The 56,324-nt window shown below is 60.2% G+C and carries 61 protein-coding genes and 2 tRNA genes (1 of these 63 running past the window's edge); 40 read left to right on the plus strand and 23 right to left on the minus strand.

Annotation, left to right across the window (positions count from 1 at the left end; all coding sequences use genetic code 11):
* Positions 1-225 precede the first annotated feature (225 nt).
* On the minus strand, positions 226-711 hold the full coding sequence (locus FIV35_RS25030) for an FKBP-type peptidyl-prolyl cis-trans isomerase (RefSeq protein WP_034136813.1): 486 nt from the start codon (positions 709-711) through the stop codon (positions 226-228).
* On the opposite strand from FIV35_RS25030, the gene FIV35_RS25035 reads away from it, so the two are divergent.
* From FIV35_RS25035 to FIV35_RS25045, 3 genes are all read left to right on the plus strand, one after another.
* Positions 710-1,000 (plus strand): DUF3565 domain-containing protein, encoded by a 291-nt coding sequence (locus FIV35_RS25035; RefSeq protein WP_099313219.1) that lies wholly within the window; start codon positions 710-712, stop codon positions 998-1,000. The two genes, FIV35_RS25030 and FIV35_RS25035, sit on opposite strands and share 2 nt — an antisense overlap.
* 79 nt (positions 1,001-1,079) lie before the next feature.
* Positions 1,080-3,179 carry a phosphate acetyltransferase gene (gene pta, locus FIV35_RS25040; RefSeq protein ID WP_034095809.1) on the plus strand — a complete coding sequence of 700 codons (2,100 nt, stop codon included), beginning with the start codon at positions 1,080-1,082 and terminating at the stop codon, positions 3,177-3,179.
* A complete protein-coding gene (locus tag FIV35_RS25045) occupies positions 3,180-4,079 on the plus strand; it encodes a 1-acylglycerol-3-phosphate O-acyltransferase, YihG family (RefSeq protein ID WP_034136812.1) in 900 nt (299 codons plus the stop codon).
* 111 nt (positions 4,080-4,190) lie between these two features.
* Here the strand turns inward: FIV35_RS25045 and cysN are convergent, their stop codons facing one another.
* The 3 genes from cysN to FIV35_RS25065 form a co-directional block, all read right to left on the minus strand.
* The gene (gene cysN / locus FIV35_RS25050; RefSeq protein WP_034095807.1) at positions 4,191-6,089 is read right to left on the minus strand and encodes a sulfate adenylyltransferase subunit CysN; all 1,899 of its coding nucleotides are present in this window, start codon (positions 6,087-6,089) and stop codon (positions 4,191-4,193) included.
* Between the two features lie 9 nt (positions 6,090-6,098).
* Positions 6,099-7,016 (minus strand): sulfate adenylyltransferase subunit CysD, encoded by a 918-nt coding sequence (gene cysD, locus FIV35_RS25055; RefSeq protein ID WP_005784641.1) that lies wholly within the window; start codon positions 7,014-7,016, stop codon positions 6,099-6,101.
* A gap of 177 nt (positions 7,017-7,193) precedes the next feature.
* Positions 7,194-7,952 carry a Nif3-like dinuclear metal center hexameric protein gene (locus tag FIV35_RS25065; protein ID WP_034095806.1) on the minus strand — a complete coding sequence of 253 codons (759 nt, stop codon included), beginning with the start codon at positions 7,950-7,952 and terminating at the stop codon, positions 7,194-7,196.
* A 102-nt stretch (positions 7,953-8,054) separates the two neighbouring features.
* On the opposite strand from FIV35_RS25065, the gene algW reads away from it, so the two are divergent.
* Together algW and FIV35_RS25075 are read left to right on the plus strand one after the other, a co-directional pair.
* On the plus strand, positions 8,055-9,209 hold the full coding sequence (gene algW / locus FIV35_RS25070) for a Do family serine endopeptidase AlgW (protein WP_034095805.1): 1,155 nt from the start codon (positions 8,055-8,057) through the stop codon (positions 9,207-9,209).
* Positions 9,210-9,321: 112 nt separating this feature from the next.
* Entirely contained in the window at positions 9,322-11,415 is a 2,094-nt protein-coding gene (locus FIV35_RS25075; RefSeq protein WP_034136811.1) for a TonB-dependent siderophore receptor, read from the plus strand.
* Positions 11,416-11,420: 5 nt separating this feature from the next.
* Here FIV35_RS25075 and hemH read toward each other — a convergent pair whose 3' ends face one another.
* Together hemH and FIV35_RS25085 are read right to left on the minus strand one after the other, a co-directional pair.
* The gene (gene hemH / locus FIV35_RS25080) at positions 11,421-12,446 is read right to left on the minus strand and encodes a ferrochelatase (protein WP_034136810.1); all 1,026 of its coding nucleotides are present in this window, start codon (positions 12,444-12,446) and stop codon (positions 11,421-11,423) included.
* A gap of 14 nt (positions 12,447-12,460) precedes the next feature.
* Positions 12,461-13,360, minus strand: coding sequence for a TIGR01777 family oxidoreductase (locus FIV35_RS25085; RefSeq protein WP_034136809.1), 900 nt, complete (start codon positions 13,358-13,360; stop codon positions 12,461-12,463).
* Between the two features lie 198 nt (positions 13,361-13,558).
* Between FIV35_RS25085 and FIV35_RS25090 the strand changes: the two genes are divergently transcribed.
* From FIV35_RS25090 to FIV35_RS25145, 12 genes are all read left to right on the plus strand, one after another.
* Positions 13,559-14,545 carry an NAD(P)/FAD-dependent oxidoreductase gene (locus FIV35_RS25090; RefSeq protein ID WP_034095801.1) on the plus strand — a complete coding sequence of 329 codons (987 nt, stop codon included), beginning with the start codon at positions 13,559-13,561 and terminating at the stop codon, positions 14,543-14,545.
* Complete coding sequence (locus tag FIV35_RS25095; protein ID WP_034136808.1) at positions 14,542-14,757, plus strand: TIGR02450 family Trp-rich protein; 216 nt, start codon at positions 14,542-14,544, stop codon at positions 14,755-14,757. The genes FIV35_RS25090 and FIV35_RS25095 overlap by 4 nt, the downstream gene beginning before the upstream one ends.
* A gap of 112 nt (positions 14,758-14,869) precedes the next feature.
* Positions 14,870-15,829, plus strand: a complete 960-nt coding sequence (locus tag FIV35_RS25100; protein ID WP_034095799.1) for a YbgA family protein — start codon at positions 14,870-14,872, stop codon at positions 15,827-15,829.
* Between the two features lie 15 nt (positions 15,830-15,844).
* Complete coding sequence (locus FIV35_RS25105; protein WP_034111698.1) at positions 15,845-16,774, plus strand: MerR family transcriptional regulator; 930 nt, start codon at positions 15,845-15,847, stop codon at positions 16,772-16,774.
* A complete protein-coding gene (phrB, locus tag FIV35_RS25110) occupies positions 16,775-18,220 on the plus strand; it encodes a deoxyribodipyrimidine photo-lyase (protein ID WP_034136807.1) in 1,446 nt (481 codons plus the stop codon).
* Positions 18,213-18,635: a nuclear transport factor 2 family protein gene (locus tag FIV35_RS25115; protein ID WP_034136806.1), complete on the plus strand. Its 423-nt coding sequence runs from the start codon at positions 18,213-18,215 to the stop codon at positions 18,633-18,635. The genes phrB and FIV35_RS25115 overlap by 8 nt, the downstream gene beginning before the upstream one ends.
* Positions 18,632-19,414, plus strand: coding sequence for an SDR family NAD(P)-dependent oxidoreductase (locus FIV35_RS25120; RefSeq protein ID WP_034095795.1), 783 nt, complete (start codon positions 18,632-18,634; stop codon positions 19,412-19,414). Before FIV35_RS25115 ends, FIV35_RS25120 begins: the two co-directional genes overlap by 4 nt.
* Complete coding sequence (locus FIV35_RS25125; protein ID WP_034136805.1) at positions 19,411-20,658, plus strand: NAD(P)/FAD-dependent oxidoreductase; 1,248 nt, start codon at positions 19,411-19,413, stop codon at positions 20,656-20,658. The genes FIV35_RS25120 and FIV35_RS25125 overlap by 4 nt, the downstream gene beginning before the upstream one ends.
* Positions 20,655-21,464, plus strand: a complete 810-nt coding sequence (locus FIV35_RS25130) for a DUF1365 domain-containing protein (RefSeq protein ID WP_034095793.1) — start codon at positions 20,655-20,657, stop codon at positions 21,462-21,464. Before FIV35_RS25125 ends, FIV35_RS25130 begins: the two co-directional genes overlap by 4 nt.
* Entirely contained in the window at positions 21,451-22,722 is a 1,272-nt protein-coding gene (locus tag FIV35_RS25135; RefSeq protein WP_034136804.1) for an SAM-dependent methyltransferase, read from the plus strand. Before FIV35_RS25130 ends, FIV35_RS25135 begins: the two co-directional genes overlap by 14 nt.
* On the plus strand, positions 22,715-23,194 hold the full coding sequence (locus tag FIV35_RS25140; RefSeq protein ID WP_034095791.1) for a DUF2878 domain-containing protein: 480 nt from the start codon (positions 22,715-22,717) through the stop codon (positions 23,192-23,194). Before FIV35_RS25135 ends, FIV35_RS25140 begins: the two co-directional genes overlap by 8 nt.
* A 54-nt stretch (positions 23,195-23,248) precedes the next feature.
* Positions 23,249-23,554 carry a YkgJ family cysteine cluster protein gene (locus tag FIV35_RS25145; RefSeq protein ID WP_034136803.1) on the plus strand — a complete coding sequence of 102 codons (306 nt, stop codon included), beginning with the start codon at positions 23,249-23,251 and terminating at the stop codon, positions 23,552-23,554.
* A 53-nt stretch (positions 23,555-23,607) separates the two neighbouring features.
* On the opposite strand, the gene FIV35_RS25150 is transcribed toward FIV35_RS25145, so the two are convergent.
* The 6 genes from FIV35_RS25150 to hemA form a co-directional block, all read right to left on the minus strand.
* Positions 23,608-24,126 (minus strand): acyloxyacyl hydrolase, encoded by a 519-nt coding sequence (locus FIV35_RS25150; RefSeq protein WP_034136802.1) that lies wholly within the window; start codon positions 24,124-24,126, stop codon positions 23,608-23,610.
* Between the two features lie 111 nt (positions 24,127-24,237).
* The gene (gene murI / locus FIV35_RS25155; RefSeq protein WP_034136801.1) at positions 24,238-25,032 is read right to left on the minus strand and encodes a glutamate racemase; all 795 of its coding nucleotides are present in this window, start codon (positions 25,030-25,032) and stop codon (positions 24,238-24,240) included.
* A complete protein-coding gene (locus FIV35_RS25160) occupies positions 25,025-25,780 on the minus strand; it encodes a molybdopterin-synthase adenylyltransferase MoeB (protein WP_034136800.1) in 756 nt (251 codons plus the stop codon). The genes murI and FIV35_RS25160 overlap by 8 nt, the downstream gene beginning before the upstream one ends.
* On the minus strand, positions 25,774-26,604 hold the full coding sequence (gene prmC, locus FIV35_RS25165; protein WP_034095787.1) for a peptide chain release factor N(5)-glutamine methyltransferase: 831 nt from the start codon (positions 26,602-26,604) through the stop codon (positions 25,774-25,776). The genes FIV35_RS25160 and prmC overlap by 7 nt, the downstream gene beginning before the upstream one ends.
* Complete coding sequence (gene prfA, locus FIV35_RS25170) at positions 26,605-27,687, minus strand: peptide chain release factor 1 (protein ID WP_034136799.1); 1,083 nt, start codon at positions 27,685-27,687, stop codon at positions 26,605-26,607.
* Entirely contained in the window at positions 27,684-28,973 is a 1,290-nt protein-coding gene (hemA, locus tag FIV35_RS25175) for a glutamyl-tRNA reductase (RefSeq protein ID WP_034136798.1), read from the minus strand. The genes prfA and hemA overlap by 4 nt, the downstream gene beginning before the upstream one ends.
* 183 nt (positions 28,974-29,156) lie before the next feature.
* Between hemA and FIV35_RS25180 the strand changes: the two genes are divergently transcribed.
* The 19 genes from FIV35_RS25180 (at position 29,157) to FIV35_RS25270 (ending at position 43,471) form a co-directional block, all read left to right on the plus strand.
* Positions 29,157-30,881 (plus strand): tetratricopeptide repeat protein, encoded by a 1,725-nt coding sequence (locus tag FIV35_RS25180; protein ID WP_034095784.1) that lies wholly within the window; start codon positions 29,157-29,159, stop codon positions 30,879-30,881.
* A gap of 4 nt (positions 30,882-30,885) precedes the next feature.
* The gene (gene lolB, locus FIV35_RS25185) at positions 30,886-31,503 is read left to right on the plus strand and encodes a lipoprotein insertase outer membrane protein LolB (protein ID WP_034136797.1); all 618 of its coding nucleotides are present in this window, start codon (positions 30,886-30,888) and stop codon (positions 31,501-31,503) included.
* Between the two features lie 49 nt (positions 31,504-31,552).
* A complete protein-coding gene (gene ispE / locus FIV35_RS25190) occupies positions 31,553-32,356 on the plus strand; it encodes a 4-(cytidine 5'-diphospho)-2-C-methyl-D-erythritol kinase (protein ID WP_231980936.1) in 804 nt (267 codons plus the stop codon).
* A 37-nt stretch (positions 32,357-32,393) separates the two neighbouring features.
* Positions 32,394-32,468, plus strand: a tRNA-Gln gene (locus FIV35_RS25195).
* Positions 32,469-32,514: 46 nt separating this feature from the next.
* Positions 32,515-33,456, plus strand: coding sequence for a ribose-phosphate pyrophosphokinase (locus FIV35_RS25200; protein WP_003171603.1), 942 nt, complete (start codon positions 32,515-32,517; stop codon positions 33,454-33,456).
* Between the two features lie 137 nt (positions 33,457-33,593).
* Positions 33,594-34,190 (plus strand): 50S ribosomal protein L25/general stress protein Ctc, encoded by a 597-nt coding sequence (locus FIV35_RS25205; protein WP_034136795.1) that lies wholly within the window; start codon positions 33,594-33,596, stop codon positions 34,188-34,190.
* 167 nt (positions 34,191-34,357) lie between these two features.
* On the plus strand, positions 34,358-34,942 hold the full coding sequence (pth, locus tag FIV35_RS25210; protein WP_034095780.1) for an aminoacyl-tRNA hydrolase: 585 nt from the start codon (positions 34,358-34,360) through the stop codon (positions 34,940-34,942).
* A gap of 21 nt (positions 34,943-34,963) precedes the next feature.
* The gene (gene ychF, locus FIV35_RS25215; RefSeq protein WP_034095779.1) at positions 34,964-36,064 is read left to right on the plus strand and encodes a redox-regulated ATPase YchF; all 1,101 of its coding nucleotides are present in this window, start codon (positions 34,964-34,966) and stop codon (positions 36,062-36,064) included.
* Between the two features lie 316 nt (positions 36,065-36,380).
* Complete coding sequence (locus tag FIV35_RS25220) at positions 36,381-37,304, plus strand: sigma-54-dependent Fis family transcriptional regulator (RefSeq protein ID WP_034136794.1); 924 nt, start codon at positions 36,381-36,383, stop codon at positions 37,302-37,304.
* Between the two features lie 105 nt (positions 37,305-37,409).
* Positions 37,410-37,649 (plus strand): hypothetical protein, encoded by a 240-nt coding sequence (locus tag FIV35_RS25225; RefSeq protein WP_146375090.1) that lies wholly within the window; start codon positions 37,410-37,412, stop codon positions 37,647-37,649.
* 101 nt (positions 37,650-37,750) lie between these two features.
* Entirely contained in the window at positions 37,751-38,119 is a 369-nt protein-coding gene (locus FIV35_RS29995; RefSeq protein ID WP_231980874.1) for a hypothetical protein, read from the plus strand.
* Positions 38,120-38,125: 6 nt separating this feature from the next.
* Positions 38,126-38,923: a type III secretion system inner membrane ring lipoprotein SctJ gene (sctJ, locus tag FIV35_RS25235; protein WP_034136818.1), complete on the plus strand. Its 798-nt coding sequence runs from the start codon at positions 38,126-38,128 to the stop codon at positions 38,921-38,923.
* Entirely contained in the window at positions 38,920-39,477 is a 558-nt protein-coding gene (locus tag FIV35_RS25240; protein ID WP_052198904.1) for a hypothetical protein, read from the plus strand. The genes sctJ and FIV35_RS25240 overlap by 4 nt, the downstream gene beginning before the upstream one ends.
* Before the next feature lie 2 nt (positions 39,478-39,479).
* On the plus strand, positions 39,480-40,094 hold the full coding sequence (gene sctL / locus FIV35_RS25245) for a type III secretion system stator protein SctL (protein WP_034136793.1): 615 nt from the start codon (positions 39,480-39,482) through the stop codon (positions 40,092-40,094).
* A 45-nt stretch (positions 40,095-40,139) separates the two neighbouring features.
* A complete protein-coding gene (locus FIV35_RS25250) occupies positions 40,140-40,358 on the plus strand; it encodes a hypothetical protein (RefSeq protein ID WP_034136792.1) in 219 nt (72 codons plus the stop codon).
* 1 nt (position 40,359) lies between these two features.
* Positions 40,360-40,752, plus strand: a complete 393-nt coding sequence (locus FIV35_RS25255) for a type III secretion protein (RefSeq protein WP_034136791.1) — start codon at positions 40,360-40,362, stop codon at positions 40,750-40,752.
* Positions 40,753-40,794: 42 nt separating this feature from the next.
* Positions 40,795-42,909: a type III secretion system outer membrane ring subunit SctC gene (sctC, locus tag FIV35_RS25260; protein ID WP_375538219.1), complete on the plus strand. Its 2,115-nt coding sequence runs from the start codon at positions 40,795-40,797 to the stop codon at positions 42,907-42,909.
* Positions 42,906-43,109 (plus strand): HrpT family type III secretion system protein, encoded by a 204-nt coding sequence (hrpT, locus tag FIV35_RS25265; protein ID WP_034136789.1) that lies wholly within the window; start codon positions 42,906-42,908, stop codon positions 43,107-43,109. Before sctC ends, hrpT begins: the two co-directional genes overlap by 4 nt.
* An 11-nt stretch (positions 43,110-43,120) precedes the next feature.
* Positions 43,121-43,471 carry a hypothetical protein gene (locus tag FIV35_RS25270; protein WP_034136816.1) on the plus strand — a complete coding sequence of 117 codons (351 nt, stop codon included), beginning with the start codon at positions 43,121-43,123 and terminating at the stop codon, positions 43,469-43,471.
* Here FIV35_RS25270 and sctU read toward each other — a convergent pair whose 3' ends face one another.
* Genes sctU through sctW form a run of 11 tightly spaced genes read right to left on the minus strand, consistent with a single transcriptional unit; the run spans position 43,472 to position 53,609 of the window.
* On the minus strand, positions 43,472-44,569 hold the full coding sequence (gene sctU / locus FIV35_RS25275; protein WP_034136788.1) for a type III secretion system export apparatus subunit SctU: 1,098 nt from the start codon (positions 44,567-44,569) through the stop codon (positions 43,472-43,474). It lies immediately after the preceding gene.
* Positions 44,566-45,354: a type III secretion system export apparatus subunit SctT gene (sctT, locus tag FIV35_RS25280; protein WP_034136787.1), complete on the minus strand. Its 789-nt coding sequence runs from the start codon at positions 45,352-45,354 to the stop codon at positions 44,566-44,568. The genes sctU and sctT overlap by 4 nt, the downstream gene beginning before the upstream one ends.
* Positions 45,355-45,364: 10 nt before the next feature.
* Positions 45,365-45,628, minus strand: coding sequence for a type III secretion system export apparatus subunit SctS (gene sctS / locus FIV35_RS25285; RefSeq protein WP_083377911.1), 264 nt, complete (start codon positions 45,626-45,628; stop codon positions 45,365-45,367).
* Positions 45,629-45,635: 7 nt separating this feature from the next.
* Positions 45,636-46,289 carry a type III secretion system export apparatus subunit SctR gene (sctR, locus tag FIV35_RS25290; RefSeq protein ID WP_034136786.1) on the minus strand — a complete coding sequence of 218 codons (654 nt, stop codon included), beginning with the start codon at positions 46,287-46,289 and terminating at the stop codon, positions 45,636-45,638.
* Entirely contained in the window at positions 46,286-47,299 is a 1,014-nt protein-coding gene (locus FIV35_RS25295; protein ID WP_034136785.1) for a FliM/FliN family flagellar motor switch protein, read from the minus strand. The genes sctR and FIV35_RS25295 overlap by 4 nt, the downstream gene beginning before the upstream one ends.
* The gene (locus tag FIV35_RS25300) at positions 47,296-47,754 is read right to left on the minus strand and encodes a type III secretion system HrpP C-terminal domain-containing protein (RefSeq protein WP_034136784.1); all 459 of its coding nucleotides are present in this window, start codon (positions 47,752-47,754) and stop codon (positions 47,296-47,298) included. Before FIV35_RS25300 ends, FIV35_RS25295 begins: the two co-directional genes overlap by 4 nt.
* Entirely contained in the window at positions 47,751-48,179 is a 429-nt protein-coding gene (gene sctO, locus FIV35_RS25305; RefSeq protein WP_034136783.1) for a type III secretion system stalk subunit SctO, read from the minus strand. Before sctO ends, FIV35_RS25300 begins: the two co-directional genes overlap by 4 nt.
* Complete coding sequence (locus FIV35_RS25310; protein WP_034136782.1) at positions 48,166-49,524, minus strand: FliI/YscN family ATPase; 1,359 nt, start codon at positions 49,522-49,524, stop codon at positions 48,166-48,168. Before FIV35_RS25310 ends, sctO begins: the two co-directional genes overlap by 14 nt.
* The gene (locus tag FIV35_RS25315) at positions 49,521-50,420 is read right to left on the minus strand and encodes an FHA domain-containing protein (protein WP_034136815.1); all 900 of its coding nucleotides are present in this window, start codon (positions 50,418-50,420) and stop codon (positions 49,521-49,523) included. Before FIV35_RS25315 ends, FIV35_RS25310 begins: the two co-directional genes overlap by 4 nt.
* 34 nt (positions 50,421-50,454) lie before the next feature.
* Positions 50,455-52,548, minus strand: a complete 2,094-nt coding sequence (gene sctV, locus FIV35_RS25320) for a type III secretion system export apparatus subunit SctV (RefSeq protein ID WP_034136781.1) — start codon at positions 52,546-52,548, stop codon at positions 50,455-50,457.
* Positions 52,545-53,609, minus strand: a complete 1,065-nt coding sequence (gene sctW, locus FIV35_RS25325) for a type III secretion system gatekeeper subunit SctW (RefSeq protein WP_034136780.1) — start codon at positions 53,607-53,609, stop codon at positions 52,545-52,547. The genes sctV and sctW overlap by 4 nt, the downstream gene beginning before the upstream one ends.
* A gap of 260 nt (positions 53,610-53,869) precedes the next feature.
* Between sctW and FIV35_RS25330 the strand changes: the two genes are divergently transcribed.
* The 4 genes from FIV35_RS25330 to ggt form a co-directional block, all read left to right on the plus strand.
* The gene (locus tag FIV35_RS25330) at positions 53,870-54,421 is read left to right on the plus strand and encodes an RNA polymerase sigma factor (RefSeq protein WP_034136779.1); all 552 of its coding nucleotides are present in this window, start codon (positions 53,870-53,872) and stop codon (positions 54,419-54,421) included.
* A 226-nt stretch (positions 54,422-54,647) separates the two neighbouring features.
* Positions 54,648-54,724, plus strand: a tRNA-Met gene (locus FIV35_RS25335).
* A 201-nt stretch (positions 54,725-54,925) separates the two neighbouring features.
* Positions 54,926-55,705, plus strand: coding sequence for a PhzF family phenazine biosynthesis protein (locus FIV35_RS25340; protein ID WP_034136778.1), 780 nt, complete (start codon positions 54,926-54,928; stop codon positions 55,703-55,705).
* A gap of 37 nt (positions 55,706-55,742) precedes the next feature.
* Positions 55,743-56,324 carry the 5' portion of a gamma-glutamyltransferase gene (gene ggt / locus FIV35_RS25345; RefSeq protein WP_052198903.1) on the plus strand. The gene runs 1,248 nt beyond the window's last position, so 582 of the gene's 1,830 nt are visible here — the first part of the coding sequence; the start codon lies at positions 55,743-55,745; the stop codon falls past the right edge of the window.

Raw genomic sequence — 56,324 nt, forward strand, 5'->3', positions numbered from 1 at the left:
TTTGCCAAGTCAACCGAAACAGTCGTAAGCTGCATGAGGACGCTCCCTTCCGCTAAGTGTGGGTAACACTTTAACTTTGGCACATAGATGCCGTTAGGAAGGGGGCGTCCATTCCATTACCACAAAAAGCCCGCTAACCACTGGAAACCGGTCAACCAAAAAATGCAGGCAAAAAAACGCCCCGAACCAGTCGGGGCGTTTTGCTACCTATTGATCAAACCACGATCAATGGTGATGACCGCCTTCACCGTGGACGTGGCCGTGGGCCACTTCTTCCTGGGAAGCGTCGCGGATGTCAACGATCTTCACTTGGAAGTTCAGGCGCTGGCCAGCCAGGGGATGGTTGCCGTCGACGGTAACGTCGTCGCCGTCCAGGTCACGGATAGTGACGATCTGCATTTGGCCGTCCGGCGCCGAAGCGTGGAACTGCATGCCCACTTCCAACTCATCAACACCTTCGAACATGCTGCGGTTCAGGGTGCTGACCAGTTCGGCGGAATATTCGCCGTAGGCATCTTCAGGTTCCACGGCAACGGTCAGCTCATCACCAACTACTTTGCCTTCCAGGGCCTTTTCCAGGCCAGGAATGATGTTGCCTGCGCCATGCAGGTAGACCAGCGGCGCGCCGCCGGCTGAGCTGTCGATGACCTCACCAGCGTCGTTGGTGAGGGTATAGTCGATGGAGACAGCCTTGTTAGCGGCGATCGTCATGGGGCGAGACCTTTTGCATAAGAATGAAGAACGGACAAGTCTAAACAAGGATTTGCCCGAAAGCGAACAGAACCCGGACGGACGGGGCCGATCAACGGCATCCTACATCGTCGCGTTCCATCAAGACGACAGCGCGCACTGGGTGGCCGAGCTGTCCTGCGGCCACACCCAGCACCTGCGCCACCAGCCGCCGTGGCAATCCCGCGCCTGGGTGCTGGACCCGCAGCAACGCAGTGAAAAAATAGGCCAGCGCTTTGCCTGCGGCTGGTGTGCGCAAGCCCACGAATAGCGATAACCTTGGCACCTGATTCCCGGCAGGCCCTCAGTCATAGAGCGCCACCGAAGCCATGCACCTCCAGAGAATTCGCATGCAGACTTTTTTTATCGCGCCCACCGATTTTGGTGTGGGTCTGACCTCCATCAGCCTCGGGCTGGTGCGCACCCTCGAACGAGCCGGGCTGAAAGTCGGCTTCTTCAAGCCAATTGCCCAGCCCCACCCCGGCGACACCGGCCCCGAACGCTCCACCGAACTGGTGGCGCGCACCCACGGCCTCAAGCCGCCACAGCCGTTGGGCCTGGCCCACGTAGAGCGGATGCTCGGCGACGGCCAGCTCGATGAGCTGCTGGAAGAAATCATCACGCTGTATCAGCAGGCCGCCGTGGGCAAGGATGTGCTCATCGTCGAGGGCATGGTGCCGACCCGTAGCGCCAGCTATGCCGCACGGGTCAACCTGCACCTGGCCAAGAGCCTCGATGCGGAAGTGATCCTGGTGTCCGCCCCGGAAAACGAAGTGCTCACCGAGCTGTCCGGCCGCGTGGAGTTGCAGGCGCAACTGTTCGGCGGGCCGAAAGACCCGAAAGTGCTGGGGGTGATCCTCAACAAAGTACGCACCGATGAAAGCATGGAGGCCTTCTCGGCACGCCTGAAGGAGCATTCGCCGTTGTTGCGCAGCGGTGATTTCCGTCTGCTGGGCTGCATTCCCTATCAGCCAGAACTTAACGCGCCACGCACCCGCGACGTCGCCGACCTGATGGGTGCGCAGATCCTCAACGCCGGCGATTACGAAACCCGGCGCATGACTCGCATCATCATCTGCGCCCGCACCATGCGTAACACCGTGGAACTGCTCAAGCCCGGCGTGTTGGTGGTGACCCCCGGCGACCGCGACGACATTATCCTGGCCGTCAGCCTGGCCGCCATCAATGGCGTACCCCTGGCCGGGTTGCTGCTGACCAGCGACACCCTGCCCGACCCGCGCATCATGGACCTGTGCCGCGGCGCCTTCCAGGCCGGGCTGCCGGTGCTGTCGGTGAGTACCGGCTCATACGAAACCGCCAACCTGCTCAACAACCTGAACAAGGAAATCCCCATCGATGACCGCGAGCGCGCCGAGATCATTACCGATTTCGTCGCCAGCCATCTCGATGCGCGTTGGCTGCACCAACGCTGCGGCACGCCGCGGGAGATGCGCCTGTCGCCGGCGGTGTTCCGCTACCAATTGATCCAGCGCGCCCAGGCCGCCAACAAGCGCATCGTTTTGCCCGAAGGCAGCGAACCGCTGACCGTACAGGCCGCCGCTATCTGCCAGGCCCGAGGCATTGCGCGCTGCGTGCTGTTGGCCAAACCGGCGGATGTGGAAGCCGTGGCCCGCGCCCAAGGCATCGAGCTGCCCGAAGGGCTGGAGATTCTCGACCCGGACCTGATCCGCGAGCGTTACGTCGAACCCATGGTGGCGCTGCGCAAGAGCAAGAGTCTCAATGCGCCGATGGCCGAGCAGCAATTGGAAGACACCGTGGTGATCGCCACCATGATGCTGGCCCTGGATGAAGTCGACGGGCTGGTGTCCGGCGTCATCCACTCCACCGCCAATACCATCCGCCCGGCCTTGCAACTGATTAAAACCGCACCAGGTTGCACGCTGGTGTCGTCGGTGTTCTTCATGCTGTTTCCCGAGCAGGTGTTGGTGTACGGCGACTGTGTGATGAACCCGCACCCGAGCGCCGCCGAACTGGCGGAAATCGCCCTGCAGAGCGCCGACTCGGCGCAGGCGTTCGGCATCACGCCACGGGTGGCGATGATCAGTTACTCCAGCGGCGATTCGGCCAGCGGCGAAGAAGTCGAGAAAGTCCGCGAAGCCACGCTGCTCGCCCACGAGCAACAGAGTTCACTGCTGATCGACGGCCCGCTGCAATACGACGCCGCCGCCAATGAAACCGTGGCCCGCCAACTGGCACCTAACAGCCCGGTCGCTGGCAAGGCTACGGTGTTTGTATTCCCGGACCTGAACACCGGCAACACCACCCACAAAGCGGTGCAGCGCAGCGCCGACTGCGTAAGCCTGGGGCCGATGCTTCAGGGCCTGCGCAAACCGGTCAACGACCTGCCGCGCGGCGCCCAGGTCGACGACATCGTGTACACCATCGCGCTGACCGCGATCCAAGCCGCCAATCGACCTATGGATATCTAAATGCTGGATTTTCTACCTGCCGCCGTACGCGGGGTGATCGCCTCGCTGTTGCTGGCGCTGAACACCATCCTGTTGTGTTCGTTCCTGTTTGTCGTGGCGCTGTTCAAGGCCCTGCCCTTCGCCAAGGGGTTCAGCGAATGGCTGATGAACCACACCCATGAGGCCTGGGTGACCAACAACAAGGGTTGGATGAACCTGGTTCAGCGCACGCGCTGGCATGTGAAGGGCCTTGAAGGCCTGGATTATCAGCATTCCTATCTGGTGACCAGCAACCACCAGAGCTGGGTCGACATCATGGTGCTGCAATACGTGCTCAATCGTCGGATTCGCCCACTGAAGTTCTTCCTCAAACAGGAACTGATTTGGGTGCCGGTGATTGGACTGGCGTGGTGGGCCCTGGGCTTTCCATTCATGAAGCGTTACACCAAGGCCTACCTGGAAAAACACCCGGAGAAGAAAGGCAAGGATCTGGAAACCACTCGCAAGACCTGTGCGAAATTTCGCGACAACCCGGTGGGCATCTTCAACTTCGCCGAAGGCACGCGGTTTACGCCGGCCAAACACGCACAGCAGAACTCGCCGTTTCGCTACCTGCTCAAACCCAAGGCCGGCGGTATCGCGTTTGTACTGGATGCCATGGGCGAGCAATTGAAGTCACTGGTGAACGTGACCATCCACTACCCCGCCGGGCGCCCTGGGTACTGGGACTTGCTATGCGGGAAGGTGAAGGACGTGGTGGTGCAGTTTGACGAGGTGCAGATCCCTGTCGAGTTTATCGGCAGGAATTATGAGCAGGATGGAGAGTATCGGCTGGCGTTCCAGGGGTGGATCAATCAGCTGTGGGAAGAGAAGGATGGGTTACTGGACAAGCTACATAAAGACTTCCCAGACAAACGATAATCAAAAGGTGGGAGAGGGCTTGCCCTCGATAGCAGTGTGTCAGTCAGTACATCTGTCACTGTTACATCGCTATCGGGGGCAAGCCCCCTCCCACATTTGATCGCGCGAAGCTTAGATCGCGCCGCGCTGGCGCAACAGCTCCAGCACTTGCTTGACGCTCTCTTCCAGCGATAGGGCCTGGGTGTCGATTACCAGATCGGCGTTCAACGGCACGTCGTACGGGAAGGATTCGCCCGGGATGTTATCCCCACCGGCGGCGTACAGACCTTGCGGGTCACGCTCGGCGCACACCAGCGGCGATGCTTGCACGTAGACCGTCAACAGGCGATCGCTGCCAATCAGCGCCTTGGCCTGCTCGCGACCTTCGGCATCCGGTGCGACGAACGCGGCCAGGGTCAACAGCCCGGCTTCGTTGAACTGACGCGCAACGTGAGCCGCGCGCCGCCAGTTTTCAGTACGCCCGGCGCGATCCTGCGGTAGCCCTTTGTTGAGGTCGTGACGCAGGTTTTGGCCATCCAGCACGAATACCGCGCGGCCCATATCGAACAGCTTGCGCTCGACCGCATAGGCCAGGGTGCTCTTACCGGCGCCCGACAAACCGCTGAACAACACGGTAGCCGGTTGCTGGCCGAAGCGTATGGCGCGCTCTTCGGTGGCCACATGGGCCAACTTGCCGTGGTGCGACGCACTGCCATGGCTGACCGGCGGCGCGATGATCATGCCGGCCGCCACGGTGCCATTGGTCAGGCGATCGATGACGATAAAGGCGCCAGTGGTGCGGTTGCTGTCGTAACCGTCCAGCGCGATGGCGGCGTCGAGGCTCACCTTGACCCGGCCGATCTCATTCAACTGCAACGAACTCGCCGGGCCTTCGGCCAGGGTGTTCACGTCCACGCGGTGCACGATGCTGGTAATGGAACCGGGCACATAGCTGGTGGCGCGCTTGATGTCGTATTTCTTACCCGGCAGCATCGGCTCTTCGGCCATCCACACCAGCATGGCGTCGAACGCGTCGGCCACTTGCGGCACGTTATCGGCATGCACCAGCAGGTCGCCACGGGAGATATCGATTTCGTCTTCCATGGTCAGGGTCACAGCCTGGCCTGGGCCGGCGTGTTCCAGCTCACCCTCGAAGGTGACGATGGATTTGACGCGACTGCTCTTGCCCGACGGCAGCACCACGACTTCGTCGCCCTTGTGCACGATGCCGCTGGCCAGGGTGCCGGCAAACCCACGGAAGTTCAGGTTCGGACGGTTGACGTACTGCACCGGGAAACGCAGATCGGTGTAGTTGCGGTCGTTGGCGATCTCGACGGTTTCGAGGATCTCCATCAACGACTGGCCGGTGTACCAAGGCGAACGCTCGCTCTTGTTGACCACGTTGTCGCCCTTGAGCGCCGACATCGGCACGAACGCCATGGTGCTCGGCTTGAACGCGATGCCTTCGGCGAACTTCAGGTAATCGGCCTTGATCGCCTCGAACACGCTTTGGTCGAAGCCGTTGATGTCCATCTTGTTGACGGCAATCACGATGTGCTTGATGCCCAGCAACGAGGCGATATAGCTGTGGCGACGGGTCTGGGTCTGCACACCGTAGCGTGCGTCGATCAGGATGATCGCCAGGTCACAGGTGGACGCACCTGTGGCCATGTTGCGGGTGTACTGCTCATGGCCGGGTGTGTCGGCGATGATGAATTTGCGCTTGGCGGTGGAGAAGTAGCGATAGGCCACATCAATGGTGATGCCCTGCTCACGCTCGGCCTGCAAGCCGTCGACCAGCAAGGCCAGGTCGATGTCGTCACCGGTGGTGCCGGACTTCTTCGAATCGCGGGTAATAGCTTCCAGGTGATCTTCGTAGATCATCTTGGAGTCGTGCAGCAGGCGCCCGATCAGGGTGCTCTTGCCGTCGTCGACGTTGCCACAGGTCAGGAAGCGCAACATTTCCTTGCGCTCGTGCTGGCCCAGGTAGGCGAGGATGTCCTCGCTGATCAAATCAGATGCGTGCGACATGACAACCCCTTAGAAATAACCCTGACGTTTTTTATCTTCCATAGAGCCGGCGCCATCATGGTCGATGACCCGGCCCTGGCGCTCGGAAGTTCGCGTCAGGAGCATTTCCTGAATGATGTCCGTCAGCGTCTCGGCTTCAGACTCCACCGCGCCCGTCAACGGGTAGCAGCCAAGGGTACGGAAACGTACTTTCTTTTTGACGATGCGGGCTTTGTCTTCGTCGGACAAATGTTCGAGGATGCGGTCGTCGTCAATCATGATCAACGTGCCGTTCTTCTCGATCACTTCACGTTCAGCAGCGAAGTACAGCGGCACGATCGGGATACCTTCCAGGTAGATGTACTGCCAGATGTCCAGCTCGGTCCAGTTGGACAGCGGGAACACGCGGATCGACTCGCCCTTGTTGACGTTGCCGTTGTAGACGTTCCACAGCTCCGGACGCTGGTTCTTCGGGTCCCAGCGGTGTTTGCTGTCGCGGAACGAGTACACACGCTCTTTGGCGCGGGATTTCTCTTCATCGCGACGGGCGCCGCCGAATGCTGCGTCGAAACCATGCTTGTCCAGAGCCTGCTTGAGGCCCTCGGTCTTCATGATGTCGGTGTGCTTGGCGCTGCCGTGGGTGAATGGGTTGATGCCCTGCGCCACACCGTCCGGGTTGACGTGGGTGATCAGGTCCAGGCCCAGTTCTTCGACCATCTTGTCGCGGAACTTGTACATCTCCTGGAATTTCCAGCGGGTGTCGACGTGCATCACCGGGAAGGGCAGCTTGCCCGGAAAAAACGCCTTGCGTGCCAGGTGCAGCATCACGGCAGAGTCTTTACCGATCGAGTAGAGCATCACCGGGTTGTCGAACTCGGCGGCGACCTCGCGGATGATGTGGATGCTTTCCGCCTCCAGCTGTTTCAGATGCGTCAGTTTGTCGACCATGGTTACTCACGGAAAAACGATCTTATGGACGGCCAGCGGGCCGTGTTCGAGCGAGGCATGCTAGCACAGCAACTTCTTCTATTTAGGGCGCCAGCTAGACCGAAACGATATATGAATATGCCGTCAGGTTTGTGTGAAAGCAGGCATCCCCTCCCCCATCCGGGTCAGCGTTGTGGTTCAGATCGGGTTGGGGCAATCGATGAATAGATGTTCCAGGGCAAAGCGCCGCGCCAGGTAATCGCCCAGCGCCTGCACACCGTAGCGCTCGGTGGCGTGATGGCCGGCGGCGATGAAACTGATGTCGTTTTCGCGGGCGCTGTGGAAGGTCTGCTCGGAGGCTTCGCCACTGAGAAACAGGTCGACACCGGCGGCAATCGCCTGGTCGATATAGCCCTGGCCGCCACCAGTGCACCAGCCGACGCGCCGGATCATCTCGCTGCCTTCGATCAGCAAAGGCTCGCGGCCCATGACGTCCTGCACGCGGCGAGCGAAATCGCGGGGGGATAGCGGCTCGGCGAGGGAGCCCACCAGGCCGACGACCTTGAGGTTGTCCGGGTCCAGCGGGCCTTCGACGGTGATATCCAACTGGCGCGCCAGCTGCACGTTATTGCCGACGTCGGGGTGCAGGTCCAGCGGCAGGTGGTAGGCCAGCAGGCTGATGTCGTGCTTGAGCAGGGTTTTCAGGCGACGCTGCTTCATGCCGGTGATGCACGGGTTTTCGCCTTTCCAGAAATAACCGTGGTGCACCAGTACCAGGTCGGCCTGGGCTTCGACGGCGGCGTCCAGCAGCGCCTGGCTGGCGGTCACGCCGCTGACGATGCGCATCACCTGCGGACGACCCTCGACCTGTAGGCCATTGGGGCAGTAATCGGCAATTTTTGCACTGCCGAGGTAGCGGTCCGCTTCCTCGACGAGGGTGGTAAGAGGGACGGCCATGAAAGTCTCCTAAATATCCCGTTCAGAGGCGCGCTCAGCCTCGTATAATGCGCGACATTATGGGCGCTCCCCCGCCCCCTGCAACCTGTCAGGACTTACTTGATGCTCAAGGCGCTGCGTTTTTTTGGATGGCCATTGCTGGCCGGCGTGCTGATCGCGATGCTGATCATTCAGCGTTTCCCCCAGTGGGTGGGCTTACCCAGCCTTGATGTGAACCTGCAACAGGCCCCCCAGACCACCACGGTGGTGCAAGGCCCGGTAACCTACGCCGACGCAGTGGTGATCGCCGCCCCGGCGGTGGTCAACCTGTACACCACCAAAGTCATCAACAAACCGGCGCATCCGCTGTTTGAAGACCCGCAATTCCGCCGCTATTTCGGTGACAACGGGCCCAAGCAGCGGCGCATGGAGTCCAGCCTGGGTTCCGGGGTGATCATGAGCCCTGAGGGCTACATCCTCACCAACAACCATGTGACCAGTGGCGCCGATCAGATTGTGGTGGCCCTGCGTGACGGCCGCGAAACCCTGGCCCGAGTGGTGGGCAGTGACCCGGAAACGGACCTGGCGGTGCTGAAGATCGACTTGAAGAACCTGCCGTCGATCACCCTCGGTCGTTCCGATGGCTTGCGCGTGGGTGATGTCGCACTGGCCATCGGCAACCCGTTCGGGGTTGGCCAGACGGTGACCATGGGCATCATCAGTGCCACCGGGCGTAACCAGTTAGGTCTTAACAGCTACGAAGACTTTATCCAGACCGATGCCGCGATCAACCCGGGCAACTCAGGCGGCGCCCTGGTGGATGCCAATGGCAACCTGACCGGCATCAACACGGCGATTTTCTCCAAGTCCGGCGGTTCGCAAGGCATCGGATTTGCGATCCCGGTGAAACTGGCGATGGAAGTGATGAAGTCGATCATCGAGCACGGCCAAGTAATTCGCGGCTGGCTGGGCATCGAAGTGCAGCCGTTGACCAAAGAGCTGGCCGAATCGTTCGGCCTGACTGGGCGCCCAGGCATCGTGGTGGCGGGGATTTTCCGCGATGGCCCGGCGCAGAAGGCCGGCCTGCAATTGGGTGACGTGATTCTGAGCATCAACGGCGAACCGGCCGGCGACGGACGCAAGTCGATGAACCAAGTGGCGCGAATCAAACCGACGGATAAAGTCGCAATTCAGGTCATGCGCAATGGCAAAGAGATCAAGTTGTCAGCCGAGATCGGCCTGCGCCCACCGCCAGCCCCGGTAAAAGAAGAGGAATAACCGGCCGCACCCAAGTGCCCGTTCGCGGGCACCAGCCAGCTGACTTCTCATAGCGATTCATTCTCATTGGTCATGTTATATTGTTTCAATTAAATCATTGGAACGCTCTCTCATGCCGTCTCGAAAAATCGCTCCCATGGCCGGTCTGGCCCTGGGACTGCTGCTGGACCCTGCCTTCGCCGAAGACAACCGCCTGGAACTGGAAGCTATCAGCGTCACGACCGACGCTTATGAATCCGCCACCGGCCCGGTCACGGGCTACCGCGCCACCCGATCCGCCAGCGCGACCAAAACCGACACGGCTCTGCGTGACATCCCACAGTCCATCAGCGTGATTCCCGCCACGGTGCTCAAAGACCTGGGCAGTACCAACGTGGAACGCGCGCTGGAATTCGCCGGCGGGGTGTCCAAGCAAAACAACTTCGGCGGCCTGACCCTGTACGAATACAGCGTGCGCGGTTTCACCACTTCGGAGTTCTACCAGGATGGCTTCAGCGCCAACCGTGGCTACCCGAGCACGCCGGACACCGCCAATATCGAACGCATTGAGGTGCTCAAGGGCCCTGCCGCCAGCCTCTACGGGCGCGGCGATCCCGGCGGCACGGTGAATATCGTCACCAAAAAACCTCAACCCGAGGCCTTCACCACCCTGCAAGCCAGCGCAGGCAGTTGGGATCGTTATCGCACCGCACTGGACGTCAACACCCCACTGGACAGCGAAGGCAGCGTGCTGTCGAGGGTCAACCTGGCGGTGGAAGACAACCACAGTTTCCGCGATCACGTCGGCAGCAAGCGGGTGTTTGTCGCGCCGTCGTTCAGCTGGCAATTGGACCCGGATACCACGCTGCTGGTGGAAAGTGAATTCGTGCGCCACAGCTCTACCTTCGACCGCGGCATCGTCGACGCTCCCGGCGTATCGCGCCGCACGTTCCTCGGCGAACCCAACGACGGCGATATCGACAACCACAACAACCGCCTGCAAGCGACCCTCGAACATCACCTGAACGACGCCTGGAAACTGCGCCTGGCCAGCCACTACAAACAAGGCAGCCTATGGGGCGATGCTTCGGAAAACCGGGCGCTGAATGCCGACGGTCATACCCTCAATCGCCGTTACCGCGAACGCTCCATGGGCTGGCATGACAGCATCACCCAGCTGGAACTGCGTGGCCTGTTCGACATCGGCAGTTGGCAGCACGAATTGCTGGTGGGCACCGAATACGAGGACTACCGCAAGAACGAACGCGTGACTGCGATCGCTGGCAGCTACCCCATCGACCTCTACAACCCGGTCTACGGCCAACCCAAACCCAATGGCGCTCGCTCCGGCACTGACTTCTTCGAGCAGACTAAAAGCCACGCGTTGAACCTGCAGGACCAGATCATCTTCACCGAGCGCCTGCGCGGCATGATTGGCGCGCGCTTCGAGCACTTCGAACAAACCCTCGACGACTTCACTCGTAACGCCCCAACCAGCCGCCAAACCCACGACGCCCTCACCCAGCGCGCCGGGCTGCTTTACCAGCTCACGCCCGAATTCGGCGTGTTCGCCAACGCTTCAACCTCGTTCAAGCCCAATAGCGGCCTGGACGCCACGGGCAAAACCTTCAAGCCTGAAGAAGGCGTAGGTTATGAAGTGGGGATCAAGACCGAACTGTTCGACGACCGCCTCAGCGCCACCCTGGCCGCGTTCCATATCGAAAAGGAAAACGTGCTGGCCCTGGACCCGGCCACCAACACCAACCGCGCCATGGGCAAGGCTCGCAGCCAGGGTTTCGACCTGCAGCTGAGCGGGCAAGTGACCGACGCGGTGCGCGTGATCGGCGCCTTGGCCTATATCGACGCCGAAGTGACCAAGGGTGACAAAACCATTCCCACGGGCAGCCGCATTCTCGGCGTGGCCAAGCGCAGCGGCAGTCTATTGGGGGTGTATGAATTCCAGGATGGCGCCTTGCGCGGCTCGGATGTGGGCGCAGCGTTCACTTATGTGGGAGATCGCTCGGGTGAGGCCGGCGGTAGCTTTGAACTGCCCGCCTACCACACCGTCGATTTGCTGGCCCATTACAAGGCCACGCAAAACGTGACGGTGGGCCTGAACCTCAACAACCTGTTCGATGAAAAGTACTACGAGCGCTCCTACAGCAATTACTGGGTCAACCCCGGCGAACCGCGCAACCTCACGGTCAGCCTGACCCTCAATCTGTAACGCGCCTACAGTTGCTGCGGCGCGCGCTCGCACAGGGTATTGAGCGCCGCCGCCCACTGCGGGTCATCGTTCAGGCACGGCACCAATATCAGGTCCTCGCCCCCGGCCTCGCGGAATTGCTCGCGGCCGCGGTCGCCGATCTCTTCCAAGGTCTCGATGCAATCGGCAACGAACGCCGGGCACATTACCAGCAGCTTTTTCACACCTTGCTGGGCCAGCGCCTCAAGGCGGGCCTCGGTGTAGGGTTCGATCCATTTCGCGCGACCCAGCCGCGACTGGAACGCCACCGACCACTTGCTCTCGGGCAAGCCCAGCCGCGCCGCGAAATCACGGGCGACACTGAAGCACTGTGCGCGATAGCAGGTGGCGAGCACCTCAGGCGAGGCATTCTTGCAGCAGTCGGCATCATTGAAGCAATGCTGGCCGGTGGGGTCGAGCTTGGTCAGGTGCCGCTCGGGCAAGCCGTGGAAACTCAGCAGCAGGTGATCGTAATCCTGTTCCACATAGCGGCGCGCGCTCGCCGCCAATGCGTCGATGTACTCCGGCTGATCGTAGAACGGCTGCAGGATCGAAAACTGCACATCCAGTTTCTTATCACGCACCACGCGCTGCGCCTCTTCGATCACCGTGGTCACGGTGCTGTCGGCAAACTGCGGGTACAACGGCGCCAGCGTGACTTTGCGGATGCCCTGGGCGGCCAGGCGCGTCAGGGTGGTTTCCAGGGAGGGCTCGCCGTAACGCATCGCCAACTCCACCGGGCCTTGGGTCCACTGCGCGGTCATTTGCGCTTGCAGGCGACGGCTGAGCACCACCAACGGCGAGCCCTCGTCCCACCAGATCGATGCATAGGCATGGGCCGACTGCTCTGGGCGCTTGATCAGGATCAGCGACACCAGCAGGCGTCGCACCGGCCATGGCAAGTCGATCACATAAGGGTCCATCAAAAACTGATTGAGGTAGCTGCGCACATCGGCCACCGAAGTGGACGCCGGTGAACCCAGGTTGACCAGTAACAACGCGTGATCCGTCATGCAACATCCTATCTCTAGAGGCGGGTGGACAAGTCGTCCAGAGCCGCACGCAACTCAGTGAACTGGAAAGTGAAACCGGCCGCCAGCAAACGTTCCGGTACGGCCTTTTGGCCGCCCAACAACAACCCCGACAACTCGCCCAGCCCCACCTTCAACGCGAAGGCCGGCATGGGCATAAATGCCGGGCGATGCAACACTTGGCCCAGGGTCTTGGCGAACTCGCGGTTACGCACCGGGTGCGGCGCGCACGCATTATAAGGACCGTTGGCGTCTTGCTTGTGCAGAAGAAAATCAATCAGGGCAATTTGATCCTGGATATGCACCCACGGCATCCACTGGCGGCCATTGCCGATAGGCCCGCCCAGCCCCAGTTTGAACGGCAGCAGCAACCGCGACAAAAAGCCGCCCTCGGCAGCCAGTACCAGGCCAGTGCGCACCAGTACCACGCGGATGCCCAGGGCTTCGGCGCGCTGGGCGGTTTCTTCCCAGGCGATGCACAGCTGGCTGGGGAAGTCGTCCTGCACCGGGCCACTGGCTTCGGTCAATTCGCGCTCGCCGCCGTCGCCGTACCAACCCACCGCCGAACCGGACACCAGCACTGCCGGTTTCTGCTCAAGGCCTTCGAGCCAGGCCAGCAAGGTTTCGCTAAGACTGATGCGGCTGCTCCACAACAGCGCCTTGCGCTTGTGAGTCCAGGGGCGGTCGGCGATGGGCGCGCCGGCCAGGTTGACCACCGCGTCCACCGCGCCGATCACCTCTTCCAGGCGCGCAACGCCCAGTACTTGCGCGCCGCACAGCGACGCCACTTCCTCAGGATGACGGCTCCACACGGTCAGACGATGACCTTGGGCCAGCCAGTGTTGGCAGAGTTGGCGACCGATCAAGCCGGTACCGCCGGTCAGCAAAATATGCATGGGACGCTCCTCATGTAACGTTCGCCGCCGATCACTGGTCTATTTTATAAGCAGGGATCAATTCGAAGTCGGGCGTGGCGTAGGGTTAACCATAGGCCACGTCAACGGTTCAGGTACGCCAAAACTTATACCAAAAAACAATATTGTACAGCTATTGGTCTCGGCGTAGCCTGTACCCAACGGTAAATGAGGCCCACCATGACTCTACCCATCGCGATTATCGGTACCGGCATCGCCGGACTTTCCGCCGCCCGAGCGTTAAAAGAGGCCGGGCACCTTGTACAACTCTTCGATAAAAGCCGCGGCAGCGGCGGACGCATGTCCAGCAAACGCAGCGATGCCGGTGCGCTCGACATGGGCGCCCAGTACTTCACCGCCCGCGACCGGCGCTTCGCCACCGAGGTGCAACGCTGGCAGACGCAGGGCGTCGTCGATCAGTGGCAACCACAGCTTTATCAATTCAAGTCCGGCCAGCTCACGCCCTCGCCCGATGAGCAGGTGCGCTGGGTCGGTACACCGCGTATGAGTGCGATCACCCGCGCATTGCTGGATGATTTGCCGGTGCAATTCGGCTGCCGCATCACCGAGGTGTTCCAAGGCAAACATCACTGGAACCTGCAGGACGCCGACGGCGGCAATCACGGGCCGTTCAGCCATGTCATCATCGCCACGCCCGCACCCCAGGCCACTGCCCTGCTGGCAGCCGCGCCCAAACTGGCGGGCGTCGCCGCCGGTGTGAAAATGGACCCTACCTGGGCCGTGGCCCTGGCCTTCGACACCCCGCTGGACACCCCAATGGAGGGCTGCTTCGTACAGGACAGCCCCCTCGATTGGCTGGCGCGCAACCGCAGCAAGCCCGGGCGCGACACCACCCTCGACACCTGGGTGCTGCACGCCACCAGCGCGTGGAGCAAGGCTCATCTGGACCTGTCCAAAGAAGCAGTCACCGAATACCTGCACGGCGCGTTCGCCGAACTGCTGCACAGCGCCATGCCCGCGCCGTCGTTCAGCCTGGCGCATCGCTGGCTGTACGCGCGACCGTCCAGCGCCCATGAATTCGGCGTGCTCGCCGATGCCGACCTAGGCTTGTACGTATGCGGTGACTGGTGCTTGTCCGGCCGTGTGGAAGGCGCCTGGCTCAGCGGGCAAGAAGCAGCGCGACGGCTGATCGAGCATCTGCAATGAACCGCATCAACCCGGCCAAATTGCTGCTGTCGAAGTGGACAGCAGCACACCCCCAAAACAAGGAAAAGCATTTTCTGGTCACCGAACTGTTTCGTGACGAAGAAGGCACCGTGTTGGAAATCGAGCTGCAAGCGGTCATGACGCGCCGGGGTGAACGCCTGCCGTGGCAAACCCTGCAAGACGCCGAGGCGTGGAAAATCGGCTGGCAATAATCTCAGCGCAAAAACTTATACAAATGATTTGACTTGTACAGCATCAAACCTATGATGAGATTTAGTTGTACAGGCACTCTTGTTTGTATAGGAATTTTGCAGAGGTTTGCTCATGTCCAGCATCACCAAACCGAAGATCGCCATCAGCGCCTGCCTGCTGGGCGAGAACGTGCGCTTCAATGGCGGACATAAACAATCCCTGCTCTGTTGCCAGACCCTGGCCGACTATTTCGACTTTGTGCCGCTGTGCCCGGAAGTCGCCATCGGCCTGGGCATCCCCCGTGAACCGATCCGTCTGGTGGGCGACCCTGCCCAGCCGCAAGCCGTCGGCACGGTGAACCGTGCCCTCAACGTGACCCAGCCGCTGGACGATTACGGCCGGCAGATGGCGCGCGAGCATACCGACCTGTGCGGTTACATCTTTATGCAGAAGTCCCCGTCCTGTGGCCTGGAGCGGGTCAAGGTGTATCGCGAGAACGGCACACCGGTGGATGGCGGCGGTCGCGGCATCTATGCCCAGGCATTTTGCGCGCGCCACCCCAACTTGCCGGTGGAAGAAGACGGTCGCTTGAATGACCCGGTCCTGCGGGAAAACTTCCTCACCCGCGTATTCGTCTATGCCAGCTGGCAAGCACTGCTGGCCGAAGGTTTGAGCCGTCATCGCTTGCTGGCCTTTCATTCTCGGTACAAGTACTTGCTGATGGCTCACAGCCCGCAGCACTACAAAAGCCTCGGTCACCTGTTGGGCACGATGGATAAAAGTACCGAGCTGGATGAGCTGGCCAGCGTTTACTTCACTGAGTTGATGACCGGCCTGAAAAAATGCGCCACCCGCGGCACCCACAGCAATGTGCTGCAGCACATCAGCGGCTACCTGAAACAGGTGATCAGCGCCGACGACAAACAGGAAATGCAGACCGTCATCGGCCAATACCGCCACGGCATCGTGCCGCTGGTGGTGCCGCTGACGTTGCTCAAGCACCACTTTCGTCAACACCCGGACCGCTACATTGCGCAGCAGGCGTACTTGCAGCCGCACCCGGAAAATCTCAGCCTGCGAAATGCGATCTAACCCATGAAAAGCGTCATGAACGCCGTCCTCCAAGACGAACCCGGCGAAGACATCGCCCAAGCCCTTGAAGACGGCTGGCTGCCGATCCGTGAAGTGGCGCGCCAGACCGGCGTCAACGCCGTGACCCTGCGCGCCTGGGAACGCCGTTACGGTTTGATCGTGCCGCAGCGCACCCCCAAGGGGCATCGGCTCTTCAGTGCCGAGCATGTGCAACGTATCCACACCATCCTGACCTGGCTTAACCGCGGCGTGCCCGTCAGCCAGGTGAAAAACCTGATCGACTCCGCCCAGATCACCCCCGACAGCGTTGCCAACGAATGGCAGAGTCTGCGCCAGACATTGGTGCAGGCCATCAGCGACTTGGCCGAGCGCCGGGTCGACGATGCCTTTAACCAGGCCATGGCGCTATACCCGCCGCGCACCTTGTGCGAGCAACTGCTGCTACCGCTGATCCAGGAACTGGAGCAACGCTGGCAGGGCCAGTTCGGCGCGCAGATGGAGCGGGTGTTTTTCCTGTCGTGGCTGCGCAGCAAGTTTGGCGCGCGCATTTACCACAACAATCGGCAATTGCACGGTGCGCCGCTGCTGCTGATCAACCAGTCCGACTTGCCGCTGGAGCCGCATCTGTGGCTCAGCGCCTGGCTGGCCAGCAGCGCCGATTGCCCGGTGGAAGTGTTCGACTGGCCGCTGCCGGCCGGCGAATTGGCCCTGGCGGTGGAGCACCTCAAACCGCGCGCCGTGCTGCTGTATTCGAGCAAAGCCTTGCAACTGCCGGCCTTCGCCAAACTATTGGGCGGTGTTGATTGCCCGACACTGCTGGTCGGCCCCACGGTGAGCATTCATCAGGCCGAGCTGGCGTTATTGAGCCATGACCTTGCGGATCTGTCCCTCGCCGAAGACCCGTTGTCGGCCCACCAGCTTATGCTCCAGCGTGGACTCGTCTAAATGCACCTGATCTGGCTGCGCACCGACTTGCGCCTTCACGACAATACCGCCCTGGCCGCTGCGAGCCAGCGCGGCCCGCTGGCAGCGGTGTACCTGATCACGCCCGAACAATGGCTGGCCCACGATGACGCGCCGTGCAAAGTGGATTTCTGGCTGCGTAACCTGCGGCACTTGAGCCGGTCCCTGGGCGAACTCAACATCCCGTTGCTGATCCGCACCGCCGCCACCTGGGACCAGGCACCCGCCGTGCTCCGCCAATTGTGCGGCGAGTTGGGCGTGGCGTCGGTGCACGTCAACGAGGAATACGGCATTCATGAAAGCCGCCGAGATGCGGCGGTGGCCACGGCGCTGGAAGCCGATGGGGTGACCTTCCACAGCTACCTGGATCAATTGTTTTTTCAACCCGGCAGTGTGCTGACCAAAAGTGGCACGTATTTCCAGGTGTTCAGTCAGTTCCGCAAAGTCTGCTACACCCGTCTGCACAGCGCCCTGCCGAGCCTGGTGAGCACGCCCAAGGCACAGGCAAAACTGGCTATCAAAAGCGACGCCGTGCCAGCCACCGTGGACGGCTTCGAACCGCCGAGCGAACGCCTACGCGCCCTCTGGCCTGCCGGTGAAGACGAAGCCCGACGCCGCCTGGAAACCTTCGCCGATGCGCAGATCAGCTATTACAAGGACGAGCGCGATTTCCCGGCCAAACCCGGCACCAGCCAGTTGTCCGCCTACCTGGCCGCCGGCGTGGTCTCGCCGCGCCAATGCTTGCACGCGGCGCTGCAAACCAATCAGGGCGAATTCGAAAGCGGCGATATCGGCGCGATCACCTGGATCAACGAACTGCTGTGGCGTGAGTTCTACAAACACATTCTGGTGGGCTACCCCCGGGTGTCCCGTCACCGCGCCTTCCGCCCCGAAACCGAAGCCGTGGCCTGGCGCGATGCGCCCAAGGACCTGGCGGCCTGGCAAGAGGCGCGCACAGGTCTGCCGATCATCGACGCGGCGATGCGCCAGTTGCTTGAAACCGGCTGGATGCACAACCGCCTGCGCATGGTGGTGGCGATGTTCCTGACCAAGAACCTGTTGATCGATTGGCGCGAAGGCGAACGGTTCTTCATGCGCCATCTGATCGACGGCGACCTGGCCGCCAATAATGGCGGCTGGCAGTGGAGTTCTTCCACCGGCACCGACTCGGCGCCGTACTTCCGGATTTTCAGCCCGCTGAGCCAATCGGAAAAATTCGACAGCGAAGGCGTGTTCATCAAGCACTGGCTGCCGGAACTGGCCGGGCTGAATAAAAAGGAAGTCCACAACCCCGACGCCGTTGGCGGATTGTTTGGCGTGGCGGATTACCCGCGCGCCATTGTCGATTTGAAAAAATCCCGCGAGCGCGCCCTGGCGGCGTTTCGCAGTCTGCCGTCGCGCGAAGCGGTAGGAGGTGCCCATGAGTGATTTCCTGCGCCGTTTCGCCCAGACCTTCGCCACCCTGGACAAGCACAACCTGCACTTGCTCGACAGTCTGTACAGCAAGGACATCGCCTTCACCGATCCGCTGCACGAAGTGCACGGCTTGACCGCGCTGCACCGCTATTTCGAGTCGCTGTACGGCAACGTCAGCCAGTTACGCTTCGATTTCCACGGTTTCGATCAGGTCGCCGAGGGCGAAGGCTACCTGCGCTGGAAAATGAGCTTCTGCCACCCGCGCCTGGCCAATGGCAAGGTCATCCGCGTGGAAGGCTGCTCACACCTGATGTGGCGTGAAACGGTGTACCGCCATCGGGATTATTTCGATGCCGGCGCGCTGCTGTACGAACACCTGCCCGTGTTGGGCAAAGTGATCAGTTGGCTGAAAAGGAGAGTGGGATGAACGCAGTGACGCCCCGTCGTTATTGGCTGACTGGCGCCAGCAGTGGCATCGGCGCCGCGCTGGCCGTGGAGCTGCTCAACAGCGGCGCCCAGGTGGCCTTGAGCTCGCGCACCAAAGAGCCGCTGGAGGCGTTGGCGCAGCGTTACCCTGGCCAAGTGCTGGTGGTGGCCGGCGACCTGACCAACAGCCAGACTGTGCGCGAAATCGGCGAGCACATCGCTCAGGTGTGGGGTGCGCTGGACACAGTGATCCTCAACGCCGGCACGTGCGAATACGTGGACGCCCGCCAGTTCGACTCATCGATCATCGAGCACGTCGTGCGCACCAACCTGCTGGCCAGCAGTTATTGCATCGAAGCCGCCCTGCCGTTGCTGCGCGCCGGGCTCACGCCGCACCTGGTGGGCGTCGCCAGCGCCGTGACTTACCTGCCAATGCCACGTGCCGAGGCGTACGGTGCGTCCAAGGCCGGCCTGCGCTACTTGTTCGAATCGCTGCGCATCAGCCTGTCGCCGGAGAACATCGACGTTACCGTGATCAGCCCAGGCTTTGTCGACACGCCCCTGACCGAACGCAACGACTTCCCGATGCCCCTGAGCTGGCCCGCCGACAAAGCCGCGCGGCATATCTTCGCCAAGCTGAGCAAGCGTCCGTTGGAGATCGCCTTCCCCGCGCTGTTTATCGCCACCTTGTGGCCCTTGTCGAAACTGCCCAACCGCGCGCAATTGATCATCGGCAAACGCATGTTGCGCAGCCCACCGCCGAAAAAGGACGACCTGTGAAGATCGCCATTATCGGCAGCGGTATCGCTGGGCTGACCAGCGCCTATCTGCTCAGCCGCCGCCACGACATCACCCTGTTCGAAGCGGGCGACCGCATCGGCGGGCATACCCATACGGTCAACGTGACGGTGGAGGGCCAACCCTACGCGGTGGACACCGGTTTTATCGTGTTCAACGACTGGACCTACCCCAACTTCATTCGGTTACTGGGGCAGATCGGCGTGGCGTTCAAACCCACCGAGATGAGTTTTTCGGTGTGCGACGAGCGCACCCGGTTCGAGTACAACGGCAACAACCTCAACAGCCTGTTCGCCCAGCGCCGCAATATCCTTTCGCCAGGCTTCTGGGGCATGTTGCGCGACATCCTGCGCTTCAACCGCCAGGCTCCGCTGGATCTGCAAGAACAACGGATCAGCGCCGATATGACCCTGGGCGACTACCTCACTGCCGGCGGTTACGGTGAGCGCTTCGTGCGTCACTACATCGTGCCGATGGGGGCAGCGATCTGGTCGATGTCACTGGCGGACATGTTGGGGTTTCCGTTGCAGTTCTTTGTACGGTTCTTCAAGAACCACGGCTTGTTGTCGGTGAACAATCGCCCGCAATGGTGCGTGATCGAAGGCGGCTCCAGTGCTTATATCGAACCGCTGACGCGCGGTTTTCGTGAGCGGATCCGCCTGAGCTGCCCTGTGCATAAAGTCGAACGCAACGAGGACGGTGTGGTTATCCACAGCGCGTCCGGTAGCGAGACGTTCGACCGAGTGGTGTTCGCCTGCCATAGCGATCAAGCCCTGGCGTTACTCGGCGACCCGAGCCAGGCCGAGCAGGAAATCCTCGGCGCCCTGCCCTACGCCGACAACGACGTAGTGCTGCACACCGACACACGCCTGCTGCCCGACCGCAGGCTGGCCTGGGCCAGTTGGAACTACCGGCTGACCGGCGACAGTCAGGCCCAGGCCGCCGTGACCTATGACATGAACATCCTGCAAGGCATCGACAGTGCCACGACCTTTTGCGTGAGCCTCAACCAGACGGCGGTGATCAACCCGCTGAAGATCCTCGCGCGCTTTACCTACGCCCACCCGCAATACAGCCTGGCCGCCGTCGCCGCCCAGCAGCGCTGGGAAGAATTGAACGGCGCCCGACATACCCATTATTGCGGTGCCTATTGGGCCAACGGGTTCCACGAAGACGGCGTGGTCAGCGCCCTGCGCGTGGCGCAAACCTTCGGAGAGACCCTGTGAACAGCGCCCTGTACAGCGGCTGGATTGCCCACCGCCGGTTTGCGCCCAAGGCTCATGCCTTTCGCTACCGCATCGGCCTGCTGTACCTGGATTTGAGCGAAGAAGACCAAGTGCTCGGGCTCTCGCCCCTGGCCGGGCGTAGCCGCCTGGCGCCCTTCGGTTTTCGCCAGCAGGACTACCTGCGTGAGTTGACCGGCCACGGCATGAGCCTGAGCGATGCCGTGCGCCAGGAAGTCGGCAAGGCGCTGGGGCGCACACCCCAGGGCGTTATCTGCCTACTGACCCAGGCCCGCAGTTGGGGCCTGGCTTTTAATCCGGTGAGTTTCTTCTACTGTTTCGAGGCCGATGGGCAACTGGCCGCGATCCTGTGTGAAGTGACCAACACCCCTTGGCGCGAACGCTACCACTACGTGCTGCCGGCCCAGGCCCTGGGCGCGGACGAGCACCAGCATTTCGCCGTGGCCAAGGCGTTCCATGTGTCGCCGTTCCTGCCGCGAGACCTGGAATACCGCATGAGCTTCAGCCCGCCCGCCGAGCGGCTCGGCGTACATATGGCCGACTGGCAGGGCGAGCTGAAAGTCTTCGACGCCACCCTGAGCCTGCACAAAGAGGCGCTGACCCGCGCCAGTCTGCACCGCTACCTGGGACGTTTTCCGTGGATGACCGCCAAGACCTGCCTGGCCATTTACTGGCAGGCCCTGCGCCTGTTGCTCAAACGCACACCGATTTTCTCCCACCGGGCCGCCGATGGCGCCTCTCGCACCGCCGTCGGGTATACCAAGGAACATCGCCATGAAATCCCCTAGCTTATCGGTCAAGGCCAGCCGCCTGAACGTCAACGGCATGACCACCGCGCTGCTGCGCAAGGGTGTGCTGCGTCAACTCAGCCAATTGCGCCATGGCCAGTTGGTGGTGATTGAGGACGGTGAACGCCAAGTGTTCGGCGCACGGGAAGCGCACCTGTTGGGGGAAATCCAGATCGTCGATCCGGCCGTGTGGGGCCTGGTGGCGGCCAACGGTTCGATCGGCGCCGGCGAAGCGTTTATCCATGGCTACTGGACCAGCCCGGACCTGACCGCCGTGGTGCGGGTGATGGTCAGCAACCTGGACGTACTCGACGCGCTGGAAGGTGGCCTGGCCCGCCTCGCCCGCCCGCTGACTCAGAGCCTGCATTGGCTCAATCGCAACACGCGCGAGGGCTCGCAAAAAAACATCGCTGCCCACTACGACCTGGGCAATGAGCTGTTCGAACAATTCCTCGACCCGACCATGATGTACTCGGCGGCGCAATTTCTGACGGCCGACGACACCCTGGAACAGGCGCAACTGAACAAACTGGAGCGTATCTGCCAGAAGCTTGCCCTCAAACCCAGCGACCATTTGCTGGAGATCGGCACCGGCTGGGGCAGCATGGCGCTGTATGCCGCGCAGCACTATGGCTGCAAGGTCACCACCACGACCCTGTCCAAGGAACAATTCGCGTACACCGAACAACGCATCCAGGCGTTGGGCCTGCAAGATCAGGTCACCCTGCTGCTAAGGGATTATCGCGATCTCACGGGCGAGTACGACAAACTGGTGTCCATCGAGATGATCGAGGCTGTGGGTCATCGCTTTCTGCCCACCTACTTCAAGCAATGTGCACAGTTGCTCAAGCGCGACGGTCTGATGTTGCTGCAAGCCATCACCATCCGCGAACAGCGTTTCGAGCAAGCCAAACGCAGCGTGGATTTTATCCAGCGCTACATCTTCCCCGGCGGCGCCCTGCCCTCGGTGCAGAACATGCTGCAGATCGTCAGCCGCGACACCGATATGAACTTGCTGCACATGGAAGACTTCGGTCTGCACTACGCAAAAACCCTGCGCCTGTGGCACGAGAATTTTCGCCGCGCCCATGGCCGCCTGACAGAACTGGGCTACGACGAGTACTTCCTGCGGCTGTGGGAGTTCTACCTGTGCTACTGCGAAGGTGGCTTTATGGAGCGCACCATCGGCACCGCTCAGTTGCTGCTGGCCAAACCGGCGGCGATCAACCCTCCGCTGCTCGGCCGTTTCAATGCTTAAAAACCTGGCCAACGCCGCGCTGTTCCAGTGCGGCTGGTTTGCCTGCGTGCTGGGCGGCGACGGCCCCTGGTTGCTGATTGGCGTGGCGGTGCTGGCCGTTCATCTGCTGTGGATAAGTTCTTGGGCCAAGGATGGCGCGCTGATCATTGGCGTGACCGTGGCGGGTACGCTGCTGGACACATTACTGCGAGCGCTGGGTGTGTTTCAGTTCAGCGAACCAGGGCCCTTGATCCCGTTTTGGCTGATGCTGCTGTGGGCGCTGCTGGCCACCACGTTGCGTCATTGCCTGGCATGGAGCGCACGGCCCTGGTGGCGAGCCGCCGTATTAGGCGCAGTCGGCGGGCCGCTGTCGTATTACGCCGGCAGCCAGTTGGCAGGCGTGGAATTCGGCTTTGACGTGGCGCCCACGCTGATCGGGCTGGCGCTGCTGTGGGCCGTGGTTTTTGTCGGGCTGCATCGATTGGCACGCTGACGTCTGTCAGACCTTTCACACCCGAGACTCGCCCATGCCTTACACTGCGCGCCTATGACCAACATCCCCCACATCCAAATCGCTGACCCCGCCGTCACCTGCTCTACGTGTGCGGCGTGCTGCTGCCAGCTGGAAGTCATGCTGATTACCGACACGGGCGTACCTGAGCGCTATATCGACACAGACGATTGGGGCGGTGAAGTGATGCTGCGCCTGGACGACGGCTGGTGTGCGGCGCTGGATCGGGACACGATGATGTGTACGATTTACGAGCGGCGCCCGCTGATTTGTCGGGAATTCGAGATGGGCGCACCGGAGTGCCTGGAAGAACGCCAAGGGATTGCGACGGCGTATATCTGATCGCAATGCGGGAGGGCACAAGCCGCCCCCGCAGCGTTTTGCGATGCGGGTGATTACAACGGCATGGTGTAGTGCAGCGAGTAACTCTCTACCCCATCGTTGTTACTGCTGATACCGGCGTTGGAATAATGGGTGGCGCGGATGCCCACTTCATGCCCACCGGTAAAGCGCAGGCCGAAACCCAAACGGTCTTCGAACTGAAAAGCCTGGCCGATGTTGTTGTCTTCCAGCTTGGTACGGGAGAACACCGCAACGCCGATGCCGGCCTCGATGTACGGTTTGACCGATTGCCCGGCAAATTCGTACACAAACACCGGTGAGAACGACAGACTGCTGGCGCCTGCGCGGTCATCACCTTCCCAGTACGTGTAAGCACCGCTCCAGTAACCGGTCAGGCGACCTACATCGCTTTGCATCCAACTCTTATCCCAATCCGAAGTCAGCCCCAGGCGGTAAGTCAACGTCGAATCGCTGGTGGACCCCAGACCGAATTCGAGGCCGGCGGCCTGCGCCGAAAACGAGTGTCCTACAACGGCGGCCGCAATCGCAGCCAAACAGAACAAGCGCTTCATTAAACGTTCCTTCCGAACAAGTTTGTATGGTGTTTTGTACAAGCAATCTCGCTATAGAAGCCTGCGCAGAGCCAGAAGTTCAGCTTCTAATCACGAAATTTCACGAAATTTTCACGAGCCGAAGCTTCGCACAATTCCGGGATGTTTCCATAGTGTCGGTAGGATATTTCCTAGGTGAGACAGATCGCCGCTGGTCCAGAACTGCGCGGGAGCAGGTTTGCCGTCGGCCAACAGGTCGCGCTCGCCCAATAAGCGCTTGAGCTGCCGTGCCACTGCGGCGCCAGTATCGATGAGGATGACGCTCGGCGGCAGCATTTGCGCCAGCATCGGTTTAAGGAAGGGGTAGTGGGTGCAACCGAGGATGATGGTGTCGCAACCGGCACTGAGCAGGGGGTCGACGTAGCCCTGTAACAACTGGCGCAGGGCCGGGCTGCTCAGATCGCCGGTTTCAATCAGCTCAACCAGGCCTGGGCATGGCTGGGTAACTACGCGCACGTCAGTGGCAAAACGGTCGAGCAGCGCCGCGAACTTGGCACTTTGCAGGGTGCCGGTGGTGGCGAGCACGCCGACCACACCACTGCGGGTCGCGGCGGCAGCGGGTTTGACGGCGGGCTCCATGCCCACCAGCGGCCAATCGGGGTAGTCCAGACGCAGGTCGGCGACGGCGGCCACCGTCGCCGTGTTGCAGGCAATTACAAACGCCTTGGCGCCCTGCCCGTGGAAAAACGCCGCCACCCGCCGCGAACGCTCGCGAATAAAGGCCGGAGTTTTCTCGCCATAAGGGATATGCCCGCAATCGGCAACGTAGAGTAGCGACTCGTGGGGCAGCAGTTGCTGGATTTCCTCCAGCACCGACAGGCCACCGACACCGGAATCGAACACACCGATCGGCGCATCCTTACCCATGGCGAGTCCCGCAGACACTGCAGCCAGGGTCGCGCTTGACCCGCAGCTCGCGGAAACGCGTGGTCAAGGCATCGATCAGCAATAAACGCCCGACCAACGGCTCGCCAAAACCGGCCAACACCTTCAGGGCCTCCAAGGCTTGAAGGCTGCCGACCAAGCCCACCAGCGGCCCGACGACACCGGCTTCGCTGCAGCTCAATTCGGCGTCGCTGCCGTGCCCATATAAACAGTGGTAGCACGGGCTGTCGGCGCGACGGGGGTCAAACACCGACAGTTGCCCTTCCAGGCGAATCGCCGCGCCGCTGATCAACGGCTTCGCGGCGCCGACACAGGCGGCATTGACCGCCTCGCGGGTAGAGAAGTTGTCACTGCAATCGAGCACCACATCCACTTGAGCCACGGCAGCGGCCAGCGAATCGGCATCCAGCGCGGTGCGATGGGGCACCAGTTGGATGTCGGGGTTGATCGCGCGCAAGCGACGCATGGCCGAGTCGACTTTGGTCTGCCCGACACTGTCAGTGTCATGGATGATCTGGCGTTGCAGGTTGGTCAGGTCGACCGTGTCGAAATCCGCCAAATGCAACTGGCCAACGCCCGCAGCGGCCAGGTACAGCGCTACCGGCGCGCCCAGACCGCCAAGGCCGACAATCAGGGCACGGCCGTTTTTGAGGCGCAATTGCCCGTCAATGTCGACATGCTGCAACAGAATCTGTCGGCTATAGCGCAACAGCTCCTGATCGGTCAGCACGGCCGGCGCCCTAAGGTGATACGTTCGTGCCCGCCAAGGTCGACGCGGCTGTGCACTTGCTCAAAACCTTGGCTCTGCAAAAGGTCGCGTACCGCAGGGGCTTGATCGTAACCGTGCTCCAACAGCAACCAGCCACCCGCATTCAGGTGGGCGGGCGCGTCCTGGATGATCAGCCGCAGGTCATCCAAACCATCATGGCCCGCCACCAGGGCGCTGGCGGGCTCGAAACGCACGTCGCCGGCCACCAGATGCGGATCGTTGTCGGCGATATACGGCGGGTTGCTAATGATCAGATCGTAGGAGTGCCCGTGCAGGGCGCTGAACCAATGGCTGTTGAGTACCGTGGCGTTATTCAAGTGCAGACGCTGGCGATTGCGCTCGGCCAGGGCCACCGCTTCCAGCACACGGTCGACCGCAGTCACTTGCCAGGCCGGGCGCTCGCTGGCCAAGGCCAGGGCAATCGCGCCGCTGCCAGTGCCCAGGTCAAGCACGCGGGCAGGCGTGGCCGGCAATAATTCCAGCGCCGCTTCCACCAGCATTTCGGTCTCGGGACGCGGGATCAGCGTGTGCGGCGCCACTTCAAGGTCGAGTTTCCAGAAACCCTGCTGGCCGAGAATATAGGCCACCGGCTCGCCCGCGCGGCGGCGTTGCAGGTAGCCAGCAAACGTCAGCGCGTCTTCGCTGCTGACGATTTTTTCCGGCCAGGTGTGCAGATAGCTGCGCGATTTGCCCAGGGCCGCAGCCAGTAACAATTCGGCGTCCAGGCGCGCGGTGGGCGAATCCGGCAGGTCGGCGGCGCGCAACAGGCTGGCGATGATGGTCATTTATTCACCTATGGCCGCCAATTGATCGGCCTGGTATTCGGCGAGCAACGGCTCGATCACCGCTTCAACGCCGCCGGCGAGGATTTCGTCCAGGGAATACAGGGTGAGGTTGATCCGGTGATCGGTCACTCGGCCCTGGGCGAAGTTGTACGTGCGAATGCGCTCGGAGCGGTCGCCCGAGCCCACCAGCAGCTTGCGCTCAGTGGCGATCGCATTGGCGGCGGCGCTGGTCTGCTGGTCGTTGAGCTTGGCCGACAGCCAGGACATGGCACGCGCCCGGTTCTTGTGCTGGGAGCGCTCTTCCTGGCACTCCACCACGATACCCGACGGCAAGTGGGTGATACGGATGGCCGAGTCGGTCTTGTTGACGTGCTGGCCGCCGGCACCGGACGAACGATAGGTATCGATGCGCAAGTCGGCCGGGTTGATCTCGATGGCTTCCTGTTCATCCGGCTCGGGCAGCACCGCGACGGTGCAGGCCGAGGTGTGGATGCGGCCCTGAGACTCGGTGGCCGGCACCCGTTGCACACGGTGCGCGCCGGACTCGAACTTCAGCTTGCCGTAGACATTGTCACCTTCGACACGGGCGATGACTTCTTTATAGCCACCGTGTTCGCCTTCGTTCTCGGACAGAATCTCCACACGCCAGCCGCGACGCTCAGCGTAGCGCGAGTACATACGGAACAGGTCGCCGGAGAAGATCGCCGCCTCGTCGCCACCGGTGCCGGCGCGGATTTCGAGGAACACGTTGCGTCCGTCGTTGGGGTCCTTGGGCAGCAGCATGCGTTGCAGGTCGCCTTCCAGCTCGGCGAGTTTTTCCTTGGCCTCGCGGACTTCTTCCACGGCCATTTCACGCATGTCCGGGTCGCTGTCCTTGAGCAGTGCCTGGGCGCCTTCAAGGTCGGCCTGTACTTTCAGCAAATTCTTATAGGTGGCGACCACGGGCTCAACTTCGGCGTATTCCTTGGAATAGGCACGGAATTTGGCCTGATCGGCGATGACCTCGCCATCGCCGAGCAAGGCGGTCAGTTCTTCGAAACGGTCCTGGAGCACGTCCAGTTTATTGAGCAGTGACGCTTTCATTGCAGTTTTTTATCCGAAGAGCTGTCTGACGCGCCCTCTCCGAGGGCAAAAAGTTCCTGGGCCATGGCCAGCGCATCGAGGCGGCCTTCGGCGGTCAATTTTTTAAGTTGCACACTGGGCGCATGCAGCAATTTGTTGGTCAGGCCACGCGCCAACTGCATCAATACCTCTTCGGCACTGCCGCCGTTGGCCAGCGAGCGCTGGGCCTTGAGCAATTCTTCGTCGCGCAGGCGTTCACCTTGCTGACGATACGCCTTGAGCACGTCCACCGCCGCCAGTTCACGCAAGCGCACCATGAAATCTTCGGCGCCGGTGCTGACCATTTCCTCGGCGGCCTGGGCTGCGCCCTGACGAGTCTTGAGGTTTTCGGCAACCACTTCGTGCAGATCGTCGACGCTGTACAGATAAACATCGTCCAACTCGCCGACTTCGGGCTCGATATCCCGAGGAACGGCGATATCCACCATGAAAATCGGCTTGTGCTTGCGCAGCTTCAGCGCGCTTTCAACCGCGCCTTTGCCCAGGATCGGCAACTGACTGGCGGTGGAGCTGATAACGATATCGCTGCGCACCAGTTCGGCTGGAATATCCGCCAGCAGCACCGCATGGGCGCCGAACTGTTCGGCCAGGATACTGGCGCGCTCCAGGGTACGGTTGGCCACCACGATACGCTTGACCCCAAGGTCGTGCAGGTGGCGCGCGACCAGAGTAATGGTTTCCCCGGCGCCGATCAGCAGCGCCTGGCTGCGCTGCAGATCACTGAAAATCTGCTTGGCCAGGCTGACGGCCGCGAACGCCACGGACACCGGGTTTTCGCCGATCGCCGTATCGGTGCGCACCTGCTTGGCGGAGTTGAACGTGGCCTGAAACAGCCGACCCAGCAACGGACCGACGGTGCCGGCTTCGCGCGCCACGGCGTAGGCGGATTTCATCTGACCCAGGATCTGCGGCTCGCCCAACACCAGCGAATCGAGACCGGCCGCCACACGCATCATGTGACGAACTGCCGCATCCTCTTCATGCACATAAGCGCTGGCGCGCAGCTCGTCGAGGCTCAAATGGTGATAATCGGCCAGCCAGCGCAGGATGACATCCGCAGAGAGATGTTCCTGTTCTATATAAAGCTCACTGCGATTGCAGGTCGAAAGGATCGCAGCTTCGCGACTGTCGGTGAGCCGGCAGAGCTGCTGCAAGGCCTCAACCAACTGCTCAGGCGTAAACGCCACGCGCTCGCGCACGTCTACAGAGGCAGTCTTGTGGTTAATACCGAGTGCGAGGAAGGCCATTCAATATCGCTGATGATGTCGGGAAGCCGGCGATTGTCCTACTTCGAAAGATTCAGAACAACCACCGTCGTCTATTGTCCCTATACCTTGTGCCTATAAAAGACACGCACTGAGACTCGGTTATGTTTGGCCGAAGGCTTGTGTCATGATGATCCGACCGCAGGTTAGTCGTCCTCTTCCTATATGAATAGATCTTCCGCGTTGCTCCTTGCTTTTGTCTTCCTCAGCGGCTGCCAGGCCATGGCCCCCGTGCAGCCGGACGGTACGCCGCCGACAGAAGACAGCACCCCCGCCCCTGAAAAGCCCAAGGTTTACTCATCGTTCAGCGAAGAAACGGTGTACAGCCTGCTGACCGCGGAGCTGGCCGGCCAGCGCAATCGCTTCGATATTGCGCTGGATAACTACGTGACCCAGGCCATCAATACGCAGGACCCGGGGATCTCCGAGCGCGCGTTTCGCATCGCCGAGTACCTGGGGGCCGATCAGGCGGCGCTGGACACGTCGCTGATCTGGGCGAAAAACGCCCCGGACGACTTGGAAGCACAACGGGCGGCGGCCATTCAGTTGGCGCGGGCCGGGCGCTATGACGACTCCATGGTGTATATGGAGAAAGTCCTGCAGGGCAAGGGCGACACCCATTTCGACTTCCTGGCGCTGTCGGCCGCCGACACCGACCAGGACACCCGCAATGGCCTGATGAACAGTTTCGATCGACTGCTACAGAAGCACCCGAAAAACAGCCAGTTGATTTTCGGCAAGGCCTTGCTGCTGCAACAGGATGACGAAGCCGAAGCAGCGCTGAAGCTGCTGGAACAAAACCCGCCGGATGAGGGGGAAATCGCCCCTATTCTGCTGCGCGCACGCTTGCTGCAGAATCTCAATCGCGGCAAGGAAGCGATTCCGTTGCTGGAAAAAAGCATCAAGAAGTACCCGGAAGACAAGCGCCTGCGCCTGACTTACGCACGTATGCTGGTGGAGCAGGACCGCATGGAGGACGCCAAAGTGCAGTTCGCCAATCTGGTCCAGCAATATCCGGACGACGATGAACTGCGCTATTCCCTGGCCCTGGTATGCCTTGAAGCCAAAGCCTGGGACGAGGCCAAAGGGTACCTGGAAGAGCTGATCGCCCGGGAAAGCCATGTGGATTCCGCGCACCTGAACCTGGGCCGCATTGCCGAAGAGCGCAACGACCCACAGGCAGCCCTGCTCGAATACGCTCAGGTCGGCTCCGGTAACGATTACCTGCCGGCCCAACTGCGCCAGGCCGATATCCTGATGAGCAACGGCCGCACCGATGAGGCGGAAAAACGCCTGGCCGCCGCGCGGGATGCCGAGCCGGACTATGCCATCCAGTTGTACCTGATTCAGGCTGAGACCTTATCGGCCAATAGTCAGGGTGATCGCGCCTGGAAAGTGCTGCAACAAGCCCTGTTGCAATTCCCCGACGATTTGAACCTGCTGTACACCCGCGCCATGCAGGCGGAAAAACGCAATGACTTGGCGCAGATGGAAAAAGACCTTCGCCTGATCATCAAGCGCGACCCGGACAACGCCATGGCCCTCAACGCCCTGGGTTACACCTTGTCCGATCGCACCACGCGCTACGACGAGGCCAAGGCGCTGATCGAACAAGCGCACAAACTCAATCCGGAAGACCCGGCCGTCCTCGACAGCCTCGGTTGGGTGAATTACCGCCTGGGTAATCTGGATGAAGCCGAACGCCTGCTGCGCCAGGCGTTGGAGCGCTTTCCCGATCAGGAAGTCGCGGCCCACTTGGGCGAAGTGTTGTGGGCCAATGGCAAGCAGCGCGAAGCCCGTCAAATCTGGGAAAAGTTCCTCAAGGAACAACCCGAAAGCCCCATCCTGCGCAGCACCATCAAGCGCCTGACCGGATCCGAGACCCTTTAAACTTATGTTTTTGCGCCACGTTGTAGTGTTCAGTCTTATCGCCTTGCTCGCCGGTTGCGCTGGCTTTGGCGCCCGTGAATCCGTTGAAGGCCAGGGCAACCCGGCGCAATGGAAGCAGCACAAGAGCCAACTGGCCAGCATCGATGGCTGGCAGATCGAAGGCAAGGTTGGCGTACGCGCGCCGAAAGATTCCGGCAGCGGTACGCTGTTCTGGCTGCAACGCCAGGACTACTACGATATTCGCCTCTCGGGCCCACTGGGCCGAGGTGCGGCGCGGCTGACCGGGCGTCCGGGCCAGGTGAGCCTCGAAGTGGCCAATCAGGGGCGCTACGAAGCGACCTCCCCGGAAGCTCTGCTGGAAGAACAGATTGGCTGGAAACTGCCGGTGTCTCATCTGGTCTGGTGGGTGCGCGGTTTGCCCGCACCGGACAGCAAGAGCCGCCTGAGCCTTAACGGCGACAGTCGTCTGGCCACCCTTGAACAGGATGGCTGGCAAGTTGAGTACCTCAGTTACGTACAACAGAACGGCTATTGGCTGCCCGAACGCATCAAATTGCACGGCACGGACCTGGACGTCACGTTGGTGATCAAGGACTGGCAACCGCGCAAATTGGGGCAATAACGTGACCGCAGAAAAACTGACCCTGCCCTCTCCGGCCAAACTCAATTTGATGCTGCATATTCTCGGACGCCGTGAAGACGGCTACCACGAGCTGCAGACGCTGTTTCAATTTCTCGATTACGGCGACGAACTGACCTTCGCCGTACGCGACGACGGCGTGATCCAGTTGCATACCGAATTCGAAGGCGTGCCCCACGACAACAATCTGATTGTGCGGGCCGCGAAAAAACTCCAAGAGCAATCCGGCAGCTCACTGGGCATCGACATCTGGATCGATAAAATTTTGCCCATGGGCGGTGGGATCGGCGGTGGCAGCTCGAATGCCGCGACTACGCTGCTGGGCCTGAACCACTTGTGGCAGCTCGGCTGGGACCCTGATCGCCTGGCTGCGCTGGGGCTGACGCTGGGGGCCGACGTCCCGGTTTTCGTTCGCGGGCACGCGGCTTTTGCCGAAGGCGTAGGGGAAAAACTGACCCCTGTAGAGCCCGAAGAGCCTTGGTATGTGGTCCTTGTCCCGCAAGTCTCTGTAAGTACAGCAGAAATTTTTTCAGATCCGCTGTTGACACGTAACTCTCCTCCCATTAAAGTGCGCCCCGTTCCCAAGGGAAACAGTCGAAATGACTGCTTACCGGTTGTAGCAAGGCGTTATCCAGAGGTACGTAACGCTTTGAATTTGCTAGGTAAATTTACCGAAGCAAAATTAACCGGAACTGGAAGTTGTGTGTTTGGGGGCTTCCCAAGCAAAGCTGAAGCTGATAAAGTCTCGGCCCTTCTTACAGAGACCCTTACAGGGTTTGTAGCAAAGGGAAGCAACGTTTCGATGTTGCATCGCAAGCTGCAAAGTCTGCTCTAAAAGGAATCGAGTACTGGGTACTCGTTGCAACAGATACAGGGGCGTCGCCAAGCGGTAAGGCAGCAGGTTTTGATCCTGCCATGCGTTGGTTCGAATCCAGCCGCCCCTGCCATTTTCCTATACTCATCCAGGTTACCCTCAGCCTCTAGGTACTGCGCGTGTCCAAGATGATGGTCTTTACGGGGAACGCTAACCCCGATCTGGCTCGACGTGTCGTACGTCAGCTGCATATCCCTCTCGGTGACATCTCTGTCGGTAAATTCTCCGACGGCGAAATTACAGCCGAGATCAATGAAAACGTCCGCGGTAAAGATGTCTTCATTATTCAGCCGACCTGCGCTCCGACCAACGATAACCTGATGGAACTCGTCGTGATGGCTGATGCCTTCCGCCGCTCCTCAGCGACTCGAATCACAGCTGTAATCCCTTACTTTGGTTATGCCCGTCAGGATCGCCGTCCGCGTTCCGCGCGTGTGGCTATCAGCGCGAAAGTCGTGGCTGACATGCTAACCGTGGTAGGCATCGACCGTGTTCTCACGGTTGACCTGCACGCTGACCAAATCCAGGGGTTCTTCGATATTCCGGTAGATAACATCTACGGTTCCCCCGTTCTGGTGGATGACATCGAAGACCAGCGCTTTGAAAACCTGATGATTGTGTCCCCGGACATTGGTGGCGTCGTGCGTGCACGGGCTGTTGCCAAATCCCTGGGCGTGGACCTCGGGATCATCGACAAACGCCGTGAAAAAGCCAATCACTCTGAAGTGATGCATATCATCGGTGATGTCGAAGGGCGTACCTGTATTCTGGTTGATGACATGGTCGACACCGCCGGCACCCTGTGCCACGCGGCGAAAGCCTTGAAAGAGCACGGTGCGGCTAAAGTCTTCGCCTACTGCACACACCCTGTGCTGTCGGGCCGAGCGATCGAGAACATCGAAAATTCCGTGCTGGACGAACTGGTGGTGACCAACACCATCCCGTTGTCCGCCGCCGCTCAAGCCTGTGCGCGTATCCGTCAATTGGATATCGCACCGGTCGTTGCTGAGGCGGTTCGCCGCATCAGCAACGAAGAATCGATCAGCGCGATGTTCCGTTAAGGGTTACCCCTTCGTAATAAAGCACTGACGAAAAGCGCCCCGCCCCAGCATTGTGTTGGGGCGGGGCTTTTTTGCCCATATCGAGTTTGGCGCTGGTCGCAAACGCCACTCGATGATGGCTATTTTGGAGATACAAAATGACTGAATTTACTCTGAACGCCCAAGCGCGTACTGACCTGGGGAAAGGTGCGAGCCGCCGCCTGCGTCACGCCGCTAACATTCCTGCTGTTGTATACGGCGGTAGCAAGCCTGCTGAATCCGTGACCATTCTGGCCAAAGAAATCGCCAAGCTGTTCGAAAACGAAGCTGCCTACAGCCACGTTATCGAGCTGAACGTCGACGGCACCAAGCAGAACGTCATCGTTAAAGCAATGCAGCGTCATCCTTCCAAGCAGTTCATCATGCACGCCGACTTCGTTCGCGTTGTAGCTGGCCAGAAACTGACCGCTATCGTGCCTGTGCACTTTGTTGGTGAAGAAGCTCCGGTCAAGAAAGGCGGCGAGATCTCTCACGTCCTGAACGAAATCGAAGTGACCTGCCTGCCGAAAGACCTGCCTGAGTTCATCGAAGTCGACCTGTCGGCTCTGGAAGTCGGCGCCATCGTTCACCTGTCCGACATCAAGGCGCCAAAAGGCGTTGAGTTCGTTGCACTGGCTCACGGTGATGACAAAGCAGTTGCCAACGTACACGCTCCACGCGTTGCTCCAGAAGCTGAAGAAGGCGCTGCAGAGTAATTCACTCTGTCTTGCCGGAGCTTGAGGAAACATCGCGGACCGAAACGTAGCGAGAAAGCGGGCGATAACGCGGCGTTTACTCTTGAGTAAATGATCTTTGTCGTCCACTTTCGCCGCATGCAGGTCGCGGCGATGTTATCCACAACTTCAAAGGAAGGGCCCCTGTCGTGACTGCCATTAAACTGATCGTTGGCCTGGGAAATCCAGGCGCCGAATACGAACAGACCCGGCATAACGCGGGGGCCCTTTTTGTTGAGCGCATCGCCCACGCCCAAGGTGTCAACCTGGTGGCCGATCGCAAGTATTTTGGCCTGACCGGACGCTTCTCGCATCAAGGTCAGGATGTTCGTCTGCTGATTCCCACCACTTACATGAACCGCAGCGGCCAGGCTGTCGCGGCGCTTGCGGGCTTCTTCCGGATCAAACCCGAAGAAATCCTGGTGGCCCATGACGAGCTGGACCTGCCACCCGGCGTCGCCAAGCTCAAACAGGGCGGCGGGCATGGTGGTCACAATGGCCTGCGCGACATCATCGCGCAGTTGGGCAATCAGAATACCTTTTACCGCCTGCGGCTCGGCATCGGCCATCCGGGCGTTGCCAGTATGGTTTCAAATTTCGTCCTGGGTCGTGCGCCACGCGCCGAACAGGAAAAACTCGATGCCAGCATCGATTTTGCCCTCGGCGTGCTGCCGGATATCCTCGCCGGTGAATGGAACCGTGCGATGAAAAACCTGCACAGCCAGAAGGCCTGACTCTTACCGAGGGGAAACACCATGGGATTCAATTGCGGCATCGTCGGCCTGCCCAACGTCGGCAAATCCACCCTGTTCAACGCCCTGACCAAGTCCGGTATTGCGGCGGAGAACTTCCCCTTCTGCACCATCGAACCCAACAGTGGCATCGTGCCTATGCCCGATCCGCGCCTGGACGCATTGGCGGCCATCGTCAATCCCAAGCGCATCCTGCCGACCACCATGGAATTCGTCGATATCGCGGGCCTGGTGGCCGGCGCGTCGAAAGGCGAGGGCCTGGGTAACAAGTTCCTGGCCAACATCCGTGAGACCGACGCCATCGCCCACGTGGTCCGCTGCTTTGAAGACGAGAACGTGATTCACGTCTCCAACAGCGTCGACCCGAAACGCGACATCGAGATCATCGACCTGGAACTGATCTTTGCCGACCTCGACAGCTGCGAAAAACAACTGCAGAAAGTTGCGCGTAACGCCAAGGGCGGCGACAAGGATGCCGTGGTCCAGAAAGGGCTGCTTGAGCAGTTGATCGCCCACTTCACCGAAGGCAAACCTGCGCGCAGCCTGATGAAGAACATGGGTGCCGACGAGAAAGCTGTGATCAAAGGCTTCCACCTGCTGACCACCAAGCCTGTGATGTACATCGCCAACGTGGCTGAAGACGGCTTCGAAAACAACCCGCTGCTCGACGTGGTCAAGGCCATTGCCGACGAAGAAGGCGCCATGGTTGTTCCGGTGTGCAACAAGATCGAAGCGGAAATCGCCGAACTTGAAGACGGCGAAGAAAAAGACATGTTCCTCGAGGCCCTGGGCCTGGAAGAGCCTGGCCTGAACCGCGTGATCCGAGCCGGCTATGAAATGCTCAACCTGCAAACCTACTTCACCGCCGGTGTCGAAGAAGTCCGCGCCTGGACCGTCAAGGTCGGTGCCACCGCGCCACAGGCCGCCGGCGTGATTCACACCGACTTCGAAAAAGGCTTTATCCGTGCTGAGGTGATCGCTTACAACGACTTCATCCAGTACAAGGGTGAGGCCGGTGCCAAGGAAGCAGGTAAGTGGCGTTTGGAAGGTAAGGAATACATCGTTAAAGATGGCGATGTGATGCACTTCCGTTTCAACGTATAATCGCTACTCGCGGTTTACGCCGAATATAAAAAGCCGATGCACTGCATCGGCTTTTTTGTGGGCGACGACTTTACGAATACTCTGACACAACAGATCAGTCTAAATACCAACAGTTTTCAGACTCTGCCTACTCTCCCCTGCACCGCTCTACTTAATACGTTCAGCGCCCGAAAACTATCAAACTTATCCCACATGACTTCGGCAACTAATCACCCTAAGGACCGGTGATAACTGTTATAAAATTCGCTGTATTGTGCAGAGCCTGCACGTTGTCTTTTCGACAGTGAAGCAAGAGCGAGTATGGAGTAATAATCCGATGTCGGCGCTTGACCACATGGAAAACGAAACAAGCACTTCACTCATTGAAGACGCTGACATTGAACATGTCTTGAGCAGCACTGCCCCCCTCAACGTTGACATCCTGTTGCTGGGAGAAACCGGCACCGGCAAAGATACCTTGGCACAACGCATTCATCGGCTATCAGGGCGACGGGGCAACCTGGTCGCGGTCAATTGCGCAGCCATTCCGGAGACCCTGGCGGAGAGTCAACTGTTTGGAGTCAACAGCGGCGCGTACACCGGCGCCGTGCAATCACGGGCAGGCTTCATCGAAGCCGCGCACCTGGGCACCTTGTACCTGGATGAAATCGACAGCTTGCCGCTCTCGCTCCAGGCCAAGCTGCTGCGAGTACTGGAGGCTCGTGGCGTTGAGCGCTTGGGTTCAACCCGCTTCATTCCGGTGGATATGCGCGTTATAGCGTCTGCCCAGCAGCTGCTGCATAAAATGGTCGAGCGAGGAGCGTTCAGGCGCGATCTTTATTTCCGCCTGAATGTGGTCACCATCCAGCTCGCGCCACTGCGTGAGCGCCGTGAACGCATTATCCCTTTATTCTTGAGCATGCTCAGGCAGGAGGCCGAGCGATTCAAACGCCCACCACCTTCACCACCCTGCACGCTGCTGCTGCAACTGCTTGGCTATTCCTGGCTGGGTAACGTGCGTGAATTGCGCTCGGCCGCCAAGCGCTGCGTACTGGGACTGCCACCGCTGTGTGGGCCGGCCATGCCGGATGACGGGGTCGAGATAGGCCTCAAGGGCCGCCTTCAACAGATTGAAAAGACGCTGATTGAAGAGTCTCTGCAGCGGAACGAACACAATGTGGACCGTGTGGCAGTCGAGTTAGGCGTGGCCAAACGCACGCTTTACTACCGAATGAAACAACTTCATATTTTGTTGAATTAACCCCCAGGCAATCAACTAATAATTCGAAACATTTGCACGAAAAACTTCAGGAACGCCATCCACATCAACGGCCACATAGTTAGTGCCAGCAGCGATTCAAATATTATGAATCAAACTGGTAAACCCACTATCTTTATTGCAGGCATCTCTGGAGAACACCCAATGACGATACCCTCCAACACTGGCTATAACCCTTATTCGGTTGGCAATAGTTATGACTCAGGCGCACCGAGTTTGGAACAAACCACCGAAGGGTCTAAAGAAGACAACAAAAAGATCGCAGAGTTGGCTCGAGAAGCTAGGTGGCAAACCGGCTTGAAGAGTGTTGCTGATACCTACCGTTAAGAATGGCCAGCTTCCCCGAGGCAATCAGTCGGGGAAGTTTTCTACACCGGCGACGCTGACCCAGCGTCGCCCTCCTGAGCCCTTGATGCAAAAGGTCTGGCATGCAAATCAAAACCGTTTTTTCCGCAGAGCATGACGACACTGGCAGCGCACACAGATCAGTTGAATATTCACCCGCACCGCCTGCCGATATCCATCTCTTCACCTCAGCCCTGGCACAGCCAACCCCCCTGGCTGCCACCACGCATCGGGCTGAACGGAGCAGCCTGCTGGCAGACGCGTCAGACGCGCTCGCCCACTCAACAGAACGCATGGGCAAAAGTTTGCGCGCCCTCAGTAAAAAAAATAACGAGCGTGCAATGCGGGACTACCCTAGCCACCTTTCCAACACCTTGCTGCTGACTCACATCCTGGTCAAGAGTGTCGGGAAAACCGCCCAAGGCCTCGATAAAATCAGCAATTTGCAGTAGATGGGCATGAAGTCCCTCCTCCCCGCTCTGCTGCTTTTATGGCTCGCCTTCATGCTGAACGGTTGCAGTGAGCGCGTCGAACTCCACCGCCAATTATCCGAACAGGAAGCCAACGAGGTCATTGCCGAATTGGCTGACAAACATATCCGCGCACAAAAAGTGCCTGCTAAAGACGGTGTTGTCGTGGTCGTCAATGCCATCGACATCGGTCGTGCCGTGCGTACGTTGGAGGCGGTCGGATTGCCCAAGGTCGCACGTACCACATTGGGCGATACGTTTCGCAAGGACGGCGTCATTTCAACACCACTGGAGGAGCGGGCTCGGTACATCTATGCCCTGTCCCAGGAACTTGAGGCGACCTTGTCGAACATTGACGGTGTCATCATCGCCCGGGTGCATGTGGTGCTTCCAGAGCGCATCGCGCCGGGAGAACCGGTGCAACCGGCCTCTGCTTCGGTTTTCATCAAGCATGATCCGCGGCTAGACCCCGATAATATCCGTTCTCGGGTTCGCCGAATGGTTGCCAGCAGCATCCCGGGAATGTCCACGGCGGTGGATAACCCGCAAAAGCTCACGGTGGTCTTCGTGCCTTCAATCGTCTATCAAGAGCAACGGCAGCTGACGTATTTCGGACCGTTCTTGATACCCGCAGATGACCTCGGTTTTTGGCGCGCCAGCATGACCCTTACGTTGGTTGCCATCGTGATGACGACGGCCGCGTTACTCTTCCTGCGCAACCGGCGACAGCGGGCAATCCAAGCTGCGGCCGGCTACTCCGATAATTCGCAAGCGACCCACCCGTGAGTGAACACCTGAGCTGGGCGCAATGGTGGGCGCGTCCTTGGAGGTCGGCGCACGATGACTGGCATACCCTCGGCGACCCAGTAATCAACGCGCTGCGCCTTATCGACGCCCCAGTGAACTGTACCGTCGAAGGTATTACCGCAGGCCTGCCCCCTGCTCCTCACCCCACGCTGCTCAAGCTGGCCTTGGCGTCGGTCTCGGAACTCGATTTCGTGCTCGACCTGATTGACAGCATTTGTAGGCCGCAAACCACCACCGCCTTGCAGGAGGATCATCACCTATGGTGCAAGCGAATTGCCAAGGCCTTGCCCCCGCAAACACTGTTACCTGCAGACGATCCTTTGCAACTGCTGCGTGCATGGGTTGAGCCTCCCGTCTGGCAACGCCTCCGATTGCGCTTTTGCTTTGCGCGTGTGCTCGAACTGGAAAGAAGCCACCGCCCATACGTCGGCGATGCGAGTCGCCTGGATACCCTGTGGCAAGCCGTGGTGTGGCGCATGACAACACCCACCAGCACTCGCGTGGTGCCTGCGCCCCACGCAATGGACGACTGACGATGCTCTGCCGACGCAAAATCACGCTGCCGCCCGACGCCAATAGCCTGTCGCACGGGCTGATTCCCAGAGAGGTGCTCGCTGACTGCACCCAAGCCGAACACCTGTTAACCCGCGCCAAGGCTCAGGCTGACGCGTTGCTCAACCGCGCACAACTCAGCCGCGAGGCGCTTTTGGAGCAGGCGGGCCAGGCGTTCTGGCAACGCGCCAACGCACAGCTGCATCGATGGGAAAACGAGCAAAAAGCATTGTGCGACAACCTGGAGCGGTACATCACAGGGGTCGTCAACCAGGCGATCAGACACCTGCTTGACGAGACGCCGCAGCCACAACGCCTGGCAGCGCTGCTCAAGCAATTGCTGGCAAGCCAGGTACCGGAGGTGAATGCGCTCCTGTTGTGTCATCCACGGGAAATCGAGGCACTCAAACATTGCCTCAGCCGCCATAACGCCGCGCGTTGGAGAGTTCAGCCAGACGACACCATCAGCACTCAAACCCTCGTTCTGAAAACCGACGAAGGCGACTTTCACATCAATTGGGCCTCCATGCTTGCCCCGTTTTCCAAAGAAGGTGATCGGGCTCCACTGGCTGGCCTGGCGCAATCAACTTGGAACTGAATAGCCAGCACTGACCACAGAGGTGAGGTCTATCAGGAGAGAATTATGGACTTCTATAACGGCTTCAAACGTGAGCTTCTGGGCCAAGTTAAGACTGACACCCTGCGTTATAAAACCATCGAGCAGTCCCCTGCGGAGACCTCAGAGGACATGCTGATGTTTTACGAGAGCATGTTTAAAAGGCATCACTCCGATTGGGCGTTCAACGAGCACAGCCGGGTCAACTACATGCTGTTCAAAACCGCACTGGACGGTGTGCCATAAGTTGGAAGATCAACTTATTGACTGGTTGGGCGGCGACTCAGAACAGATGCTCGTCCTCGAGAACAACGATGAAATCATCCTGAAACGTCACGGCGACGCCGTGTTGATCTGCGTTCAACTGACGTCACGTCGGCCGGATCACGCACCGTTGCACTGTTGGCTGCGACTGGGTGCGGTCAGCCTGAATCACTTTCAAGGCTCGCTTGCCCAAGCGCCTGACAGTGGCGCGCTCTGGTTGGTCCAATGCCTGCGCACCGACCCGCACGAGACATCGTTGCTCAACAGCCTCGAAGCCCTGCTCAACCAACGCGACACGTGGCGCTCGACGGTCGCGCGCCTTGCCCTGCCGGCTCATCAATCCAAACCTACTTCGTTACGTTCGCTGTCGTATTAACCAGAGAACTCTATGTACAACAAGACCCAGAGCTATAACCGCATGCCTATTGCCTTGCCCAGAACATCGTCAAGGCTTGCCACCTGGCGTTGCCTGCTCACACTCCCCTGGTTGCTGATACCTGCTCAAAGCGTCCTGGCCGCCATTCCCCCGGAATGGAAAAACACCGCCTACGCCTATGAGGCCGAACACAAACCACTACGGGAAGTCCTCGAAGACTTCGCCCAGACCTTTGGCACGCAATTGCACATCGAGGGCCTGCTGGAGGGGGACGTCAACGGCAAGATCCGCGCGAACACCCCACAGTCACTACTGGACAGACTAGGTGTCGAACACCGTTTCCAGTGGTACCTCTACAACAACACGCTTTACATCAGCACGCTGGATCAGCAGGAGTCAGCACGCCTGGAGGTCTCATCAGAGACGATTTCCGACCTCAAGCAGGCGTTGACCGATATCGGACTGCTCGATAGCCGTTTCGGTTGGGGAGAGTTGCCCGAAGACGGGGTCGTACTCGTCTCCGGCCCCAAGCGCTATATCGAACAGATCAAGCAGTTCAGCAGCCAGCGCCGCTCACCGGATGAAAAACAGAGCGTGTTGAGTTACCCGTTGAAGTTTGCCAATGCAACGGACCGCCAGGTGGATTACCGCGGAGAAAAACTCAACATTCCCGGTGTCGCCAGCATTTTACGCGGGCTGCTGGAACCACGCTCCACTTCGAAGCTTTCGGGGCTCTCGAGTCTGAGCCAGCGCCCAGCCTCCCCCCCCGCGCCGCTCACACCCAACATTCCCCGGTTAGGCAACCCGTTGCTGGGCCAGATGCTCGGTGCTAACGCCAACCCGACATCACTGGACACCGGCCCCGCGCTCACCCCGCGCGCCCCGGTTTCCAACAGTCGGATCAGGGTTGAAGCCGATTTGCGCAATAACGCGGTGCTGATTTACGACTTGCCGGAACGCCAGGCCATGTACCGCGAGCTGATCACCCAACTCGATGTGGCGCGCAAGCTGGTGGAAATCGACGCGATCATCCTCGATATCGAGCGCACGCAATTGCGGGAGTTCGGGGTCAACTGGGGGTTCCAGAACAGCCGGTTCCGCGGCGGGGCCAATCTGGCACCGGGCACGTCGTCACAGTTGTCGATCGAACACCGCGATCGCTTCTATGCGGACATTCGCGCCCTGGAGGCCAAGGGCCTGGCGACCATGGTCTCCAATCCCTCGGTGCTCACGCTGGAAAACCAACCTGCGGTGATCGACTTCAACCGCACGCAGTACCTGACGCCCGGTAGAGAGAATGCAACCATCTTGCCCGTCACTGTGGGAACCAGTTTCCAGGTGGTGCCTCGTGTGATCACCAGCCGTGGCGGCCATCAGATCCATCTGGCGGTGGATATCGAAGACGGCAACTTCGACGAGTCCAACCCCATCCCAGGCAACCTTGATGTGCGCCGCGGCAAGGTTAGTACCCAGGCGGTGATGGCGGAGAAACGTTCGCTGGTGGTCGGTGGCTTCCATGTCACTGAAAACACCGACAAACACAACAAGGTGCCGCTGCTGGGTGATATTCCGCTGTTGGGCAAGGCGCTGTTCTCCTCGACCGAACGGCAGAACAACCGGCGAGAGCGCTTGTTCATCCTGACACCACGGGTCATCGGCGATCAGTCCGACCCGTCACGCTACTTGCCCCAGGCCGACCAGGTTGAATTGCAGAAGGCCCTTGCGCCATTGGCCCGTCGCAATGCCCCTCACCCGCCGGTGATCAAGCGCAGCGATATCATCAGTACCCTGGCGCATTTGGTCAGCGGTGAAGTGCCTAAGCCCTTCAAGGCCGCACCGATGCCGCTGGGCTTGAATACGCTGTGCAGCACCCGCGACTTGCTGGCTCTGAACACCGAGCGTAGCCAATGGTATGCCGGCCCCGAGTACAACGTGGCAGTCGTCGTGCTGCGCAACCAGTTCAATCGCAATGTGCGTATCGACGAAAAGGAATGCAGCAACGCCCAGACCTTGGCCGTCAGCGTGTGGCCGCGTGCCTGGCTCAAGCCGGGTGAAGAAGCCGAGGTCTTTATCGCCATGCGCCCTGTGGTGAAGGATGAACACCGTAGCGTGCCGCGCCCTTCTTTGATCACTCCAGCTCAAAAGGCTATGCCATGAAACACCGCCTACTCTGCGTCACCCTGATCGCCACCGCGTTGCTCGTTGCCGGCTGCACCCCCACCTGCAAGGGCGACTCGTGCTCTCGCCCGCAATCGACCAAGGACAAAATGGTGATCTGGTGGCCACCGCAGATGCGTGTCGAGCCTGGCCCCGCCGGGGAGCGAAAAGACTATCAAACGGTCTCCCTGGAACGATGAGCGCAAAAGAAATGCCCGACGCACAACGCCAGGTGTTTCTGGACAATCTGGTGAGCGGCGCTGCTGCTCACCTGCAACTCGCTCCCGGAATCAAAGTATGCGCGCTGCAAGCCGGCAAGCAGCCAGGGATGGCTTTGCTCATCGCGCGTGAAGCGCTGCAATCCGGGCAACTGCAACGGGTTCTGGAGCGACGCTTTGAGCATGCATCTCTGTACGATGGCTGCTTTGCCTACCTCGACGCCCAAAACGCTTTGGTGATTTGGCACGCGCTGCCTACGGCGCGTAACGCGCTGGACAAGATCCTCAGCCGGATGTTATCGCTGACTAACCTCAGCGCCCTGGACACGACCTCCAGCCGCTGATCAGCGCCGCTCAAGCTCCGGCAACTCCAGGGTTTCGCGTTTGGCTTCGTCATCCAGCTCACGCAAGGTCCGGTAGATCAACGCCACGGCCTGCAAGGTTTCGCGGGGAATGCTGGCACCCAGTTTTTTCTCGTAGAGCGTACGGGCCAACCAAACGCACTGGATCACCGGCACCTCGGCAGCCTTCGCCCGAACGATCAGTCGACGGGCGTCGGCGTCCGTACCTTTGCTGATCAGCAGCGGCAGCGGCGTCTTACCTGGGCGGTAATACAGGGCCACCGCAAAGTGCGTCGGGTTGACCACCAGCATATCGGCCTCCTCCAGCTTGGGCAGCTTGACCTTGGGTTCCTCCTGAGCCAGTTGCTGCGCCAACGCACGACGCTGGCCCTTCACATGAGGGTCGCCCTCCATGTCCTTGTACTCTTTGACGACCTCGACCTGGGTCATGCGCATACGCTTGGCGAAGAAATGCTTCTGTAAAGCCAGGTCGATCAGGGCCAGCACCAATAACAACCCGAGACAGGCATGCAGCAAGTGACGAAACAGGGCGATCAGCCCCAAGACGTAACTGGGCAAATCGCTGGTTGCCAGGTTGATCAGAGCACCCAGCGAAGGCCAGACCACCACGTACACCACCAGGCCAATCAGGAATGCCTTGGCGATGCTCATCAACAGATTCATCACCGACTGGGCAGAGAACATTTGTTTGAGCTGGCTGACCGGATTGACGCGATTGAAATCGAGCTTCAGGGCCTCCGGGGCGAACAACAACCCGAATTGCATCCAACTGCTGATCAGCTTCGTCATAACCGCTACCCCGACCATCAGTAGGGCAAACGAGACAAACATCACCAGCCCTTCAACCATCACTTCTTCCAACGCCCGTACAAACGGCTCGTTGAAGCGCGACATCGGCAACGCCATCAATTGCTGGAAGCGCTGAAGGCTGGTTTCGGCGGTCAACAAGGCGATCTCACTGATGGCCGTGAGTACCAGTAACTTAGGGACGTCCTGACTCTGGGCGACCTGGCCCTTCTTACGTTGGTCGCGCAGTTTCTTGGCGGACGCCGGGTGCTTTTTTTCCCCCGAGTCACTCATGAGCCCGTAGCCTTGAACATCAGCCCCAGCGAGTGTTTAAGCTCGCCGAGCTGGAGCATGCGCCCCACGATCAGGTCCTGCAGCAATGCAAAGTACAACAGCACAATACCAATACCTGCCAGACACTTGACCGGCGGCGCCAGCGTACTCACCTGCAGCTGCTGGCTGTAAACCCCCAGTAATGCGATGCCGAACTCCAGCAACAACAGCACCGCTATAAAGGGCGCGGCGTACAACATCATGTGCGTGAAGGTATCGCCCAGCAAGCCGACGAATACACTCATGCCATTCGGTGCGGGCAGCGGAAACCAAACGGTCGGTGGCCAGATCAAGTAGCTGTCCCAGATCACCTGGGTCAACGCGCCCAAGCCCAGGCTGACCATCAGCAGAAAAATCGCCAGCTGCTTGAATAGATGCCCGATCGGAGTGGCATCCGGCCCCAATGAAGGGTTGAGCTGGCCACCGGCCAACGCACCGCGCTGGTTGTCCAGTAACGCCCCCACGGCTTCGAACATCCAGAACGGCATCGCCAGCAACACGCCCAGCAACAGCCCGAGCGCCACCTCCTTGAGCACCAGCCCGCCGAGCATAAGCGCCGAGTAATCCTGCCCCTGCAGCGCCGCGTGAATACCCGGCGCAGGCATCAATGCCATGACCATCACAATGGTGTGCCGAGGCATCCCGCGTATGTGCTGGAAACAAAACGCCGCCACCAGGATGGCACAGGGGTAAATACGCGCCATGCCGATCAGCAGGCTGGGCAGGAATTCAAGGTAGAGCAGCACAGGCGGGGCCTCAGTTCAGGGCCGAGCGGCCGATCATGTCGAAGGTCAGGTTGATCAGTTGGATCAACTCCACACCAATCCAGCGTCCGGTCATGATCAGTGTGATACCCACCGCCACCAGCTTGATGCCAAAGGGCAACGTCTGGCCCTGGACCTGCATCAATGCTTGCACCAGAGACGTCAGCACACCGACCACCACCGCCACAATCAACGGCGGCGCCGACAACACCACCACCAGCAACATGCCTTGCTTGAACAGCACGATCGGGTCCATAAGCCACTCAGAGGTAGGAGAGGAACAGGCTGTCGAGCAGCCGCGACCAGCCGGACACCAGCACGAACAACAGCAGTTTGAGCGGCAGGGAAATGGTCATGGGTGAGACCATCTGCATACCCAGCGCCAGCAGCAGGTTGGAGACAATCAGGTCGATCACGATAAAGGGAATGTAGATCAGGAAGCCGATCTCGAAACCGGCCTGCAACTGCGACAGCACAAAGGCTGGGATCAACAGGATCAGGTCCTCGCGCTGCACCTCTTGCGCCATCTGCGCAGGCCACAGCCGCGCCGTATTTTCCAGCAGATGGGTCAGCACATCCGGGTCCACGTTACGCAGCATGAAGGCACGCAACGGCTTGATGGCTTCTCCACCCGTCTGCAGTACCGTTTGCACGTTGCTCATGTCCAAAGGCGATGCCTTGACGCTCTCAGCGATCTCGTACCCCACCGGCGCCATGATAAATAACGTCGCGGCCAACGCGATGCCATTGATTGCCATGCTGGGCGGCACCTGCTGCACGCCGATGGCATTTCGGGTAATCATCAGCACAATCACGATTTTCAAAAACGATGTGCAGATGACCAACAATAGGGGCAGCAGCGACAGCGCCCCAAGAAAAAGCGCGAGAACGAGGGGGTCTAGCCCCTGAAGTATCATCGGCCGAACATCACGCGGGACAGCTGCAACCCCAGGCGTCCGTCAACCTCCACCAACTGCCCCTGACCGATGGGGCGGTCGCCGTAATAGAGGCCCGCCATTCCCGGCGCGTAACCGGCAATACCTAGCACCGAGCCTGGCGCAAGATTACGCAGCTCACCCAACGTAAGGTTCAACGTGCCGCAGCGCACGTTCAACGCCATGCTCAATTCATCGAACGGTTCGTGGCCAAACACATCCACCACGGGCTCATCTTCCTCATATCCCGAGTAATGAGGGGCTGAAAATTCTTCGTCCACAGACGTGTCCTCGATAGAAGTAAGGGTCAGGCACAAAGCCCCGCTGGCATCGTCAATACAGCCATGCAGTCGCTGTTTGCCGACCTGTAGATACCCGTTGCCCTGGGCTTGAAAAAACGGCTGTTCAAGCATCAGCACATCGCCTGTGCGCAGGCCGCGCACCTGTGCAATCGGTAACTGCAAGCGCCCAAGGGTCACGGCAATTGCCAGCTGGAATCGCGCCGGCATCGGCTCGGCGGTGTCGCGCCAGGGCCCGGCCTCGCACAACTCCAGGAAGCTGTTAGGCGTCAGCCACACAAAGCTGTCCACCCGAGAGGCCCCCAGGGTGATGCAGAGTCGGCAACCAAACCCCTTGGGACGGTCGGTTTCCAGCAAGCGCACATGCCCCAACAGCGCACTCACCTGCGGGCTAAGGTGGTGTTGGAACACAGCCCAAAACCAAGAATCCGGATCGTTGCCGGAAGGGGCCAGTGTCACCGGGCACTCGCCCAGCAGGCTGAGCACCGGCCCTGCTTGCGCGAACGCCAGCACGCCACACGCGGTCTCGAAGCAAAAGACCTCGGGCCGTGTGGGCGCTCGCCCAGGCTCCAGTCGCAACTCACCGTTCTGGCCGGCAACCTGAAAGGCCAGACGCAGGCCGCGCCCCAGGCGACGGCGCGCGGCAACCGTGGTGGCCCTGATCGAAGGTAAAGTTAAGGTCGGCACTATCATGCGTACCCGACAGCCGACAGAAGCAGATTGACCGGCCGCCCCAGCTCTCCCGAAAACCGCTCTTCACACTGTTGTCGCACGCCGCTGAGCCAGCGCGCCGTGGCGTCATGTTCCGCTTCCAGTTCGATGGTCCAGGCGTTCTGCTCACGGCGCACGCTGGCGTTGATCCGCCCCAGCCGGGGTAAATACAACACCGCCTGCAGCGGCCAGTGGGAGCCGGCCTGTATACGAGGGGCCAACTGTTCGGCGAGGGCCTGCATCATGACGGCATCGGTGGATGTCTTGACGCCTGATAAGGACGCTCCTGACCCAAAGCCTTCATCGTTATCGGCAAACAGCTGAGCGAACAATCGCCCCGGCTCCCAGACCACTTCGCCGGTAGATCCGTGCTCGCGCTCCTCACGCGCCTCACTTGGACGCGGCCGCTCGGTGGGTTTATTTGAAACCTGGGTCATGTCGGCTCCTGAGCCAGAAGGAGCGATAACTCCTGAAGTTTTTCCACTTGCCGCAGACACTCGGTGACGTGCTTCTGAGCGCTTCCAACGCGGCGTTCCTTTTCGCCTTGCTGATCTTGTAGTTGCACCAACTGGCCTTGTTCGCGCCGGGTACTGGCAGATAACGAGCGTTCCCGCGCGCCCCAGGCTTTCAACTCCTTCAGGCTCAGCACCTGCCCCTGATGCTGACTGAGCAATTCAGCACTTTTGCGCGCCTCTTCCTGTCGAGTCTGTTCAAGGGCGTCCTTGGCCCGTTGGATATGGGCGAGCAGCGCCTGCTGGGCGCGCTTGGCCTCGCGTAGCGCGCGCTCGGCACGGTCGGCTCGATGCCGGCGCAGACGTCGCAGCGTCTCCACCTCACCCTGCAATACATCAGAATGGGACATGGGCGGTGAGCTCCTTGAGTCGCTCCAGCGTGTGCGCCATCGGCGTAGGCTCGCGCAGATCCTGGCGCAGGAAACCATCGACCGCCTGACGGCTGTCCACCGCGAGGTCAGTGAGCGGGTCGCTGCCGGGTTGGTACTCCCCCAACTTGAGCATCAGCTCGATCTGTTGGTAGGCCGACAGCAATCGTCTCAACCCGGTGCCGGCCTGGATATCTTCAGGGGCCGCGACGTTGCTCAAAATCCGTGAAAGGCTCGCCAGCACATCCACCGCCGGGTAGTGCCCGCGCTCGGCCAATTTGCGTGACAGCACGATGTGGCCGTCGAGCAGCGAGCGAACTTCATCGGCCACCGGATCGTTCATGGAATCCTGCTCGATCAGTACCGTATAGATCGCCGTGATCACGCCGTCGCGGGTCAGCCCGGCACGTTCCACCAGGCGAGGCAGCAGGCTATAAACCGACGGTGGCAAGCCTCCGCGTCCCAAGGGTTCGCCGGCAGCCAGGCCGATTTCGCGCTGGGCTCTGGCGAATCGAGTCAAGGAGTCAATCAGCAGCAATACCCGCTGCCCTTTGCGACGAAAACTTTCCGCCAACGCCGTGGCGGTAAACGCGGCGCGGGCGCGCTCCATGCTGGAACGGTCGGAGGTGGCGCACACCAGTACCGCTTTGGCGCGCAGTTGTTCGTCCAGTTCATGATCGAGAAACTCACGCAATTCCCGACCCCGTTCGCCGATCAGGCCGAACACGATGACATCGCATTCGACGTTACGCGCGATCTCGGCCAGCAAGGTGGTCTTGCCGCAACCGGCCCCAGCGAACAGGCCTACGCGCTGCCCCTCGCCCAACGTCATCAGGCCATCGATCGAACGCACGCCGGTGGCCAGCGCCCGGTTGATCCTGGGTCGCTCGGTAGGCAACGGCGCCTCACATAACACCGCGCTGGTGTCCGGCAAGTCAGCCTCGACAAAGGCGCTGGGGCCCTCCCCCGTGATCGGCCGCCCAAAGCCATCCAACACCTGGCCCAGCAGCGCTTCGCTGACCTGCACCCGATGGGAGACACCCAGGCGCTCCACGCCGGCCCCCACCCGCACGCCTTCGAGATTACCCAGGGCACTGAGTACCGCGTCCTGCTGATCGAAGCCGATGATCTCGGCGAGCATGTAGTCGCCGGGGCATTTTTCCACCTGGCACAAATCGCCGATACGCGCCTGCGGCAAGCGGCACTGCAGCAGCATGCCGTTAACGCGCTGGATGCGACCGCGCATCGTCACCGGCGCAAAGCTGGCCAGTGACTGGGCCTGACGCTGTTGCCAAACCTCAAGCCGCGCTTGCACATCCAAACTCACCAACGCACCTCATAACGCTGGGCGCCATCGAAGACCACCTTGCTGTTGTCGATCAGCACCAGCCGCAGCCCTTCCACTTCGTCTCCGACAAACAGTCGGCCGCCCTCTTCCAGGACCACATGGCCATTGGGCCCGCCGACGATTTGCACAATCTTGAAAGGCAGTGCCCCATCGCGCGCGCGCACACGGCTGATCACCGGCACGGCACTGTCGAACTGCTCGCCAAAACGGGCAAGCATGCGCGCCACCAGTTCCACCTCTTCCTGGGAAACATCACCGCTGAGGGCAACCTGACCATTGATCACTTGCAGACTGACGCGCTGGTTCAACTCACGCTCGCCGAGCATCTTCAACAGTTGCTGGCGCACTTCAAACGGCGTGGCCAATTCGTGCTTTTGGACTACCGGCGGCATCAAGGAAGCCTGAGCCTCGGGCTCCCCGGTTGAAATCATGCCCATCACTACAATGATGGCCGTGACCACCAACACCACGCTGATCAGGCGCTTTTGCTGTGCTTGCGGGATGGACGACAGCGTGAACCCCCGTGCCGGTTCAGGGGCCGGGGGCGGCGACACCGATGCCGGCGCGCTAGGCCGGGGCCAGGGCTGATCGGCCAAGGTGACACACAACTGCACCTTGCCCACCCAAAACGGTACGTTCAGCTCCAGGTTCGCGATCTGCGCCAGCATGCGCCCTTCGGCGTCTCGCAGCAGCCCCGCCTCTGCCTGCACCGACCAATTAGCGTCAGTAAAACGAAGACGCGCATGCTGCTCTTCGATCCCCGGACCGTTAAGCACCAGGTCAGCATCCGCATGAGCGCCGATGCTCCACTGCTCACCAAACAATGGCAACGCAGCGCCCTGACTCAGGCCATCAAGTACCCGCAGCTCAAACATCATAGAGCCCTCCACACAGGCCATGGCGAGATCCTCATGCCACCGCACCACGCATCAGCTCGTCCTGGCCCAGATCGATGCGTCCCAGTACCTTGACCTTGGAGGTACTCGCCAACTCGGCAAACGACAACACGGCAACGTGGTTGAACTCCTCCACCAGCAGGGTACGCAGCGGGCTGCGCAGGTCTTGCGCTACCAGCAGCACGCTTTTGCTTTTGGGTCTCACGGTAAAGGCCTGATTGAGCAGGTTGATCAATGCCGCGCTGTGTTCGTCGTCCAGCGCGAAGAACACACCGGTCTGGGTCTGGCGCAGGGCTTCACGCAAAATGTTTTCGCTCTGGGGCGAGAGCAGCCAGGCATGCAGCCCATCGGCTTCGCTGTACTGGTGGAAGATCTGCGCCTTGAGGGCAATACGCGCGTAGTCGGCCAGGGCTTCCGGCTCTCGCTCATGCTGACCGTATTCGATCAGCGACTCGACGATCAGCCGCACCGCCCGCAACGGCACTCCCTCACTGGCCAGGCGCTGCAGCACCGCCGAAAAGCGCGACAGCGGCATGATGCGTTGCAGTTCCTGCACCAATTCCGGCTGGTTGTGCTCCAGCCAACTGAGGATTGATTTGCTCTCCTGGATCCCAAGGAACTGCGGCCCACTGAGCATCATGGCTTGCTTCATGCGCTCGATGATCAAGGCCGTCGCGGTGAAACGCTCCAATTGCGGGTCGTCGAGCAGCGGGTCATTCGGTGGCAGCCAGATCCAGTTCTGCTCGTCACGCTCAACCGACCCGGGTATGCCATGCTCAGGCTCCACCGTCAGCGCTTTGCGATCGACCGCCAGAAGGCTGACGAGCGACGCTTTGACCATCGGCACTTCATGCACACAGAAACGCATTTCATCGTCGGGCAATGAATCATCCAGCTCGACTTCGAAGGGCGGCAGCGTCAGGCCGATATTGGCCACCAGTGCATTTCGCGACTGTCGGATCCCGTGAATAAGATCGGTCACTTCCGGCGTTCCGCGCAGGGACGGGGGGAACTGCAACAGGTACGGTCGCGATGGATCGAAGCCGCGCAAGTCCTCTCGGCCGTTCTCTTCAGGACGCACGACTTCGGTGGTTTCAGCGGCAGGTTCTGCCTGTTTCTGACGCTGGCGCATCAGGTAATAGCCCAAGGTTCCCGTGATCAGCGAGATCAGGATAAACACCCCTGTCGGCATCCCAGGCACTACGGCGAACGCCAGCATCCCCACCGATGCAATCACCCAGCTTTTGGGCTCGCTGGTCATTTGGCGGGCGATTTCGGCCCCCATATTACTGATGCCTCTGCGCCCCTCCGGCGCCACGCGGGTGATGATCATGCCGGCCGTCAGGGAGATCAATAGCGCAGGAATCTGCGCGATCAACCCGTCGCCGATGGTCAGCACCGAGTACAACGCCATCGAGTCCGATGCACTCAACCCATGCTGGAACATGCCCGTGGAGAAACCGCCCAACAGGTTGACCACCACAATGATCAAGCCTGCGATAGCGTCGCCCTTGACGAACTTCATTGCCCCGTCCATGGCGCCGAACAACTGGCTCTCACGGGACAACTGCTCACGCTTGTCGCGAGCCTGCGCACCGTCGATCAGGCCGGCACGCAAGTCACTATCGATGGACATCTGTTTGCCTGGCATCGCATCCAGACTAAAGCGCGCCGCAACCTCGGCCACCCGTTCCGAGCCCTTGGTAATCACCAGGAAGTTGACCAGCGTAAGGATCAGAAAGATCACCATGCCCACCGCCAGGTTGCCTCCCACCACGAAGTTGCCGAAGGCCTCGACAATGTCGCCCGCATCCTGCTCCAGCAGGATCAGACGCGTGGTCGCGATCGACAGCGCGAGTCGGAACATGGTGGTCAGCAACAGAATTGACGGGAACGAGGAAAACGCCAGCGGCCCCGGCAAGTACAACGCCAGGACAATCAACAGGCACGAGATACAGATGTTCAGCGCAATCAGGATATCCACCAGCCAGGTGGGCAACGGCACGATAAAAATGAATACGATGGCCATGACCACCACCGCGCCGAGAACTTCGGCGCGTTGGGCCACTTTAAGCAAAACACGGTTGATGGCCGACAATGCGGTCACGTCGCGGCCCTCGGCTCGCCAGCGAAGCGTGTGGGCCCACGTACACCGCGGTCCAACTCATCGATCACTAACATGAGGGCATGCAGGGTCTCATGGCGGGTCTGATTGTCCGGCCACAATGCCAGGGGCATCTGCTGCAATAGTGGATAAAGCGCGTTGAGGGCGACCAGTTGCTCAAGGGTCGGCCCACCGCCCAGATCATTGCCCAAGCGCAAGAACTCACTGGTCCCGATGCCGCTGCCGGCGTAACCCAATAGGCGCTGCAGTAATTCCACGGCGTCATGCGCGATACCCAGGCGCTCAATCAATGCACGGCAGCCAGCCAATACACCGCTCAACTGTCCGCAGCTTTGCAGGCCCAACAGTAAGGTGCGCAATACGGTCGTGGGGCTTGACGACACCAGCGCGGCAATATCGTCCGCCAAGGCTTTACGCATGATCTTGAGCCCGTCGTGAAACCGCTCGCCACCATAAACGCCCAGCAAGGCCTGCATCATTGTCGCCAGCGATTGCCGCGCTACTACGCTGGCGTAGTAGAGCGTACGCAGGGCCTGGCGCTCCTGCGGATCGATACCCGCCTCCTGCAGCGCCGAGGCGATGTTCAGCCCGGCCTGGATCTCCCCCTTGAAACGGATTTCCAGCCTCGCAATCGCATCGCGCGCCAAGTCAGCCTCGACCGGACGCGCCTCGCTGTCCGCATGGGCCGCCACATACTTGAGCACCACAAAAGCCCGGGCCGGGTCTCGCCCCGTCAGCTCCAGCAACTGTGCAACAGTGGCCTTCTTCAGCAATTGCATCCTGATTCGGCGCGCGATCGATGCCATGGTCGCCTGGGCCGGATGACCCAACTGATCGTACAGTTGCACCATATGTTCGAGGGGAGGGATGCGAAGCCCCAACTTGCGCTCGGCCAACGGTCGGAAATTGGCGTCCACTTCCTGACTGAACAAGAACGAAAGATCGTCGACCGCCTTCTCGGGCGTCGCCACAGTAGCGGGACTTAGAACCGGTTGATCCAAGCGTTGGGGCGCTTGCACATCATTTTTGGATTCGACTTTCATGGACTGACCAGCACAGGAAGAGTGTTTCCCTGTGTGGCAAGACCTGCCTGAACGGTTCCATCAAAAACGAGCTCAGGACAAATTTGAAAGGACTTGCACAAGCCTGTAGACCGCCGTGCGGCAGGTTGCACAAATCTCAAACCTTTCAAGATATTTAATTATATAAATCATGGTGTTACGCGTTTTTTCCGTTTGGCACAGGCAGTGCTAAAGGGGTCCTGTCGACATGTTTCGACTGCGTCTACCCAAAGGAAAAAAACATGAATATCCCTATTGAAGCTTTAGCTCACCTCGTTGGCAGCTCGCCTCAATTCATGCATCACCTGACAGACGACGAGCAAAAAAAACTCCGACGCTTTATCCACAAGCGGGTGCTCAACCCGGAGGATGCGGACGATCTTCTGCAATTGACCTACTTGGAAGCCTGGCGTAACCGTGAACGCTACAGCGGCATCGCAACACTCAGCACCTGGATGTGCGGCATCGCCCAGAACCTGATTCGCAATCACTTCAGGCGAATGTATGCCAAGCCGGTCCACTGTGAATTCGACGAATCGCTGTGGCACGGCCAGGATGAAAACAACAACCTGGACTGGGAATTCGAGGTCAACCGCCGGTTGGAAAAAACCTTGAATGCCATCGACCATCTGCCGACGGAAATGCGTAAAACGCTCTACGCCTCACTGGAAACCGACGGTAGCTACCAAGACACCGCCGACGTATTGGACATACCTATCGGCACCGTCCGCTCCCGCCTGTCTCGGGCTCGCGAACAACTCAAGCGCGTCACCCACAGCCCGCGTCAGCCGTAACCGGAGCCATCGTTGGGCGGCAGGGATATCGCCCAACCGAATATCCGCTTCAGAAACCTACCTCACAGTGCCCGGTGGAAACGCTTGCCGGGCAACCGATGCCGCTTTCCACCTCACCGCTCGTCGCCGTTTAGCCCTGTTTCGGTTAAACAGTTGAAAGCGTAGATAAAAATTCAAAATAAACGCTTGACGCATTGTCGTTCTGCGCGAATAATGCGCGCCACTTGGCTACATAGCTCAGTTGGTTAGAGCATAGCATTCATAATGCTGGGGTCCGGGGTTCAAGTCCCTGTGTAGCCACCAAGTACTAAAAACGGCTTACCGAAAGGTAGGCCGTTTTTTTATGCCTGCCGAAAAGCCCCGCCGGCCGCTGGCCCGCTCCGTGCCGCAGATGACGATAAGCAACACGGTCTGCATGCGCACAAAAAAACTCCCCAACTGTATTTTGACGCTCCCTTGACCCACTGTTAGTGTCCAGCCTCCCCCCACACGGAGTGCCCTGCGGTGAAACTGGACATTTATCAAGTCGACGCCTTCAGCGAACAGCCCTTCGGCGGCAACCCGGCCGCAGTCTGCCCGCTCACCGAGTGGTTGCCTGATGAGCAGTTGCAAGCGATCGCCGCCGAGAACAATCTCTCGGAAACCGCCTACTTCGTGCGCCGTGGCGATGGCTATGAGTTGCGCTGGTTTACCCCCGAAGTCGAAGTGGACCTGTGTGGTCACGCCACGCTCGCCGCGGCTTGGGTGTTGATTCATCGACTGGCGGACACCTCTGACGTGCTGCGTTTTGCCACCCGCAGCGGCGAGCTTCGGGTGACACGCAACGGTGACGAACTGGCGATGGATTTCCCGGCCAAAGTGCCGCACCCGTGCGAGCCACCCGCCGGTATGCTGGCCGCGCTGGGCATTGAGCATGCCGACGTATTCAGCACCGATGACTTCATTGTGCTGGTGCAGGATGAGGCTCAAGTGGCCGCGCTGACTCCGGACTTTGCACGCCTCAAGGGCCTGCCCAAACGCGGGATCGCCGTGACCGCGCGCAGCACGCGGTTTGACTTCATCTCCCGCTGGTTCGGGCCGAATGTGGGGGTCAACGAAGATCCGGTCACCGGTTCGGCACACACTTCGCTGGCCCCGTTCTGGGCCGAGCGCTTGGGCAAATCCCACCTGACGGCCGAGCAAGGCGGCCTGCGCAAAGGCCAGTTGCACTGCCAGTGCAAAGACGACCGCGTGATTATCTCCGGCAAGGCCGCGCTGTACATGCAAGGCACGATTTACCTGTAAAAAAGCCGTACCTAAAGGACAACGGATCTTGCTCACCATGAACGGAGTTCAGCGCGTGTTTTGGATTTCTCGCCGTCAACTGACGGTCATCGCCGCAACCCTGGCCCTGACGGCCTGCCATACCTCGGTCAACGAACAACCACCGGCGCCGGAGCTGGGCTCGGGTTATCGCACCGACCTGACTACCCGTTACGCTGAACGCCATATGGCTGCCGCCGCCAACCCGCTGGCCGCGCAAGCCGGACGCGAGATGTTGCGCCAAGGCGGCTCGGCGATTGACGCCGCGATTGCGATGCAGGCGGTGTTGACCTTGGTGGAGCCGCAGTCCTCGGGCATCGGTGGCGGCGCATTCATCATGCTGTGGGATGGCGAAACGGTGCACGCGTACGACGGCCGCGAGACCGCACCGGCCGGGGCGACGGGTCAACTGTTCCTCAACGCCGACGGCAAACCGATGGCGTTTCCCGAAGCGCAGATCGGCGGACGCTCGGTCGGTACGCCGGGGGTTTTACGCGCACTGGAAATGGCGCACAAAAAGACCGGCCACTTGCAGTGGGCCAAACTGTTCGAGCCGGCGATCCGTCTGGCGGAACAAGGCTTCGCGATCTCACCCCGCTTG

The sequence above is a fragment of the Pseudomonas rhodesiae genome (genome assembly GCF_007858255.1).
GTDB lineage: Bacteria > Pseudomonadota > Gammaproteobacteria > Pseudomonadales > Pseudomonadaceae > Aquipseudomonas > Aquipseudomonas rhodesiae.

Bases quoted from the DNA above. Each gene is read 5' to 3' on its own strand.
- FIV35_RS25140 (WP_034095791.1), top strand. From the start codon at position 22,715: ATGCTTAAAAACCTGGCCAACGCCGCGCTGTTCCAGTGCGGCTGGTTT.
- prmC (WP_034095787.1), bottom strand. From the start codon at position 26,604: ATGACCATCATCGCCAGCCTGTTGCGCGCCGCCGACCTGCCGGATTCG.
- pta (WP_034095809.1), top strand. From the start codon at position 1,080: ATGCAGACTTTTTTTATCGCGCCCACCGATTTTGGTGTGGGTCTGACC.
- hemH (WP_034136810.1), bottom strand. From the start codon at position 12,446: ATGACGGATCACGCGTTGTTACTGGTCAACCTGGGTTCACCGGCGTCC.
- FIV35_RS25100 (WP_034095799.1), top strand. From the start codon at position 14,870: ATGTCCAGCATCACCAAACCGAAGATCGCCATCAGCGCCTGCCTGCTG.
- FIV35_RS25035 (WP_099313219.1), top strand. From the start codon at position 710: ATGGGGCGAGACCTTTTGCATAAGAATGAAGAACGGACAAGTCTAAAC.
- algW (WP_034095805.1), top strand. From the start codon at position 8,055: ATGCTCAAGGCGCTGCGTTTTTTTGGATGGCCATTGCTGGCCGGCGTG.
- murI (WP_034136801.1), bottom strand. From the start codon at position 25,032: ATGGGTAAGGATGCGCCGATCGGTGTGTTCGATTCCGGTGTCGGTGGC.
- lolB (WP_034136797.1), top strand. From the start codon at position 30,886: ATGTTTTTGCGCCACGTTGTAGTGTTCAGTCTTATCGCCTTGCTCGCC.
- sctR (WP_034136786.1), bottom strand. From the start codon at position 46,289: ATGATACTTCAGGGGCTAGACCCCCTCGTTCTCGCGCTTTTTCTTGGG.
- FIV35_RS25145 (WP_034136803.1), top strand. From the start codon at position 23,249: ATGACCAACATCCCCCACATCCAAATCGCTGACCCCGCCGTCACCTGC.
- sctJ (WP_034136818.1), top strand. From the start codon at position 38,126: ATGAAGTCCCTCCTCCCCGCTCTGCTGCTTTTATGGCTCGCCTTCATG.
- sctL (WP_034136793.1), top strand. From the start codon at position 39,480: ATGCTCTGCCGACGCAAAATCACGCTGCCGCCCGACGCCAATAGCCTG.
- FIV35_RS25115 (WP_034136806.1), top strand. From the start codon at position 18,213: ATGAGTGATTTCCTGCGCCGTTTCGCCCAGACCTTCGCCACCCTGGAC.
- FIV35_RS25205 (WP_034136795.1), top strand. From the start codon at position 33,594: ATGACTGAATTTACTCTGAACGCCCAAGCGCGTACTGACCTGGGGAAA.
- ispE (WP_231980936.1), top strand. From the start codon at position 31,553: ATGCTGCATATTCTCGGACGCCGTGAAGACGGCTACCACGAGCTGCAG.
- sctU (WP_034136788.1), bottom strand. From the start codon at position 44,569: ATGAGTGACTCGGGGGAAAAAAAGCACCCGGCGTCCGCCAAGAAACTG.
- FIV35_RS25105 (WP_034111698.1), top strand. From the start codon at position 15,845: ATGAACGCCGTCCTCCAAGACGAACCCGGCGAAGACATCGCCCAAGCC.
- sctO (WP_034136783.1), bottom strand. From the start codon at position 48,179: ATGTCCCATTCTGATGTATTGCAGGGTGAGGTGGAGACGCTGCGACGT.
- FIV35_RS25150 (WP_034136802.1), bottom strand. From the start codon at position 24,126: ATGAAGCGCTTGTTCTGTTTGGCTGCGATTGCGGCCGCCGTTGTAGGA.
- sctS (WP_083377911.1), bottom strand. From the start codon at position 45,628: ATGGACCCGATCGTGCTGTTCAAGCAAGGCATGTTGCTGGTGGTGGTG.
- FIV35_RS25180 (WP_034095784.1), top strand. From the start codon at position 29,157: ATGAATAGATCTTCCGCGTTGCTCCTTGCTTTTGTCTTCCTCAGCGGC.
- sctW (WP_034136780.1), bottom strand. From the start codon at position 53,609: ATGAAAGTCGAATCCAAAAATGATGTGCAAGCGCCCCAACGCTTGGAT.
- phrB (WP_034136807.1), top strand. From the start codon at position 16,775: ATGCACCTGATCTGGCTGCGCACCGACTTGCGCCTTCACGACAATACC.
- FIV35_RS25250 (WP_034136792.1), top strand. From the start codon at position 40,140: ATGGACTTCTATAACGGCTTCAAACGTGAGCTTCTGGGCCAAGTTAAG.
- cysN (WP_034095807.1), bottom strand. From the start codon at position 6,089: ATGTCGCACGCATCTGATTTGATCAGCGAGGACATCCTCGCCTACCTG.
- FIV35_RS25090 (WP_034095801.1), top strand. From the start codon at position 13,559: ATGACTCTACCCATCGCGATTATCGGTACCGGCATCGCCGGACTTTCC.
- FIV35_RS29995 (WP_231980874.1), top strand. From the start codon at position 37,751: ATGCAAATCAAAACCGTTTTTTCCGCAGAGCATGACGACACTGGCAGC.
- sctC (WP_375538219.1), top strand. From the start codon at position 40,795: ATGCCTATTGCCTTGCCCAGAACATCGTCAAGGCTTGCCACCTGGCGT.
- FIV35_RS25270 (WP_034136816.1), top strand. From the start codon at position 43,121: ATGCCCGACGCACAACGCCAGGTGTTTCTGGACAATCTGGTGAGCGGC.
- hrpT (WP_034136789.1), top strand. From the start codon at position 42,906: ATGAAACACCGCCTACTCTGCGTCACCCTGATCGCCACCGCGTTGCTC.
- hemA (WP_034136798.1), bottom strand. From the start codon at position 28,973: ATGGCCTTCCTCGCACTCGGTATTAACCACAAGACTGCCTCTGTAGAC.
- FIV35_RS25095 (WP_034136808.1), top strand. From the start codon at position 14,542: ATGAACCGCATCAACCCGGCCAAATTGCTGCTGTCGAAGTGGACAGCA.
- FIV35_RS25300 (WP_034136784.1), bottom strand. From the start codon at position 47,754: ATGACCCAGGTTTCAAATAAACCCACCGAGCGGCCGCGTCCAAGTGAG.
- cysD (WP_005784641.1), bottom strand. From the start codon at position 7,016: ATGGTCGACAAACTGACGCATCTGAAACAGCTGGAGGCGGAAAGCATC.
- FIV35_RS25315 (WP_034136815.1), bottom strand. From the start codon at position 50,420: ATGTTTGAGCTGCGGGTACTTGATGGCCTGAGTCAGGGCGCTGCGTTG.
- FIV35_RS25330 (WP_034136779.1), top strand. From the start codon at position 53,870: ATGAATATCCCTATTGAAGCTTTAGCTCACCTCGTTGGCAGCTCGCCT.
- FIV35_RS25065 (WP_034095806.1), bottom strand. From the start codon at position 7,952: ATGGCCGTCCCTCTTACCACCCTCGTCGAGGAAGCGGACCGCTACCTC.
- ychF (WP_034095779.1), top strand. From the start codon at position 34,964: ATGGGATTCAATTGCGGCATCGTCGGCCTGCCCAACGTCGGCAAATCC.
- FIV35_RS25295 (WP_034136785.1), bottom strand. From the start codon at position 47,299: ATGATAGTGCCGACCTTAACTTTACCTTCGATCAGGGCCACCACGGTT.
- FIV35_RS25030 (WP_034136813.1), bottom strand. From the start codon at position 711: ATGACGATCGCCGCTAACAAGGCTGTCTCCATCGACTATACCCTCACC.
- FIV35_RS25045 (WP_034136812.1), top strand. From the start codon at position 3,180: ATGCTGGATTTTCTACCTGCCGCCGTACGCGGGGTGATCGCCTCGCTG.
- FIV35_RS25120 (WP_034095795.1), top strand. From the start codon at position 18,632: ATGAACGCAGTGACGCCCCGTCGTTATTGGCTGACTGGCGCCAGCAGT.
- FIV35_RS25225 (WP_146375090.1), top strand. From the start codon at position 37,410: ATGAATCAAACTGGTAAACCCACTATCTTTATTGCAGGCATCTCTGGA.
- prfA (WP_034136799.1), bottom strand. From the start codon at position 27,687: ATGAAAGCGTCACTGCTCAATAAACTGGACGTGCTCCAGGACCGTTTC.
- FIV35_RS25135 (WP_034136804.1), top strand. From the start codon at position 21,451: ATGAAATCCCCTAGCTTATCGGTCAAGGCCAGCCGCCTGAACGTCAAC.
- FIV35_RS25075 (WP_034136811.1), top strand. From the start codon at position 9,322: ATGCCGTCTCGAAAAATCGCTCCCATGGCCGGTCTGGCCCTGGGACTG.
- FIV35_RS25220 (WP_034136794.1), top strand. From the start codon at position 36,381: ATGTCGGCGCTTGACCACATGGAAAACGAAACAAGCACTTCACTCATT.
- FIV35_RS25085 (WP_034136809.1), bottom strand. From the start codon at position 13,360: ATGCATATTTTGCTGACCGGCGGTACCGGCTTGATCGGTCGCCAACTC.